Source organism: Lentzea tibetensis (assembly GCF_007845675.1).
Classification (GTDB): Bacteria; Actinomycetota; Actinomycetes; order Mycobacteriales; family Pseudonocardiaceae; genus Lentzea; species Lentzea tibetensis.
The window spans coordinates 1-57,429 of the sequence record NZ_VOBR01000036.1 but is presented as its reverse complement, the minus strand read 5'-3'; the positions used below and the strand labels follow the sequence as shown (position 1 = coordinate 57,429).

Below are 57,429 nucleotides of genomic sequence, written 5' to 3'. Positions count from 1 at the left end.
GACCCGTGCGAGCTGGGCTGGTCGGCGTTTCCCGCCGAGGTCCGGCCGGAGAAGGACACCAAGCCGCGGCTGCGCGCTCCCAAGGAGGGAGACCCGTTCAGCACCGCGTGCCGCTACGACAACGGAGCAAAGGCCTCCGCGCAGATCAGCCCCAACGCCGGACAGGCGACGGTCGGCAAGAACTTCATCGTGCTGATCGTGTGGGCCAAGCCAGGCCTGATGAAAACCGCGCAGGCCGAACAGCCCGGCTCGACGCCGCAACAGTTCGGGAACAAGGCCGGGCTGATCAAACCCGGCACGAACAAGACCAGCAAGGAACCGACCTGCACCGGGATCATCCCGCTCAGCAACGGTGTCGCCGGAATCAACATCACCAACGGCAGGTTCCCCACCGACACGTGCGCGATCGTCAAGACGCTGGGTGAGGCGATCGCCGGGAAGACCTCGTGAACACCACGGCGCGGATCGTGTCGCTCACCGGCCGTGTCCAGACTGTGGGCGGCGGGCAGGCACCGCCGGAAACCGATCCGGAGAAGACCCTGCCGCTGCCACCGATCACGCCCATGGTGTTGCTACGCCACGCGGTGCTGATGCGCGCCGCAGACTGGTGGCGCGGCGGGCTGATCACGAAAGCCTTGCTCGTCATGGCCCTCGTGGTGCTGCTGGCGGTGCTGCTCCGCGACCACGGCCGGGCGAGCGGCAACGTAGCGCCGACCGGAACACTGGGCTCGGCCGCGAGCAGCACACCGGTCAGCACCGAGAACTCGCCACCAGGAACCGGGGCGGGTGCAGCTGTTGCGGCGCAGGAGGATCCGCACGCGATCGCCCCGCGATCGCTGTCCACGGCGGAGCGCGGCGCGCTGCCCCGCGCGACGGTCGGCGCCGCCCTCGACCACGTGCCGACCGATCCGGCGCCGACGACAGATCCAGGCCGCACCACGTTGCACCCGACCAGCGACCTCGCGGTGTACGCCGAACCGGGCGGTGCCCCGGTCGCGGTGCTGCCGCCGCTGCAGATGCTGGCGCCGACCTGGGTTCCGGTGGTGGACCGGCGTCCTGGCTGGGCGCTGGTGCTGCTGCCGTCCCGGCCACACCCCGGCGGTGCGGCCGCGGCGGGCTGGGTCTACCTCACGCCGTCGGTGCGACTAGTCGACACCGACCGCCGGGTCGAACTGGACACCGCCACCGGCACGGTCACTGTTCTGGCTGAGCTCGGCCGTGCGGACACCCGCGTCGCCTCGACGCTGCGCGCGGTGCCGAGGTCGTTCGGGAACCGGAGCTTCGTCGCGATCGGTGCAGCCCAACACGGCACACCCCAGTCGGGTGGGCTGTGGTTCCTGCGGGCGATCTGGCCGTTCGCTCCCTCCACACAGCGCCTGTGCACCGGCCCGGTCGGCGGGATCGCCGTCCCCGGCCTGCCCACCGAGTCACCGCTGGGACAGCTCGACGTGAGCGGATGCGTCGCCACTCCCCCGGCCCTGCGTGAGGCACTCGCGCAGATCCCGACTGGCACGCCGGTGCTTCTGCGCTGAACCGCGCCCCCGTGAACACGGGTAGCTGGGTTCGTGCCGCCCCTGCCGGGGGCGACCGGCCGAACCCAGCGCCCGCCCCCACCCGCGACGACAAGCAGAAGGGAGGCTCGTGATGATCAACGACGGCGACCAGACACGCCCGGCCCAGGACGCACGCCAGCAGGTGACGCCCGGCCCGACATCCCCCTCGGGTGAGCGGCCGGCACACCCCCAGCCGCCGACGGATGCGCGCCGCACGCCAGTCCTGACCGCGCAAGGCGTGCTGGTCGCCGTCGCCGTACTCGCCGCACCGATCAGGTCGACCATCGTGGCCATCAGGCCCACCAGCAGCGCCCCGCAAACGGCCGATCCCGTCAGTCCGCAGTGGATAGACGCGCACACGGTGCGCCGATCATGGCCAGGCGACCGGCGAGCGCCGAGGTCACGACCACGCCGCCAGGCGCCAACTCCACCGAGCAACCTCCCGTCGGCCTCTTTCTCGCTGACCAGGACGACATCCACCACATCGACGACGCCACGACCTACGCCGAAGCCCCAGCTGCAAGTAGGCCACTCGGTCACCGGCCGACCGTGCGGGTCCGAAACCGGCCCCCGGCACGACGACACCCGCGCTTGCTGGCGCGATGAGCTCAGGACAGGAGGACGACGGTGATCCACACCAAACCGGTCACCGACGAGTACACGGCACGGGCCGACCGACTCGCCCGCGCAATCCGGATCAGCCCACGGTTCCTCGACACCCTCACCTGGTGGTGCGGCTTTCCGCTGCGCCGGGTGCCCCGCCAGCCCGACGTCGTGCACGCGGTCACCGAGGACGAAGGCCTGCTGCTCAACCTGCCGATGGGCTGGGAGGTGCTGCGCCGCGACGGGTACCTCGTGCCCGCGCTCGGCGAACCCGAACCGCTCGCGGCGATCACCTCGCTGCTCTACCTGCCCCGGCTGTGCCTGACCAGCGGGCAACTCGCCGAGCTGCACGCGGGCCACGTCACCGTCGGCGTCCTCACCGACGCACCCCGTGCCACGCACTACGTCGCGTACCTCGGCACCACACCCGGCGACGGGGTTCCAGCGCTGCGCTCACGAGCGACCCTCTCCCCCGGCGGACAACCCGCCGTCCTGGTCGAGGAGATCGTGTTCTGGCACGTGCTCACCGCCCGCGCCCCGCAGTTCCTCCCTCACGCGCGGCCCAGTGCGGCGGCGCGATGACCATGACCACCCTGGCCGTCGCGAACCGCAGGCTGCTTCCCCGCCGCGCGGAAACTCCCGGCACACTACGAAGCCCCGCCGCGCGGAAACTCGACCCGCTCGCCGGCACCGTTGCCCGACGGCCACAGCAGCAGCACCGCATGAGCTTCGGGACGCTGATCGCCCAGGTAGTCACAACGGTCAGCACTGGAATGACTGCCATGTCCCGGCGCGGCTGTGTACACCGCGCCCACGGCCGGCGAGAGGCGAGCGTGCACCGCCTGCTCGGCCTCGTTCCCGTGGCGGTCCTCCTCATCGCGCTGGACGGTCTTGCCTCGTGTGGCACCGCGCCGCATGCACCCCCAAGGGACTCGTCCAGCGGGACCGCCGCGGCAACGAGCCGCACCCCAAAGTCCACGCCGCCAACACCCAACAGTGCGGCCGGATCGCCGGTCCCGCCACGCACCGCCTCCGCCACGCTTGACACACCCTCGACCGTGCCCCCGGCCCCGCCGGCACCGGTCGCGATGGACACGGACTTCCACGATCCGATCGCGGTGGCGCGAGCCTGGATGACCCAGTGGTGCGCAACGGACTACCGACAGCCGCGCAACAACAACGTCGAACGCGCGACGGTGTACGCCACGACAGCAGGCAAGACCTCGGACCTGGCCGCCGGAGACACCACAGCCACATTTCTGAAGGCAATCGAACGAAAACTCGCCCACCGCTGCGACCAGCTGACCGCGGAGACCAGCAGAGAGCTACCAAGCGGCCCGGACAATGTGATCGTGGTGCTGACCGCGCGCCGCACGCTGCTGACCGCAGACCAGCCAGTCCAGTCCGAGCACGTGTCCACCACGCGCGCGGTGCTGCGTCAGCCCGACGGACGGTGGCTGGTCGACCGGCCCCTCGAGGCCATCCGATGAAGCCACCTCCGATCGTCCCGCGCGTGCCGACCGTTCTCACGTTCGCGATGGTGCCGCGCCACCCCAGTCCGGCGGGCGCTGCGCTGATCACACCGCCGGTGACCTGTACACCGCTGTTCCGCCGTGAGCGACGTGGCGGTACCAACCGGTGCCGGGTCTGCAGCGGCGTCGTGTCGCCGGTGAACCACACAACAAAGAACCGCGACCACCATCGATTCCGTGACGTCATCACTCGAATACACGGAGGACTGCCGATACGGGACTGCACGTAGCAGTATCCGATCCGCCGAAATCGCCAGTTCGGTGATTGCATTACTTTGCCGACATACGTTGCCCTTCCCGTCCGGCAGGGTTGTAATTGGTTGTCGCACAAACCCATACGAAACTCAGGAGGGATCGCCACAGTAGTCGTCCCGCAATCGCCCGAAGGGGGAAAGTGATGAATCGCACGCCAATCAGACGTGCCGTTGGAGCTTTGGTTGCCAGGTTCGATCTGACGCTCGGCGTGGTCGTCAGCTCCGCGAACACCCAGATGACAACAGGGCGAGCGAGATTCGACTATCCAGAACTCTCGCCCCAGCTACTTTCACGGCCGCGCGGAATCCATGGCGGATCTCGCAGAGGTGGGCGGACCCGGTTGTCACAGCAGGAAACCGTGGCGTAAAGGGGGCGAAGCGATGACAATCGCGAGGATCGGGAGCGTGCCGATGGGGGAAGAACACGGCGGAGGTGAACCACGTGAGCACACCGGAGTGGATGAGGTTGATCTACCGCGGTGTGGTTCGTGCGCGCAACCTGTGGGGTCCTGGGACACCGATCGCCTGACCGGCTTGCTCGACCGATGGGGATGGGACGACAAGGCCCCCGCTGTGTTCCGTCGAGCGCAGCGACGCTGGGAGGACCTTGCCCTGCTGCTGATCGACCTCGACTGGTTCAAGAAGATCAACGACGAACTCGGCCACCCCGCTGGCGACAGCGTGCTCAAGGAGATCGCTGACGTGCTGCTGCGCAGCACCCGCCGGGAGGATCTAGTCGGCCGACACGGAGGAGACGAGTTCCTCGTCCTGCTTCCCCACACCTCGCTCGCGGAAGCGGTCGGCATCGCCGAGCGAGCACTCGACGGCATCCAGGCCATCCAGATCGGCGTCAGGACGAACACAGGGACCGACGTCGTTCTGAGAGGGCTCACCGCATCGATCGGGCTCGCGGCATACGCTCCGAATCGGAACCACACCCTGATGGACCTGATCCGCGACACCGATGCCGCGCTGCAACGCGCGAAGGCCACCGGCCGTGGACGAATCCATGTCCACGACCCATCCGGATCGGAACAGGTGCAGGCACCTCCGGCTCGAGCGGTGCCGACGCCACGGTGGTCCACAGTGGAGAAGAAGGAAGATCTGCGGACCCTGCTGAATCTCCGCCATCTCGTCAACAGCGACTGGATGCCGGACGTGCTTCAGGCGCTGACCGATGGTCCGAAGCACTACGGTGATCTGCTGGCAGCGATCCGCTCCACTGAGTTGATCAACGGCTGGTCGGGCAGAAACCGCAACGTCCAGAAGAGCGTCCTCAACAGGACCTTGAGGCGCTTGGAGGACAACGGGTTTGTCCTGCGCCACGAGGAACCGGGTGTGTGGCCACGAGCCGTCCGGTACGAACTCGGTCCGGCCGCACAAGAGTGGCTATCGGACGTGCTGCCCGCAGTGTCGAGGTGGTGTCACCGGCATGACGCACTGATCACTCGAGCCCAGCGCCTTCGGCGGCACAACCGTCATCTCGGTTCGATCGAATGCGTGGAACCGCACGACCGGGACGACACGTGAGTCAGGTACCGAAGCTGAGCACAGCGGTAAAAGCGCCCGCGAGCATCGCAGGCCCCAACGGGATGGGGCTTCGGGGCGTTGCCTTGCCCAGGGCCATCAGTAGCGCACCAGCAACGGCACCGTAGAACAGGCCCACAACGATTCCGGCCAGCACCGCCGACCAACTGAGCCAGCCGAGCGCCAACCCGAGCAACCCGGCGAGCTTGACGTCTCCTGCCCCAAGCCCGCCATTCGTGGCAACAGCGAGCACCAGATACACCACGAAGACCACGCCCATGCTCGCCGCAGCGCGCACCATCGCGGCTCCGTTGTCCCGCACGACCGCCGCGAACCCGAACAGTGCGAGCAACAGCAGATAGCCCACCGCAATCAGCCTCGACGGCAAGCGATGCTCAATAACGTCTATCACGGCGAGCAGGACCCCGATGGCCGCCAGGGCACTGTAGGCGGCGAGCTCAGGCCACAACGCCAGGCGCCACGCCAGCAACCCGTGGAGCACTCCCGTAACTGACGCCGTGATCGTTCGAGCCGCGCGGACAGCTTCAGACACCGTCGGCTCGATCACTCGACGGGCTAGCGAATTCAAGCCCGCGCCGACGACGACTCCCAGCGCTGCCCACACCACGATGGCCCACACCGACACGACCCCGTTCCCTTCCCCTTCGTCGCCGCACAGTTGGCACACGTGTTGGATCCAAGTCACCAGCCGACGATCACACGCGGCGCGTCGACCACCGCTGGAGTCCTTCACTCAGCAGGCCGACATCTCCGGACGCTGTTCACCTCAAGCGTGCATCTGTCTCGACAAACACAGCACACATTTCAAGTCGTGTCCTTGTGCACCTTGAAGTGCACCTGGCACCGAGGTGTACACGTAGAGAAGAGCATTGACCAACTAGCTCCAGCTGACTTGGGAGGTGGAGTGTGACACGAGGCAAGCACTGGACGATCTGCAGCAAGGCTGCGACGTTGGCACTCAGCGCAGCGGCCACGGTCGCGTGCGGTCTCGGCACGTCCACTACTCCGCCACCTGGGACGCGTGGAGTAGAGGCAACTGCGACCTCGACGTTGACCTCTCCCGCGTCTCCCGCGGACAAGGCAAAACAGGATGCGCTCGCGGTGTACCAAGGCATGTGGCAGGACTTTGTCGCGGCTGGGACGACCTCGGACTGGCAGTCAGCAAAGCTCGGGCAGCACGCCACCGGTATCGCGCTGACGAACCTGTCACGAGGCCTGTACGCGGATCACGTCAATGGCCTGGTGACCAAGGGCGAGCCAAAGCTGAGCCCGACCGTGTCCTCCGTAGAGCCTGCGGATACTCCCACCAAGATCGTGGTGACCGACTGCGGAGATTCGACCAACTGGTTGAAGTACCGCAAGGACAACGGCCAGCTCGCCGACAACAAGCCCGGCGGTCGTCACCTGATCAACGCCATCGTGCAGAAGCAGACCGACGGATCATGGAAGGTGTCCGACTACGGCGTACACGACGCGGGGACGTGTTGAGCCATGCGACGTTTCGCAGTCATCACAGGGATCACCGCGGTCGGAATACTCGGTGGCGCAGCACCCGCTCTCGCGGACAACGGCTGGGGCAGCACGAACTGTAGCCAAACCCCTTCGCCGGTCTGCGATCTCGGCGCGGGCAAGAGCGGCACGAACCCCAAGCCGAACAGCCCTGGCAACGGGAAGCCCGACACTGGGCGTCGTGGCTCGGCCAACCGGGGTGACGGCAGTGACAACGGGGACACGATCGTCGGGGGCAACTCGAACTTGGCGAACTGTTCGTATGTGAAGAGCGACTACCAGCCACCGTCCGGCGGCGTGGTGACCGCGGCCCTCGGTCGGCCGTTGACCTCAGGCATTGCCACGGCGCGACCGGCGGTGCTCACCCGCCAGCCGCGTATCGCCGTCCTGGCGCAGCAAGCTGCTCAGGGCCAGCCGGGGGCTTGGTACCTCTGGAAGTGCACCGGCGAGGGGGTGGCGGATGCGCTGTACCGGCCGCCGGTGTGGATTGCCGACGGACACCAGCCCGGAGCGGCGATGCTGCCCTCACCGGCCGAGCTGGCGCAGCTGGCGCGCAAGCAGCTGCGGCTCGCCGCACCGACGATCGCGACAAGCCCGTCCGGTGACCAGTTGGTGCACCTACCGACCTGGCTGTGGCTCTCCACAGGGTGGGCTCCTATCTCGGCGACCGCATCCGTGCCCGGTGTGTCGGTGACCGCGGTAGCGACACCGACGGCGGTGACCTGGTCAATGGGCGACGGCAGCACGGTGAGCTGCACGGGGCCAGGTACCCCGTTTCGGGCGAGCCTCGATCCGACATCGGGTTCCCCGGACTGCGGACACACCTATCGCAGATCCTCGGCCCGCCAACCAGGTCAGACCTTCCCCGCCTCCGCGACCGTGCATTGGACGGTCACGTGGTCGGGCGCAGGCCAGGGCGGGACGTTCCCGGACATGACGACGACCGGCAATGCGGCGTTCCGCGTGGCCGAGTCCCAGGCCCTGAACAACGGCAGCGGCTGACCCTTCGCGAGGCAGCTCCGCCCACATCACCGAGAACACAGAGCAAACTCGTCGTTCCGCTCGCTGATCAGCACCGGCGACGCGGCGCACTACCCCCATGCCTGGAGGCGCTGGCATGAAGACACTTGTGACGAGCAATCCGAACTCCGACCGTTCGTCCACATCGGACGATGCACCGTGGGTGAGCAACGGCAAGAACCCGGATGCCGCCTCACGGCTGCGGGGCGCGGGTCGTCGCCGGAGCCTGCCCTACCTCCTGCTCGGCGTGTTGCTCGTGATCGTGTGCACGGCGACGTTTCTGTGGATCTCGCTGACCGCCGGTGATCGGCAACCGGTCCTGGCGCTGGCGCGTCCGGTAACCGTCGGCCATCTGCTGAGCGCGCAGGATCTACGGCAGGTCAACGTGGCGGTCGATCCCGACGTGAGCGTCGTGGACGCCGGACAGGCCGCGAGTGTGGTGGGCAAGACGATGTCGGTGAGCCTTCCCGCGGGCGCGTTGCTCACGCCGGACTCAGTCGGAACTCCTGCCGTTCCCGTTGCAGGGCAATCGATCGCGTCGTTGGCGCTCAAAGCCGGGCAGTTCCCGGCGGAAGTAGTGCCAGGGGCACGGGTGTCCGTGGTGTTCGTCCCCGGTGGCGCGAACGGGTCGGCCACGTCTCCACCGGCATCGGAGACGGCACCGGTATGGCCGGGCGTGGTCACCAGCGTGACCACACCACCCAACGAGCAGACCACGGTGGTGTCGGTGCAGTTGGCCGAGGCCGCCGCCCGCCAGGTCGCCGCGATCCCGGTGGGCCAGTTGTCGCTGGTGCTGCTGTCGGGCGGTGATCGCTGATGCTGGTCGCTGTCCTCAGCCTGAAGGGCTCGCCGGGCGTGACGACATTCTCGGTTGCCCTGGCGGCGCGTTGGCCCGCACCGGTCCGCACTGTCCTGGTGGAGGCGGATCCGTCCGGGGGCGACATCGCGACGCGGTTCTGCTTGCCGTCCACGCCCGGTCTGCTCAGCCTTGCCGCGGCGGCACGGAGCAGCCCTGACTCTGAGTTGCTGTGGCAGCACACCCAAGCTCTGCCGGGCGGGCTCCCAGTGGTGACTACGCCACCGGACGCCGACCAAGCGCGAGCGGCGCTGCTAGCCCTGCCGCCGAACTCGTCCGCAGGCGTCGATGTCCTGCGAAGCACCGCGAACGCCCCGGACACTGTGGTGATCGCGGACTGCGGCCGGATCGATCACGGGTCCGCGGCGATGGGCATCGTGCGCGAGTCCGATGTGCTCGTGCTGCTCACCCGTGCTCACGCCGACGACCTCGCGCACCTGGCCCGCCGACTGCCCGCGGTCGGCCGCTGGGCGCCACGGGCCGCGCTGCTGCTGGTCGGCGAGGGCTACTCCACCACCGAGGTCAGCCGGGAGCTCGGCGTGCCGCCGCTGGGCCGCGTTCCGCACGACGAGCGCGGCGCCGCCGTGCTGTGCGGACGACCGCCACGGTCACGGTGGGGCCGCAGCGCGCCGTCGAACTCCGCGCTGGGCCGGTTCGCGCACAAGGTCGCCGTCGTGCTGACGCCCACGCCAGCAGCGCCGCCTCCCTCCTTCGACCTGGCTGGCGCTGACCAGAAACACACGGCTGTCGCGCGGTCGACTCCCGCCGCACCGAACGGTGCCGCCTCAAGCAGCGGACTCCGGCTCGCACCCAGCCCACCTGATCTGCCGGCCGATGAGCAACGCGATTCGCAGGGAGGAGCAGCGTCATGAACCAGCCCACCAACGGTTATCCGCCCGCGATGCACTTGCACTCGCGCCGGCCACCTCTCGAAGGGCCCGGCCGGGCCGACGCGGCAACGGCCAACGGCCGCATGTGGGCGTCCGAGCAGAACGACCCCTGTCCCGCCTCACCGCCAGACGAGTTCAGCGACGGCGACGACGATCTGACGGTCGCGGCGGGCCGGCTCCGGCGGCACCTGCGCGACACCCTCGCCGCCGAACTGCCCCGGCAGGTGGCTGCCCAGCAACCGCGCACCGGCGCCCCCGTGACGCGGGAAGCCCGCCGCGAGCTGGCCCGGTCGATCCTCGACACCGCGGTCCGCGTCCACAACGAGAACGAGCTGACCGCCAACCGCTCGCTAGTCCCCTCCGGGCTCGAGCAGCAGGTGGTCGTCGAGGTCCTCAACGAACTGTTCGGCCTAGCCGGCCTGCAACCGCTGCTGGACAACCCCACGATCGAGACGATCAACGCCAACCGGTGGGACCGGGTGTTCGTCCAGCACACCGACGGCCGTCGCGAGCAGGTCGCGCCGATCGCCGGGTCGAACGAGGAGCTGACCGACCTGGTTCGGCTACTCGCCGCGCGGGCGTCCAGCCAGGAGCGGCGGTTCGATCAAGGTTCCCCGGCGGTGAACCTCCAGCTGCCCGGCGGGGAGCGGCTGTTCGCGGTGATGGGCCTGACCGCCGGTGGGGTGACCGCGCTGTCGATCCGCCGGCACGGCTACCTCACCGCCACGCTGCCCCAGTTGCGCGAGCGCGGCACCATCGACGCCGGGCTCGGGGAGTTCCTGCGGGCGCTGGTGCGCGCCAGGAAGAACATTCTGATCACCGGCGGCACCGGCGCGGGCAAGACCACCCTGCTACGGGCGCTGGCGTCGGAGATGGCCCCGCTGGAGCGGATCATCACCATCGAGGACGCCTTCGAACTCGGCCTGCAGCGCGACCCGAACATCCACGCGGACGTGACCGCGTTGCAGGCCCGCGAGCCGAACGTGGAGGGCGAGGGCACGATCTCCCAAGCGGACCTCGTGCGCTGGGGCCTGCGCATGTCCCCGGACCGGGTCATCGTCGGCGAGATCCGCGGCCCGGAAGTCATCCCGATGTGCAACGCCATGTCCCAGGGAAACGACGGCTCGATGGCCACCTTGCACGCCTCCAGTTCCCGGATCGCGTTCACCAGACTCGCCTCCTACGCGGCACAAGGCATCGAGCGGCTGTCATTGGAGGCCACCGCGCTGCTGGTCGCCAGCGCGGTGCACTTCGTGGTGCACCTGGCCCACGCCACAGACCGCACGACCCGCGTGGTGTCCTCGATCCGCGAGGTCGTCGACGCCGACGGCCCCCAGGTGGTCTCCAACGAGATCTACCGGCCCTGCCCCGACCACCGTGCCCGGCCGGTCCCCGGCGCGCTGCGCACCGACACCCTCGACGACCTCGTCGACGCCGGCTTCGACCCCGCCGCGCTCGAGCACCCTGACGGGTGGTGGCCGCAGTGACCCTCCTCCTCAGCCCCACAGTCCGACTCGCCGCGCTGCTGGGGACCGGAGCCGGACTCGGCCTACTTCTGGTGATCATCGGCTGGCGCGGCGTCGACCCGAACCGGCCGCGCCGCCCGCTGTCCCGGCAACACCACAGCGACAGACCGCGGCACCGGCGCGTCCTGATCCACCTCGGCGTCGCAATCGCGGTAGGCGCGGCGACCGGGGTGATCACCGGCTGGTTCGTCGGCGCGATCCTAGCCGGACTCGCGTGCTGGGCGCTGCCCCGCGTGCTCGGCCGCGACCCCGAACACGCGCGCCGAGTCGCCCGCATCGAAGCCATCGCCACCTGGACCGAAATGCTGCGCGACACGCTGTCGGCCGCCTCCGGCCTGGAGCAAGCCATCCTCGCCACCGCGAAGCTGGCGCCGACGCCGATCCGGAGCGAGATCACCGACCTCGCCGTGAACCTGGAGAACGGCGAGCGCCTCGCGCCATCCCTGCGCGGAATGGCCGACCAGGTTGCCGATCCGACCGGCGACCTGGTGATCGCCGCTCTGATCACGGCCGCCGAGCAGCAGGCCCGCCAGCTCGGCGACCTGCTGGGTGCCCTCGCGCGGACCGCGCGGGAGCAGGCGTCGATGCGGATGCGGATCGAGGCCGGGCGCGCCCGTACCCGCACCTCAGTCCGGGTGATCGTGGGCACCACTCTCGCGTTCGCCGCCGGGGTAGTGCTGCTCAACCGCTCCTACCTGTCGGCCTACGACTCCGTGACCGGCCAGCTGATTCTGCTCGGCATCGGCGGGCTGTTCACCGCCGGGTTCGCCTGGCTGGCACGCATCTCCCGCGTCACGGAGCCAACGCGGTTCCTGGCAATCGCCGACACGCGATCCCGCAAAGACCGGCCACTGGTCGCAGAAGGACAGGTGTGAGGTGACCGGCGTGATCACCGCACTGGTGCTGGGCACCGGGACCGGAACTGGGCTATGGGCCTTGATCGTGTGGGCGCTTCCCACCCGCCCCCCGCTCGAGGTGATCCTCACGCGCGCCACCACGCCCCCGGTGCCGCCTCCGATCCTGGTCATCGACGACACCGGGTGGGCGGCCACGCTCGGCCGCCCCGCCGTCGCACCGCTACGCGCCCTCGGGTTGCCCGGCAAGCGTCTCGGCCGCGATCTGGCCCTCATCGGCCGCCCACTGGCCAGCCACCTGGCGGAGAAGGCCACACTGGCTCTCGCCGGACTCCTGCTGCCCATGCTGCTGCACCTGGCGCTCGCGTTGGCCGGGCTGTCGCTGACGTTCGAGGTCCCGATCGTCGCCGGGCTCCTGTTGGCCGCCGCCGGATTCCTACTGCCCGACCTGCAGGCGCGATCCGAGGCAGCGAGGTCGCGCACCGGGTTCCGCCACGCCCTGTCGTCCTTTCTGGACCTCGTGTGGATCACGCTGGCCGGTGGCGCGGGCGTCGACACCGCCCTGCACGACTCGGCCGCCATCGGCGGCAGCTGGGCCTTCGCGCAGATCCAGCGCGCCTTGGACACCGCGCGGCTCACCCACACGACACCCTGGGCGATGCTGCGCCAGCTCGGCGAGGAACTCGACGTCACCGAACTGGCCGAGCTCGCGGCATCGGTCAGCCTGGCGGGGACCGAGGGTGCCAAGGTCCGCGCCAGCCTCGCGGCCAAGGCCGCGGCGCTGCGCACCCACCAGCTCACCGACGCCGAGGCCGACGCCCAGTCCGCGACCGAACGCATGTCACTGCCGGTCATGGCACTGTTCCTGGGATTTCTCGCATTCATCGGCCACCCGGCACTCATACAAGTCCTCAATGGACTGTAGATCCCGACACGACGGGCCTTCGACGTTGGACAGGAAGGAGAACGCGATGCACGAGCACTGGCACGCAATGTGGACCACGCTCAAGACTCGCATCGAGCTGCTGCGCCGCAACCCCGAGGCGGGGTACTCGACCGAGACCGTGCTGGTGACCGCACTGCTCGTCGCAGTCGCGCTCGCCGTCGTGGCCATCATCGCCGCGAAGGTCCTCACCAAGGCCAACGGCATCACCCTGTAGCCGTGACGACCGCTATGACAGCCTCACCGCCGGACCACCACCACCGGCGCGGGTTGAGAGGTCACTGGCCGGGCGCGAACCGGTCCGGTCGACTGCGCCGGGTTCTGCGTGGAGATCTCGGTGCGGTCAGCGCGGAACTCGTGATCGCGACACCGCTGCTGCTGTTGATCCTGCTGGCCATCGTGCAGTTCGCGCTGTGGAGCCATGCCACACACATCGCGCAAGCCGCTGCCGCGCAAGGGCTTGCCGCCGCGCGAGCCCAGAACGGAACTGCCGCGGCCGGCACCGCCAGCGCACAACAACTCCTCGACCAGTTGGCCCAAGGCCCGCTGACCGGCACCAACATCGCCGCCGAGCGCGGCGCCGTATCCGCCTCCGTGCGGATCTCCGGCATCGCCACCTCGGTCGTTCCGTTCCTGAGTCTGCCGGTGCGCGCCGAGGCCGTCGGGCCGGTCGAACGGTTCGTGCCCGACGTCGCGACAGGCCGGTGACCGGCGATGACGTTCAGCCTATCCGTTCTACGCTCCCGCTCGGCGCACCCGACCGCCAGGCACCCGCACGGCCGCCTACAACGGCCGCAGCGGCGAGAATCCGGCGGCCAGGAGTGGTCGGCCTGGTGGCGGAACGATCGCGGCTCGGTGGCCGCGGAAGTCACCCTGGTGGCGCCGTTTCTGGTCATGCTGCTGGTGTTCGTCGCCGTGGTCGTCCACCGGGGAGTCGACGCGCGCCTGCGGATCAATGATGCCGCGCATCAGGCCTCGAGGGCGGCCAGCATGGAACGCACCGTGCCACGGGCTGTCGCCGCGGCACACGCGACCGCGGCGACCGCGCTGGCCTCGGCCGGTGTCGCGTGCCGGTCGCTGGGCGTGGACACCGCCACCGGCGGAATGCGGCCAGGCGGCACGGTCAGCGTGACCGTGTCCTGTGTGGTCGATTTTGGCGACGCGCTGTTGCTCGGTGTGCCGGGCCAGAAACGCTTGTCCGCCACCGCAAGCGAGCCAATCGACACCTGGCGCTCGGTGTCGGGGAACGCTGCCGGAGGCGGCGCATGAACCGTACACCCCGACCTGTGCGGCGCGGCCGCTGGTGGCGCACCCGCTGCCGCCGTTGGTGGCGCGCGGACGAGGGCCGGGTGAGCGCGTTCGTGGTGACGATCACCCTCGCGATCCTCGTGCTGGCCGGGCTCGCCCTTGACGGCGGCCTGGCGCTCGCGGCCAAGGTCAAGGCCAACGGTCAGGCTGAGGCCGCCGCCCGCGCCGGCGCCCAGGCCATCGACCTCGCCGCTTATCGCAGCGGCGGCACCCTGCAGCTGGTGCCCGTGCACGCGGTCGCCAACGCGCAGGGCTATCTCGCCGCCGTCGGCGCGTTGGGCACGGTGACGGTGTCCGGTGACACCGTCACGGTCACCATCACCGCCGCCCAGCCCACCCAACTGCTCGGGCTCGTCGGCGTGTCCCGCCTGCCCGTTCACGGTGTGGGCAGTGCCCATCCCCAACGGGGCGTGGTGAGCATCGACCCGTGACCACGCCCGGCCGCTCGCAACACGTGCGGCGCGTCAACGGAAGGAATCCGCATGGCTACGACGGAAGAGATCGAACGCCGCGTCGAGGACGCGGACTCCGCGCGGAGCGCGAGGAGGTCCGCCGCGGCGAAACAGGTCGGCGAGCTGGCCCTACGCCGGACCGCCATCGCCGAGCAACTCGCCGACATCGAGCGAGACCTCGGCGATGTTCTCGCCGAGTCCAGCGACGTCATGGAGATCGAGGAGCTGGCGGAGTTCACCGATCTACCGGTCGCTGACCTCACGCGCTGGCGCGACACCCGGAAGACCAACCACACCAAGAAAAAGCTACGCGCCGCTCGCTCAGTCGGCGCCCGCGACGACACCAGCCGAGGACAATCCACACCGAGGCCTCCGACGAGTGGCCGGGCACCTGGGCCGCCCGCTGTACCCCGTGTCGAGGTCGTGACAGCGCCCGAGCGGGTCGCCGCCGACGTGAGCTGACATCTCCGGCCGCGTCCGTGCCGCGCCCGCGGACGCAGGGTTGACCACGGCGCCGATTGCGCTGTACCGCCTAGGAATCGAGCACGTCATGACCGCACACCCTCGAACCTCCCGTCGGCCGATAATCCGGCCGCCGCGCACCGGCCGCCGCCCCTGGTGGTCGGTGCTCGCTGGCACGCTCCGGTTCGTCGGCCGGGTCCTGCGGGGGCTGATCGCCGCCGCTGTGCTGCTCGCGCTCGTCGCGGGTCTGCCGTGGGCGTTGTGGCACTACATCGGCTGGCCTCTACCGGACCACATCCCGGCCTGGGCGGAGGTCGAAGCCCTGCTGCTCGGCCCGATGACCGCGACGTTCCTGCTCGACTTCCTGGCCTGCCTGTGCTGGCCGGTGTGGGCCGCGTTCGTGCTCGACGTCATCGGCTGCGCGGCCCAGGCCACACGAGACGGCATGCGCGCCGCCCACCGGCCCCAGGCCTCGGCGCGCGGGCCGGGGCACGCGCTGGCCGCGGTGCTGATCAGCGCGATCCTGCTGCCGATCCTGGGCAACCGCGCCACCTCGCCACCCACCACCCCGCTGTCCGCACCTGCCTGGACCGGACCCACGGTGGTGGCGACCGCCCCGGCCTGGCACGCCACACCCGATGCATCCGCTGTCGCGGTGCGGCGTGCCGCTCTCGTTACCCAGCAGGACAGTTCGGCCGGCCCGGCCGCAGGTCAGCGACCTCAGTCGGTGGTGGTGCGCGCCCGCGATCCCGAGAGCGGAGTCCACGACTCGTTGTCCCGCATCGCCCAACGCACCCTCGGCGACAGCGCGCGCTGGCCGGAGATCTTCGAACTCAACAAGGGCAAGCCCCAGCCCAACGGCAAGCCGTTCACCAATCCACACCTGATCTTCCCCGGTGAAGAACTCCGCCTGCCCGCCGACGCGAAGGCCGCGCCCGTGCCCCCGCCGGCTCAGCCACCACAGCCGCCACCGCGGCAACCGTCGCCGGAGCCGTCCACGCAGGCGTCGGCCACCACACCACCATCTACGACCACGAGGCCGCCCGCTACGTCGGTGCCCGCGGCTCACCCCACCGCAGGCAACCCGGCACCGCGATCCGTGTCGGACGAGCCCGCGATCGGTTGGGGGCCGGAGCTGTTCGTCGGGCTCGGGCTCGCCGCCGCGGTGAGCGCGGCGCTGCTGGTCGCGCGCCGTCGCCATCGCAACCGCTATCGGCCGGGCAGTGGCCGACGCGACGACCTCGACCTCCCTGTCGCCCCGGTGGTCTACCAGCTGCGACTGGCCCACCTGCGTGCCGAGCGGGACGACGAACTCGACCTCGAGGACACCGACTCACGCCAGGACGACCGTCACCTGGTGCCCCGGCCCACGGTGGTCATCGGCGTGGACGCCCCCACCTCGAGGCAGATCGCGCCAGGGCTGGGGGTGCGCGACGGGCGGGAGATCGCGCTGGACCTGGCCGCAGCCCGTGGCCTCGGCCTGATCGGCGCGGGTGCCCCCGCGGCCGCTCGCGCGCTGCTGGTCACCGCGCTTACCACAGCGACACACTGCGCGGGCCACCTGGCGATGTCGGCGGGGACGAGCGTGTTGGTCCCCGCCGACGACCTGCCGCTGTTACTCGGGCACGGCACCACTCGCGCCCACCTGCCCCGGTCACTGCGGGTGCTCGCCGGCCTCGACGAGGCGCTGGATGAACTGGAGGCCCGCATCCTGCGGCGGGCCCGCGAGCAGGACTCGGGCCCGTGGCCCGCGGTGGTTCTGGTGGCGCGGCCACAGCAGCACAATCACCAGCGGCTGCAAGCCGTCCTGGACAACGGCGCGCCCTTCGGAATCGTCGGCATCCTGCTGGGGCAGTGGCGGGCCGGCGTCACCGCCTACGTCCATGAGGACGGCACCATCTCCGCCACCGGCCCCGGCCTGGGTGAGGCGCTACGGGGCACGCAGGTGTTCCGCGTCGGCGCCGACGACGCGACCGACCTGCTCGACCTGCTGCGCCACGCGCAGCCGCAGACGCCCACCCCGGACGCGGTGCTCGGCTCACATGTACCGGGTCCTCGTGCTACGCACACCGAATCGGCGGAGCAGGACATGGCCGCGGACGACGCCGGGGCCCACCGGGTCGGCGGCGAGGTCGCGGTGGCCGGCGAGGACGTCCTCGCGGCGGACACCGAGCTGGAAGTCACCGCCGTGGCGGGCCCGGTCGATTATTCCGGCACCGGACTGGAGATCATCGAGACGCGCGCGGTCCCACCGACCGGCGCGCGGCCGCGCCCGGCCGCGGTCACCGAGCGGCCACCGTCCTCAACCAGCTCCGAAGTCCACGACCACGAGGCAGCAGTCAGCGACGAGCCGCACAGCATGGATACGGGCGAGCCCTGTGACCCCGCGAGCGCGGATAAGGGCGATCGAGCCGCGGTCCCGGTCCGGCTGGCCGTGCTCGGCCGGCCGCGGGTGTACTGGCGACCGCACCCCGGCGCCGAGCAGGACGTCACCGGCGCGTTCCAGCCCCGGCTGCGGGAGCTGCTGATGTTCCTGGGCCTGCATCCCGACGGCGCCACGCGGGAGTCGCTGATCGGGGCGCTGTGGGCGGACAGCCCACCGGAGAAGACCACCAGCGCGCTCAACACGGCGCTGTCGCGGCTGCGCGGCACCCTGAGCAAGGCCACCGACGGCGCGCTGGCCGACATCGTCGTCGCCGGGCAGGGCAGCTTCCGGCTCGATCCCACGGTGGTCGACGTCGACTACTGGCAGTTCGACCGCGCGGTGGCCCGGCGCCGTGCTGCCACGACCCCGCACGACCGGACCGACGCCTACCGCGACATCGTCAACTCCTACACCGGGCCGCTGGCCGACGGAATGTCCACCGACTGGATCGAGTCCGCGCGCGAGGCCATCCGCCGCGACACCCTCGACGCCGTGGCGGCCCTGGCCCGCGCCCTGGTCGACGACGACCTCGAGCAGACGCTCGACCTGCTGGAGCTGGCGCGGGCCTTCGACCCGCACAACGAGCTGCTCTACCGCGACATCATGCGGCTGCAGGAACGCCTCGGCCGACCGGACGCCATCCCCCGCACGCTCACCCTGCTCACCACTCGGCTGGCCGAGGTGGACGACCGGCCCACCCCTGAGGCGATCGACCTGGCCGCCCGGCTCGGGCAACGCCACGAGACGGCATCCACCGCCACAGCTGGTCTGCCGCGCGGCGGCGGACTGGAGCCGCGGCGCTGAGCGCCCGCCGGGTTCGTCATCCGCCATGTCTTCGTCGTGGAGCTCGGCGGGGGTCGGCGCCGAGCCCGGCGATTCCGAGCAACGCCGTGACATCGTCTTGCCGTGTGGCCGGTTGTAGGCCTCCGCCTGGGCGATGAGCTTGGGGTTTCGCCCCCAGCCGACGAGTAGCCCGACCAGTTTCACGAAGTCGGCGACTTCCGGCACCAAGAACCAATAGACCTTTGAAGGAAAGTCGAAGTGCCGCGCGTACGCACCAAAAGACCCTCTTCTATCACCTTCCGCAATGTTCCCGTCACAATGCTATCGTGCGAAACATACCGGTTCACCCAGCCATTCTTCTCCGAGGGCAAACGACGTGACAGCGGAAAGAGTCTCAGCACATCACACGGGGTCGCGCGCGAGCGTCACGTTGTTCGCCGGAGCCCACTTGTCGCCGAAGAGGTACTTCACATTGTAGACGTCACGAAGGAACTACTCGCCCCTCGAAACAGCTGGCGCTCCGTCTTGACGCCTCGCCGCGCGCGTCGGCCCAGCCCGCTTCCCGCTCCCGTCTGGTTCTACGCCTCGCCGATGGATTCTGCAGTCACCTGGGTCGCCATCGGGCCGAGTCGTGCTCGTTCACGTGGGCTCGCCTTTTCCTCGGTCGCACGTGATCGAGCCCCCGAAAGTACGCCGAATTACGCGAGAGGCACATTTCCACTCATGTCGAGCCTGCACACAAGTGTTACCGACGGTAGCCGGATCGGTAGGCGCGGACACGTACAGCTACTTCCGTTGGGGGTTCCCATGGGGGATCACATTGGGGGTCAGCTTGGGGATCCTGTTAGAACGCCACCCCCGATGGTCGAGAAAGAGGCTGCTCAAACCGCCTGCCGGGGGATCCGCTGGTATCCCAGACTCGCGTGCCCACACGCCGGTAGACACATCGGGGCGGGCCGGGTGGTCGCGCTTTCACCGCCGACACGTGGTCACGGTTCAACCGTCCCACCTTCCCCGCATTCGCCTTTCCTATTGTTTGTTACATTTCTTACCCTTCGTCGTGTTGTTGCTCGCATCTCGCTATACCGTTTGCCGCCCGCAGGGGCCGACGCACGGCCGGATCGCTGAGCTGCGGAAATCCCTACAAATGACGGCCCGAATTGTGACCGCACGGACGGATTTCCATTCTCCCGTCGCGACCGCGAAAAGAGTCTTGAAATGGGTGGACATTTCTATTGCGTACGGCGCGCGGCAGAGTAATAATTGTACTACCGCCGGGGGAACCGGAAACCACACCGAATACCACACCCGGCGCGAGCCATGCCTAACGGACGAAACGGGGAATGTCATGACTACCACCACGACCGCACCGTTTGAAATGATCGAGAACGGTGTCACCGTGATGTGCTGCCCGGTGACGTTCGACGGCCGGAAAGTCACGGTTCATGCCCCGGACGGGTCGCGCACGCGGACGCGCCGCAACTGTGGCGGGTATGCCACCGCTGCCGTTTTGCGCGCGATGGGCTACGCCGATCTTCGCGCCAGCATTTCCGGTGACGGCGACGACGAACGCGTCGCGCATTTCACCGTTGCCGCCGGGTAATCCCCCCGGACCTGCCGAATTCCCGCACCGGTTCCGAATTCGTCCGCAATGAGCGAAAGGACATCCGCGATGACCGCGCCAGCCACGCCGACGCCCGCCCCGGCGGCCTCCGGCACGACGACCGCCGCCCCGGCGGGCGGACGGTTGCCCAACGGCGAACTGCGCCGCCGGGTGGCGCAAGTCCTGACCGATCGGGCGGGCGCGGAACTGACTCCGCGCACGATCGCCGCCGCGCTCGGCGGGAGGTCGTCCGGGGCGATCGGCAACGCGCTGGCGGCGCTGACCGCCAGGGGCTACGCCGAGCAGACCTCGACCAAACCGGTGCGCTACCGGTCGACCCCGACCACCGCCGACGCCGCCGCCGCGCCCGTCGCGATCCCATCCGGCACGCCGCGCCGCCCCCGCACACCCCGCCCGACGACACCGCCACCCGCGACGACCACGCCCGCCGCCCCGGCGACTCCGGCGGTGACCGGTCCGGTGACGCGTCCGAACGGGCAGCTCTACCACCCGCGCACGCTGTCCGGGCTGCCCGATGTGACCGCGCTGCGCAAGTTGCGCGACGCCGGGGTCGCCGCCCTGATGTACGGACCACCCGGAACCGGGAAGACCTCGGTCGTCGAGGCCGCTTTCGGTGACCTGGTCACGGTTCAGGGCGACGGCGACACCACGGTCGCCGACATCGTGGGCGAGTACACCCAAACCCCGGACGGCAAATTCGTGTTCGTGCACGGTCCGCTGGTCCGCGCGATGCGCGAAGGCCGGACCCTGTTCATCGACGACGCCACGCTCATCCCGCCGACCGTGCTCGCCGTGGTCTACCCCGCGATGGACGGACGCCGCCAAATCATGATCAAAGCCAACAGCGGCGAAGTCATCGACGCCGCCCCCGGCTTCTACGTGGTGGCCGGACACAACCCCGGCGTGCACGGCGCGGTGCTCTCGGATGCGTTGGCGTCGCGGTTCTCCGTTCAGATCCAGGTGTCCACCGACTACGACCTCGCCACCCAACTCAAGATCGACAAACGCGCCGTGTCCGTGGCGCGCAACCTGTCCACCCGACAGGCCAACGGCGAGATCCGGTGGGCACCACAACTCCGCGAACTGCTGGCATTCCAGAAGATCGCCGACGTGTTGGGCATCGACGCCGCCGCCGGGAACCTGATCGGCACCGCCCCGGAAGAGGACCGCGACATCGTGGCCACCGCCGTCAAGACCGCCTTCGGTAAAACCGTTGCCCCGCTGGCACTCGGTGCCCGTATCTGACCACCAGCCGCCCCGCCCGAACCGTCCGGAAAGGACACACCGCGATGACCGCGCACATGATCGCCGACCCCGCCGCCACCGCGTCGGCCGTGTTCCCCGCCGCCCCCGGATGGGACGCGCTCTCCGCCGCGCTGACCGCCGAAGTCCCCGCGATCGCCGACCGCGACGACCTGCTGGTCACCATCGCGCCAGGTGCCGGACAGGGTGCCCCGGCGTGTTTCCTGCCCGCCACCGCCACGATCGAAGTCGACGGTACGCACCTGCACCCGGTCGACCCCGCCACCGCCACACCGCACCGGATGAGCGACCGGAAACGCTACGCCCCCACCTGGGGTGCGCTGACCCACGAATGCGCGCACAGCAAACACACCGCCTGGCTCGCCGCCGTCCCCGCCGACGCCGACCCCGGCGCGGTCGAGGCCGCGCTGCTGCTGGAAGAGCCCCGGATCGAACGGGCACAGATCCACCGCCGCCCCGACGACCGGCACTGGTTGCGCGCGTGCGTGAAAACCATCGTCACGGGCGGCATGAAACTCGACGACCCCGCCTTCGCCCCGAAAATGACCCCGCGCGACGCCGCCCACACCGCCGCCCTGTTCCTGGGACGCACCGACGGCGGCATCCTCACCCGCGCCGAAACCGCCCCCGTCGCGGACGTCGTGGAAGCGGTGCTCGGCAAGTTGACACTCGCGAAGCTGCGTGCGGTGTGGCATCAGGCGTTCCGCACCGCCGACGACGACACCGCCGTCATGCTCGAACTCGGCCGCCGGTGGTGCGAGATCATCGGACCCGACCCCGACACCACACCGCTGCACCTCGCCGACCCGTCCGCCGCCCCCGACCCGTCCGGCAGCCCGTCGCCGTCCCCGCTGGCCGACGCGATCGGCAAGGCATTGCGCAAGGTGACGCGCGCGGTAGCGCGGGCGAAGCTGCCCGAGGACCCCGCCGAGATCGCCGCCCGCACGAAGGCCGCCGACGCCGCCGCCGCGAAGAAGGCCAGCGACGCCGCCCGCACCGTGTTCTCCATGGTCGGTGGTCCCCAGGACGGAACCACCGAAACGACCGGCACCCGCCCGCCGACCACGGACGAACGCACCGCCGCGCGGGTACTCGGGCGCGCGCTGACCACCGCCGGAGTCCGCGACCGGGTAGCGACGAAAACGACCTCGACAATCCCACCCGGACGCCTGCGGATGCGCGGAGCGCTGGCACGCGAGGCACAACTCGCCGCCGGGGCGATGCCGACCGCCGAACCGTTCACCCGCACCACCCGCACCCCGGTCCCGACCCCGCCGCTACGGCTCGGTATCGCGTGCGACGTGTCCGGGTCCATGGGCAGTTTCGCGAAACCGGTCGCCTCGACCGCGTGGATTCTGGCCAACGCCGCCACGCAGAGTCCGGTGCCCGCCGACACCGCCACCGTGATCTTCGGGCATCACGTCCGCCCGATCACCCGCCCCGGCACGACGCCCGCCGCCGTGACCGAATTCGCCACCCGCGACAACTGGGAAGCTATCGACACCGCGATCGACGCACTCGACGGCGCGCTCGGACTGTCGAGCCCCGGTGCCGCGCGGTTGCTGGTCATCGTGTCCGACGGCGACTTCCGTCCCGGACCCCGGCAGAACGGGCAGCAGCTCCTCGACCGGTTGCGCGCCACCGGTTGCGCGGTGTTGTGGATCACCCCGGACGTCATGTGGCGCAATCCGATGACCGGGGCGACCGTGCACGTGATGACCGACCCCACCACCACCGCGCAGGCCGTCGGCCGCGCCGCCACCGCCGCCCTCCGCGCCACCCGCTGACCGCCAGCCCGGTCCGGGGCGGCCGCACCGCCCCGGACCCCAACCGGAGGTGTTCACCATGGCTGCACCGCCGCCCACGGTGACCTTGTCGCCCCAGGTCTACCGCGCGGTGAGTGCGTTGCTGGCCACCAGCAGCGGCTTCACCGCCGAATGTCGCATCGCCCCGGACGACATCGCCTGGGCGACCAGCCACGGCGGCGCGCTGCGCACCTTCGAGCACCCTGACGGCAGCGTCACCTTCACCAAAGCCCACCGCGACGACTGCCCGTTCGTGGCACACAGCGGACGTGAGGACTGCGACGACGACTGCTCCTTCGAACTTCCGTCCAGGCGATAGAAACCCACGCACATCAAGGAGATCACCGTGACTGTCCCCGATGTACCTGAGACCGTGGTTCGTCGCTTCACCGACAACGGCTGCGAGGTGACCTCGGTCGTCAACGAGCCCGCGGATGCGCAACAGGTGTTGTACGGCAACGTCACCCGTGACGGTGTGCTCGTAGGCAGCTACTACCCCGCCGACCGTGTCCGCCAGTCCGACTGGCGCATCGTCACCGCCGACGGCGACCACCTCTGCCTCGGTGGCCACCCGGTGACCGCGCCTTACGAAGGTGACGCCGTCTTCGTGCTGACCACCATCCTCACCGCCCGCGAAAGTCACGAGGTCGAACGGCTGCTCCGCGACGCGACCCGCCCGCCACGGCGGTGACCGGTGACTACCACCGCCGACTTCTACGACGGGCGCGGACCGCACGCCGTCTGGCTCGGCTCACTCCAAGGCGACGCCGACCCCGCCACCGTGCGCACCGTCGCATGTGGACGACTGCTGTTGGACGCGACCGACCCGCTCACCTACGCCGACGCCGTGACCGACCTGCTCGACGTGTGGGCCGACGAAGACCACAGGCACGGCTACCATCCACACAACGGCTGGCCGTGGCTGTGGCCGGACAGCCGCGACACGGACTGGGTGTTCACATTCGCCCACGGTCGGGTGTGGATCACGACCGGACGCGCGTGGCCGCGTGTCCACCAGCGAGTGTCGCAGCAAGACCAACAACGGCCTGAACCCCAATAGCACAATAGGAGTTCACGGTGCCGGAAGCCGTCTCAACGGCAACTCCCATCGCGCGCCACCATGTCCACCGCACACGCCACCGGGGAACCTCTGTTCGAGCTGTGCAGCGAAACCGACCACCGATGTACCCGTTGCGGCGCGATCAACACCTGCGAGTCGGACTCGTTGCCCGGCTACGGAGGCACCACCGAGTGGTGGGAGCGTTGCACCGCCTGCCGGGCCGCTGTCGGCGGCTGCGACATGTCCGCCGTGCTGTGATCCGAACCCGGCGTCCAACCGGATGTCCGCAGCACATGGGCCACAGTGTGCAACGAACCTCTCGGGACGAGCGCGACGACAACACCGGAGACTGGAGGAACGCGATGGACGACCAAGGTGACAGTACTCAAGACAAACCGTTCCGCCTACTGGACTTCGAGGCGACCTGCCCGGACTGCGCGGTCGCCGTCGGCGAGCCACACGACTACGACGAGTACGACGGCGGGTGTGACGTCGCGCGCTGCCTGGTGACCGGGCTGCAGCGGCTGATGTGCGACCTCGACCACGACTGCGGGCGAGACGTCTGGACCGGATGGTGGCCCGGTCATCTCGACTGCGAGGAACTCGGCTGGATGATCGGCCCCGGCTTTCCCGACCTCAACCGCCTCTACACCGAGGCGACCTGGGATCCCGCACGGTGCGCCTGGGTGACACCCACCTGACCCAGCCCTACCCACGTCCGAGGACCGGACCTCTGACCTGCCAGCAGCCGAAGAGGTACTGGCAGGTCTCGACCTCGTCAACCAGCACGTCGTACCCCGCGGAGGCACCGAAGCCTGAGCAGCGATCATGCGGTGGGCACGGCTGATCTCGTCAGGCCACGCCGGGGTGCTGATCGCTCGCGCCCGCTCGTGGCTCCACGCCGCCCGCGACGGGCGAGACGCAGCGGCGGCGACGCCAAGGATCATGAATGGCCGTCGGGTTCGTGGCCTTCAGCGGACCACCGGTGGAGGTACTCGTCGGCCTGGTGCGCGATGCCCTTCGCCCGGAAGGCATGGTCATCGTTGTGCGGGTGGCCCTGGATGACGGCGAACAACTCCGTCGCCTGTCCTGTCTCTCGGGACACAGTAGCCATGTGATCGATCTCGAGCACGCGGGTCATCTCGATGCCCTCGCCGTCACACATGGAGACACGGATCTCCGTGTCGTACCCGGTCGGTAGCTCGTTCGCCTTCGCCTGAAGCAGGGTGATCGCCTGACCGATGTTCATAGGTCCCTCCCGCCTCGGCACCTTACTCACCGCGCCCGAGAATGCACCGTTCCCAGACCCCACGATGGAGCCTCCACGTCGAGCGGCCTGCCGTCACCGGACCAGGGCACTCTGAGTAAGCACCGGGTCGAACGTTGATCGAACCTATGGTGGCCGCCGTCTTAGCCGGCCTCGCCCGCCAACGGGCCGGCGCTGGATGTGCTGGTGGACTTCGCGTTCCGCCGCTACCGACACGCGATGCTGGCCGGAGTGCCGCCGAGTGAAGCGCGTGCGCTCGGGCCGGCCCGAGCGGCTGACTTACGTGGCGACCCGAGACCGCCAGCGCCGGACGCCTCACCGTGCACGCGGGTTCGACGTGGTGCCGTAGATCGCCGGGTGCGAGCGGATGGCGCACCTGCCCGCGTGCGCGCGGAGATCCAAGCCGCCGCGTCCGGCTGGGCCGACCCACTGATGCGCCGCGCTAACCTCGATGACCTGGGTCCGCTACCTCGGCGAGGACGGTGCGATCGACACCGCGGCGATCGCCGCCAACCTCGCCGCAGTCCTGGCCCAGCGTCCCACCTCGCGCGTGTCGACGGTCCACGCCGCCCGGACCCGTCGCAGGGGCCGCGGCAGGGTGGACCGTCTGGTGTGGACGAGCAGATCCGTGAGGCCGAGGCGAAGGGCGACTGGCTCACCGCCACCTCGCTGAAGAACCAGCGTCTCACCGAGCAGGCACGCCAACAGCGTGTACGACCTGCGTCCGCCGGACCCGAACCGGCAGCGCCTGGAAGGCGCGAACGCCCCGAGCGCGGAGGCCCGCGTCCGTGGGCAGGACCGCAACGTGCTGGAGATCCACCAGGAGACCGTGGCCGTCACCTACACCCGCCAGTCCGCGCAGTAGATGTTCGCCGCCACCGGCTCCGCAGATCCCAACGCCCAGAACATCGGCGGCTACAACGCGGTGGCGGTGGACGTCGCCACCATCGAGACCGACCTGCGCTGACAGCACGGTGATGCCGATGTCGACACCGCACCCGCTGGCCACCGTCGCCGACCTCCAGACCCGTACCGAGGTTGAGCTCACCTTGGAGCAGAAGGGCCTGGGCGGCAGTGCTGATCGCCGATGCGTCCGCAATGGCACGCGCCCGCGTCCCGGTATCTTCCGTTCCCCGCCACCGGCTACGGCACCGGGCGTGATCTGCACCGCGCTGCTGCGCACGCTGGCGTCGCCGCCGCCGGACGGCAACACTTCCGAGACGGTCGGCGGGCACACCCGCACCGCCGCGCACGCGATGGCGTTCTCTACCTCACCGATGACGAGCTCGACCCGCTCCGCCCGCCCCTGCCCCGAACCGCGCGGGGCGTTCTCCATCTGGACCGCTCGAGACCCAGGAAATGGTCAGGCACCGCGCCCCTCGGCCGGTGCCTGTCGCTCCTATCGGCCCGATTCCACGCCACCTGTTGCCCCACCAACAGGTTTCACTCGAACAGAGCAGCGCCACGCGACTCGCGCGGCTTCTTCAGGGATCTCACTTGCCTGGCTCGGACGTAACGACACCAAGGCCTCCAAACGTCACTGTTCGGGCACGACTTGGTTGATCATGCCCGAACAGCGGCGTTCACTGAATTCACCCATGGTGTCGGAGATTCCGTTGGGACACAACCACATCCGCCACATCGTCGATCTTTAGCTCGTCGGCGAGACAGCCTCCTGCTCGGATTCGGCGAGCGCGAAACGCCTCGGCTTGTCCAGCGTCTTCGTCGCCACGCCGTCCTCGACCAGCTTGTCCAGCGCGTTGCTCACCGCGCCCGACGACTTCCCGCCCAGCGCGGTCGCGATCGCGGTGGGACCGAACTGCTCGCCGGGGTGGTCACGCAGGTAGTCCTCCACCATCCCGCGCAACGCGCCGGGAGCCAGCCGTGCTGCCTTCTCACCCGTTGCGTCCGCGCCACCTTTCGTCGATGGGTCGACGTCGGTCGTCGCGCCGTCCGGGCCGTCAGCGGCGGCGGGGTCGGTCACCTCGGCGACGACGGGCTCGGCCTCCACGGGGTCGGCCACTTCGGTGTCGACCGGGGCCTGTGCCTCATCGGCTGCGGTGTCCGTCGGCTCGACGGAGTCTCCCTCGGTATCCGTGGCGTCCTCGGCGTCGGGCACATCCGGAGCGGCCTGTGTGGTGTCCGTCGCGTCGGCGTCCTCCGCCGCAGGGGTGTCCACCGGGGTCGGGTCGGCCTGGGTGGTGTCGACTTCGGTGATCGCCCACAGGTCGGCGGCGCGCCGACCACCCTCGGCGATCCCGGCGGTGCGGGTGACGCTGCCGTCGGCGGCCCATTTGACGAGGATCTTCTGCGCGGTCGACTTCCCGATTTTCGCCGCGACGGACAGGTCGGAGGCGGCGCTGTTCGGGGTTGCGTGCAACGCCTCCCACAGCTTGTCTTCGGTGTCGGTGCGGACCTTCGCGGCGGCGGTCTGCTCAGGAACCGACTGCAGGGTCCGGGGGGATCCGGTCGTGCTGGCGGTGGTGCGGGTTTTGCGGGTGCGGGTCTTGCTGGGCATGACATCCCTCGATTCGCTTCTGTGATCGGTGGTGGGTGGTCATGCCCCGGCCGGAGCGGTGTGGCCCCCGGTGCGCTGCCGGTGTGTTCGGGCTACACGACTATGGACGCTTCCTTCGGCCCATGAAGTCAAGCGGGTTCGACAAACAAGACGCCTGTCTCGTGTAGACGGTGGCGCGGAGCAGGGATTCTGTTGCGCCACATGGGTCCACTTCGCCCGGTTGTGCACATGGGCGTTGACAACCACGCGGTCACGAAGCGTCCATACACGTCGATCACCCGGCCACTACGTCCGGAACCAGATGACCCCGTTCCCCGACCATCCAACCTTCAAGGACATCACCATGACCACCGGATCCGACGCCGTCCGGCCCCACCAGGTAGCCGCTGCCGCAACGAACGCCGACCTGCCGACCGATGAAACCGGCACACGCGCCGGGACGCCACAGCTCGACCAGGAGTCGGAGATGCTCTGGCAAGAAGGACTTCCGCCGGATGCCATGATCCTCGCCCCGGCCTTAGCGGCCACCCCTATGCCTCACCCCGAACAGGGCTGGGCGATCCTTGTGCTCGCTGTGGACGTCCTCGACGACACCGATCCCGACCGGGAAGGCGAAGTCGCCCTGTTCGCCGGATGCTGGCTCCCCGAGCAACCAGCCGCTCACCTGTGCGACGGTGACCTCGTACTCGTGCTGACCGAGCCCGACGACGATCCGTTCCAGGATGACTGCGACGACCGTGTCGACGTGGAAATGCTGCTCGCCCATCGCAACCGATGGCAACGGGTCGGCGAATGGCCAGCACTGGACGCCCGCTGGCCATGGATCGTCGCGCCGACCGCTGCAGCGGTCATGAGCCTGCACACCGACGCGACGGAAGTCGCCGCCCACCACGCCAGTGTGGCCCCGCCGTCGGCGCGCCCCTTCCACGGCTGGGGCGGCAACATCGGCATCGTGGACCTGGTCACCGCCGGTCTGGTCCAACCAGGCGAAGAGTTCATCTGGGACCGCCCCGGTCACGGTGCCCGACACACCGCCAGAATCCAGCCCGACGGCACACTGCTGCTCGTCGACGGTCGCACCTTTGTCAACCCCTCCGGAGCCATTACCGCGCTCGGTGGCAGGCATCAGAACGGCTGGACGGCGTGGAAGCGGACAGCGGACGGGCGTGCTCTGGGTGACCTGCGGGCCGCGCTGCGAGCGCAACGCGGGCTCCCGATCGAACCCCGGCGGCGTTGACGCCTGCGCGGCGCCGGACTGCCCGCGCGGGCAGTCCGGCAAGGGCACACGAGGAGGGCCTACCCGGTGCAGAACTTCCTGCCTACAACGGATAGTTTGGTCGTACGAGGTGCGGGAGCCGGAGACTGCCCTGGCCACACCTTGGAAGCCATCGCAGTGCGCGTGTCCGCAGACATCGCCGCCGCGCGTACCCAGACGCCATTCCGGCCCACACCCACAGCACGATCACCATCCTGCCTCACCAACGGACACTCGAGATCCGCGTAGAGGGCTTCGCCACCATCCCGGACCGAGCGACGACCCGTGCACTGGTGGTCGCGCTGTTCGAGTTGGTCAGCAACCACAACATCATCGCTCCTGACGCGATGAAATCGCCACTGTTCACGCAGAGCATCTTGCTCGTCGACTCGCTCGGTCAGCCCTTCGCCGCTATGGTGGGTGCGGGCCTCAGCGAGCCGGAACCCGTTATGCCGCAGCAATTGTAGGTTCTCATCGTTCCTTGCGCTTGATCTTGTTCCGACCTTTGTGTTCGGTCGGCTTCTCAACGACTTTCGCCCGAGCTGTCTCAATGTACTGCGCTTCCTTCGCAGTAGAGCGGCTCGACGGTCGGCCGACGCAAGTGTCGTGAGAACGGGCAGGTCTCTGAGCTGGCGGGTTGCGGCAACACGTCCGCCGGGGCCGTAGCTTCTACTAGCTAGCTCGTGTATTCATCTGTCGCGTGTTCGTCACGTAGCGGCATGCTCTGTGGATGGACGAAGAACAGCAGAGGGATCAGCTTGAGCCCGAGCAGACCGGACGGCTGATCTATTGGGTTCAGTATGTCCTGGTGCCGATGGGCCAGGTGCCTCGCGAAGTGCCGTGGCACGAGGACTGCATGCGGGACGCGGCAGTTGGTGTGACGTCTCCGGGCGAGCGGTCCGACGTTGCTGGCGTACGGCGCTGCTGCTGGTACCACAGTGGGGACTGGGATGCAGTCACCAGGACAGCGGTCCGGTTGATTGCTCAAGTTGAGGCGACCGGCGTCGAGGAGAACTACCAGCTTTGTCAGCAGGTACTTGACGCTGCCCGCGCAGACGGGATGTCCGGATGGCCGTTGCAGGCGCTGAGAAGCCTCGTTAAAGACCCGATCCTGATTCGCAAGGACGCCAAGTTGCGGTCCGTCATCGACGGTGGCCAGCACCGTATCCGAGCCATGCGCGACGCTGGCCTCACTGAAGTCCTCGTTGGTAACCCGCGGTGGCGACGAGAGGACCTTTAGGAGTCTTCACACGCCCGGACACTGATTGACACCCCGATTCTCACCGACCTTGCGCAAGCGCAAGATGGGCGCAGAATCACTGAGAAGACGCAATCAATATTGGGAACCTACAGCAATAGAAGCCGCAGGGCGGGTCGCTCCGGCGTAGTCGTCATCGGGGTACCGGTGGTTGTCGATCTGCACTGGTTGGCCGAACGTCGGCGCGTTGATCATCTTTCCGCCGCCGATGTAGAGGCCGACGTGGTGGATGTCGCCGGGTGGGCCGTAGAAGACGAGATCGCCCGGCAGCAGCGGCTTACCGGCGGGGACGCGCGGGCCCGCGTCGAACTGCGTCTGGGCCGTGCGTGGCAACATGATTCCGGCGGCGGCGTAGGCCGCCGTGGTCAAGCCGCTGCAGTCGAATCCGCCTTCGGTGGGGCCGTCCCCGCCCCAGACGTAGGGCAAGCCTCGCTGCCCGCAGGCGTAGTTGATCGCTGTCAGGGCGGCGGTGTTGGGGGCCTGGATGGCGTTGCAGTCGCCGGTGGCCGCGGCGGCCTCGGCGTAGTGGGCGGCCTGGTCGAGGACCATGTCGACGTACCAGTCGGCGTGGTTGTAGGCCCAGATCGCCGCCCGCAGGTCGCGCCGCCGTACTCCGTTGTCGCACAGCAGGAAGGCCGCGGCGTGGATGGCGTCGTGCGGGTTGTAGCGCGAGGTCGGGTGGGCGCCGCCCGGCGGGATCTGGTGGCGGGCGATGACGGTATCGAAGGTTGGGGCCAGGAATTGCATCGGGCCCGCGGCTCCGGCGTGGTTCTCGCCCTCGTGCACGCCGGGCAGTGTGGTGCGGCCGTGGTCGGTCTCGACCTTGCCGATGGCCGCCAGGACGGTCCAGTCGAGGCCGGGGCAGTTCGGGGCGGCGCTGAGGTAGTGCAGGCAGTACTCGGGCGGGATGTCGGCGATCGGTGTGGTGCAGTCGACAGTGGTGTTCGGGGAGCTGCCGAACAGCGCTTCGACCACGGCCTTCACGCCCGTGCCGAACAGGACGGGGATGAACAGCAGCACTGCGGCGGCGGTGACAGCGAGTTTGGTGGGCACGGCCTCACCACCGCCCCAGCCGGCCCGGCCCGCGCAGCGGGCGTGGCTTGGTCGAGGCGGGCGGCATCGGTGAGGGCGGCGGGAATGTTGGCTGCGGCGAGTCCGTCCCGAGACCGGCTTCGCCGCCGGTGGTGATCGGCGGCGGGACGTGCGGCCAGGCGTCGAGCAGCCCCGGCAGCGTCCGCCGCCGCGCCCCTCCGGCGGGGAGATCGAGCGGCAGCCAGACCTCGTCGGCCGGGCTGGGGTGGGCGGCCTCGGGGTTGAGCAGTTCGGCCGCCGCGGTGGCGACCGGGACCGAGCGCGGCTCGTCCAGCTCGCGCCAGGCCCGCTGAAGCAGCCGGCGGGCGGTGGTCTCGCGCCGTGAGGTGGGCAGCCAGACCAGCAGCGGGGTGGTGATCCCGGTGGACTGGGCCAGCGCGGCGTAGCCGGTCAGCTTTCCGGCGAGTTTGGCCAGGACCTCGGTGCCGAAGTCGTACTCCAGGAACCACTCGACCTGCTGGTCTCCGTCGTGCCAGCGGCCGTAGCCGTCGGGTTTGACCAGGTCGCCGAAGTGCTTGGCGCACCGGGTCTCCGACCACCACGCCGTCAACGTCACCTGCTCACCGGGGCGTGGGTGGCGGGCGCGGTCGACCAGGGCGGTGAACCACTCGTTGACGCCGATGGTGTGGGCCAGGCGCAGGCTGTGGGCGACGCCGATGACGCGGTCGTGCCGGTAGCCCATCTCCTTGACGTCGACGCCGTCCTCGGCGGCGAGCACGGCGGCCCCGGCGGGTGCCAGGACGTAGTGCATGGGTGAGGTGCCGACAGTGACGAACGGCTGGAATCGGTCGACGACACCCGAGGTATAGAGCTCCCGCAACCGCATCCGCGCGGATCGGACCGACGGGAACGCCAGCGCGGTGAGCTGGTGCGCGGTGAGTACCCGGTGCTCCCACAGCATCCGGGCTATCCACTTGTCGCGCGGGGTCAGCCGCCACGCCAGCACGGCCTGGTGCTCGGCGGTGTTCGCGGCGCGCGGGGTCGGGCGGGCGGGTTTGTGGCCGCGCAGGGCGCGCTGCCGAGTGGGATTGGTGATCATCGTCCACCTCCGGAAGGGTTGGCTGAGCCGCCCTGGGGGCAGGCCGGGGCGAGATGGGTGTGTGACAGGGGCGATGCGGTGGAAGGGCTGGATGGTTCAGCCGTTGCGGCGTGGATCCGCGCTGCGCTGGCGCACCACGGGCTGAGCCGATCCCGAGGCTGTGCCAGGCGGTCGTGTGCCAGGCGTCGGGATGGTCGTGCCGGCGGCTGCGCCGGCGCGAGCCTGTGCGGCGCGGCGGGCGACACTGCGGATTTCCCTTGCGCGGCCGGGGATGGCGGGCGGCAAGGGTTGGGTGCGCATGGTGAACGGCTGGGCTTCCTCGCCGTTCAGCACGAGCCGGACGGCGGCGTGATAGACGCCGAGGTGCGCCAGGTCGTGGTCGGACAGCCGGGGTACGGTGTGGCGGGACAGTTCGCGGGCGTCTTCGGGTGAGGCGTTGAAGAAGATCTTGCTGCGGGCGTTGGTGGACATGCCCTCGCGCAGTTCCCGTGGCAGCTGGCCGAGGTGCTGGTGGGCCAGTGTCATGCTGACGCGGAACCCGCGGGCTTCGGCGAGCATGTCCTCGATGGGGTAGGGCATGTTGAGGAAGTTGTGGCACTCGTCGATCACCAGGCTGGCGTCGCGGCGCCGCCGCTGTGGGATGCGGGCCCGGCCGGTGGTGGCCTGCCAGGTGCGGGCGACGACGAGAGACCCGATCAGCCGGGTGGTCTCCTCTCCAAGCGAGCCCTTGGGGATGCGCACCAGGCAGATCCCGCCGTCAAGAACCTCACTCAGGTCCACTGTGGAGTGACCGGCCGCGATCGCGTCCCGGACGAACGGCCGCAGCAGGAACGCCCGGAGTTTGTTCATCAGTGGGCTGATGACCTGGGAGCGGGAGGAGTCGGTCAGTTCCTCGTACCAAGCCCAGAAGCCCCGCAGGACCGGGTCGGTGATGCCAGCGGTGACGCGGCCGCGGAAGGCCTCGTCTGCCAGCAGCTTGGGCAGATCGGCGAGGGTGGCGATACCGTCCTGGGTGCGCAGGGTGAGGCAAGCGGCGCGCATCACGTCGTCGGTGCGCGGCCCCCAGAACGCGCTGTAGACCCGGCGAAAGACGCTGACGAGGTTGTCCACCGTCAGGTCGGTCTCCCCACCATCCAAGGGGTTCAGGCACGGCGGCCGGGACTTGCTGTCCGCGTCGAAGATCACCACACGGTCGGCGGCCGAGCGCGACAGTCTGGACAGGACGTCGGTGACGAGGTCGCCCTTGGGGTCGATCAGCACGATCCCGCGCCCGGCCTCGGCGTCGGCCAGAATCATGTTGCCCAGCAACGTGCTCTTGCCTGAGCCGGTCGCGCCGATCACGTGCAGGTGATGCCGGGCGTCCGGGACACGCAGCGCGACCGGGCGCTCGTGCCCGGTGTCGGTGACCCCGATCGGTTTGGCCTCCGGCCCTGGGGTGGCGACTCCCGGCGGGGGTGCGACGGCGCGGGCTCCGGCGCGCTGGATGCCGGGGATGGCCTCGTCGGTGGGCAGGTGCGCGATCGCGGCCAGCTCCGGGACCGACAGCAGGTCCCCGCGCCCGAGGCGGCGGGAGTCGATCACCCGGCCGGGCCGCCGGAGGCGGTGGCGGGTGTAGTGGTTGTGCTCGGTGTAAGAGGCGAAGCTCGCGGCCAGTGCGTGAGCCCGGCCGCGGGCGACGTCACGAGCCTGACGGGCCTGAGTCTCGTCGGCGCCGGTGGGCAGCAGGGTCGCCACCGCGTAGCGGATGACGGTCTCGAACTGGCTGCCGCGCTGTTTGGTCACGATGGCGCGGTTCTGCGCGGAGAATTCCAGCGAAGTCTGCGGATCGCTGTGCAACGCGCCCGTCCTCGTTCCCGCTGTCGCTGCTCGTCGTGACCGGCTCGTACCGGGTGTGAGGGCGTCCAGCAGGCACCCGACCAGCCGCATCGACCCTCCGATGTGGACCCGGCGGGCGGCGCGGCGCGCATGCTGGACACGGCGGCCGGTGACCGGGCGGGCCAGGACCTGCACGCAGGCGTACTCGTCGCGGCCGAGCCCGATCGGCGCCCCGATCAACGCCCGGAGCGGATCGGCGTCGAACATCGAGCGGATGGGCAGTGCCTCGGGCCGCGCGAGCCGCAGCTCGCCACCGACGACCAGGCGGCGCCGGCCTTCGTCCGCGACGGGTAGTGGCGGCTGGGCGGGGCCGACGCGGGTGTGGGCACCGGGCCAGGCGGCCTCGATCGCGCGCTCGACCAGGCCGGGCGGAATGACACCGGGCACCCACAACCGGATCGCGACACCGGCGTCGGAGAACGTGTATTCGCAGGCCACGTGGGGCTGGCCGGTGAACCACCGTCGCCACGCCGGTCGCAGCAGGCCGACCAGGTTCGCCCACAGCGCCGCACCGCCCACGGAATCCACCTGTGGTGGTGCGAGGACGGTGATCTGCCGGGCGTCGGCGACCAGCAGCTCGTGGCAGCGCCGCGTCCACCACCGCCGGCCGACCACGACCACGACGGCCAGGACGGCGAGCACCGGGGCCGCGACAGGGCCCCAGGCCAGCGCGAGATCACGAAGCCGGTCCAGCAGCGCCAGCAGGACGCCGCCGGGGTCGCGCAGATAGTCCTCCATCCACCCGGAGATCAGCCCAGACGACCACGCGGCAGAGAACGAAAGCAGCGATTCCGGTGACCGTTCGAGGGCAGCCGGTATCCAAGGCAGCACGACGTCTCCTTCATAGGAAAGGTGAGTAGCGCGGAACGCGGCCGATCCGAGCAGGCTCAGACGCCCCCGAGAGCGATCTGGTCGTCCTCATCGGAGCCGTACTCGTCGCCGTCGTACACGTCGCCGTCGGCGCCAAGCGGGAACTCATCGCCGACACCGAGGTCGACGAACCCGGTATCGGCCTCGCCGGTCGACTCGGCTGTGTCGGCGTAGGCGGCGAGCTCGGCCGGGTTGCTGGTCACCAGGTAGTGCTCGGTGGGCGAGGCGATGGCATGGAACGCCACCCTCTGCGTCCCCGCCGACAGCAGCCCCTGGCCCCGATCCGCCGAGAGCAGGAAGGCCCGTTCCCCTGCGGACAGGTCGAAGGTCTGGCTGACCTCGTCGATCGCCTGAGATGCCTGCCGCAGCAGGATCTGGGTCGCCGCGTTGGCCACGACCGCCTTGCCGAGATCGCTGCCGAGCACGTCGGCGGTGTCCTGGGTCGCCACGGTCAGCCCGGCCCAGTGTTTGCGGGAAGCCTTGGCCATGCGGAACAGGAACTCCGCCCCGGACTTTTCCCGCATCAGCAGCCACGCCTCGTCGACCACGACCAGACGCGGGCGGCGGATCGCCGGGTTGGACACCCGCCGCCACACCGCGTCCAAGGTGAGCAGGGTGCCGATCGCCTTCAGCTCGTCAGGCAGGTCCCGCAGGCTGAACACGACGAGATGTCCCTCGGGGGTGATGCTGCTGGGGCCGTCGAACAGTTGCTTGAACGCGCCCTCGACGAACGGGTGCAACCTCGCCGCGAGCTCCACCGCGGCCGGGTCGCGGGCCTGGTCCGCCGCGAGCTGGTCGCGCAGGGTGCGCAGGGTCGGCGACGGGCGGGTCCAGGTGCGCGGGTCGGCGGTGATCCCGACACTCTGGTAGGTCGCGGCGATCGCCCGGTCCAACGCCGCCCGCTGCGCCGCCTGCGGCTCGCTGCCGAGCAGGACGGCGATCACGGTGTGCAGGAACAGGCTGCGTCGGATCAGGGCGTCTTTCGGGGCGGTGCGGCGGCCGTCGGCGCGGGTGTGGATCGGCAGGTCGAACGGGTTGAGCCGGACACCCGGTGCGCCGAGGTGGACGTAGGTGCCGCCGACCGCGCGAGCTAGGCGGGCGTACTCGTCCTCCGGGTCGACCACGGCGATCTCGACCCCCCGATACAGCGAGCGCAGCAGCTCCAGCTTCACCAGGTAGGACTTGCCCGCGCCGGAGCGGCCGAGGATCACGCTGTTGTGGTTGTGCATTCCCTCGCCGAACCGGTCCCAGTGCACCAGCCCCTGGGAGCCGAGGTTGTAGCCGTAGAGCACCCCGGACGGCGCGGCCACGCTGGTCGGGTCGGGGGCGGGCAGGTCCGGGCTGGTGAACGGGAACGACGCGGCCAGCGCGCTGGTGTCGAAGGTGCGGCGCATCCCGATCAGGTCCAGGCCCATCGGCAGCGTGGACACCCAGCCCTGCAGGCTGCGGTAGGTGGTGTGCTTGGCGTCGAGCAGCAGGCTGGCGCACAGCGCCCGGACCGCGGCCACCTCGTCGGCCAGCGTCTGTTCGGTGGGAGCGTGGACGGTGAGGTAGAGGCCGAGGCGGAACAGTTTTCCCTCACCGCGGGCGACCCGCGAGCTCAGGTCGTAGGCGTCCTCGGTGGCGGCCTCGACCTGCGGGTCGTGCAACCGGCCGTGCTCGGCGGTGTGCCGGCGTCCGGACTCCAGCTTGGCGAGCTGCTTTTTCAACCGGCTGGCGGCGGTGGCCGGGTCGATCGGCTCGACGTGCACGGAGACGTCCAAGCGACCGGGGTAGGTCAACAAGGGGGCGAGCCAGCCGGGGTGCACTTCGCGCGGGAATCCGACCACGGCGAAGCTGGCGACCCACTCGCCACCGACTTCCAGGTGCCGGGCACCGATCGACACAGCGTCGGGGGTGAACGCGGTAGCCGCGGACGAGGCCACCTCAGCGCTGGAACGACGGCTGTGTTGGCTGTGTTGGCTGTGTTGGCTGTGTCGTGTGCGGGAGGCCATCAGTACCGCGCCCTCTCGTCCTCGTAGTCGTCGTACTCGTCCTGGTAGTCGCCGTCGTCCTCGGCCGGTTGAAAGCTGGCGGTGGTGATGACCTCGTCGGCACCGGCCAGCCCCGCGGACGGGGGCAGCAGGCTGTCGGGATTGCATGCCGAGGCCAGCACCGCGGTGGCCTGCCCGGCATCCAGCGGAGTCACCACGATCCCGGCTGGCGCGAGCAGCTCGATCGCTTCGCCGAGGCGACGCACCAACCGCGACTCGGCCGCGCGTCGGGCGCCGGCGTTGATCTGTCCGCTCGCCTGCCGGTGGCGCTTGCTCGTCATCGCGCCGAGCACGGCCAGCAGGCCTGGCCCGCCGAGCCCGTCGGTCGGGGCTGCGACGCCCAGCGGTTCGCGCAGCACGAGCAGCACCTGGCGGCGCAGCAGATCGGACTGCCCGGCGAGCCGCGTCAGGTAGTCGGCGTGCTCGAGCGCGGCGGCTTCCAGCGCCGGGTGCGGCAGACCGCCCGCGCGCTCGTGCAGCTCGGCGATCTGGCCGGACAAGTCGAGTCGTTCGGTGCGCACGAGGACCTGCACCGGGGCAGTCAGGCTGTGCAGGTAGCGGCCAAAGCTGGCCACCAGCGCTTCCTGCTCGGTGGGGGTGCGCAGCGCGAAGTTCACCGTGGAGGCGACCGCGACGATCGCCACACCGTCGACACCCAGGTCCACCACACCGGTCTCGGTGACCGCCTCGGCCGCAAAGCGCAGCGCCGAGGGGGCGACGCGGTCGGACCGTGCGGTTCGCCGCTTGTCCCGAGTACGGCCGGTGTTCTGGTCAGCGTTCGCGGTGAGCCAGGCCGGAGCTGGGTGCACGCCCTCAGGTGCGGCAACGCGATAACGAGGCGCGAGGCGCTGGCGAATGGCGGCGACCAGCAGCTTGTCCATCGCTACGCCGTCACGCTGGCCCAACGCCAGCACCGCCGCGCCCGCGGCGACCGGGACAGAGAAGATGAGGAACACCGGGATGGGCACGAGGGTGCGAGTGGCCGCCCAGATCAGATACAGCACCGCCCCGGCGGCGGCGAGGATAGTCAGCTGGCGTGCGGTCAGCGGGCCGAGCACGCGGTCCTGCATGTCGACGTCGGCCGGAATGCGCACGATCATGACGTCCTACCTCCTGACTTGGGACCCCGCCGCATCGCCGAAGGCGGCGGGGTGAAGCGCGGCGGGGTGGAGCGCGGCGGCTTCGGCAGGTCCAGCGGCAGCCGCAGTTGCCTGCCGACACGCGGCGCGGGCCTGGCGGCCGCCGACAGGGGCGGGGGCGGTGCGGGTGCCGGGGCGCGGTGCACGCCGTCCAGCGGCAGCGGATACTGCCCGCTGCGGGTCGGCCGGTTGCCCTGGTAGGGGTCGAACGGCAGCTCCGGCTGCACCGCGCGGCTTCCCCTGGAGGAGCGTGGGGCCGGTGTCGGGGGACTCACCGGGCGGGGCACGCGACGCAGACCGTCGAGCGGCAGCGGGTATTGCCCGGAGCGGATGGGCCGGTTGCCTTGATAGGGGTCGAGCGGGAGCTCGAGCTGCTTGCCGCGTCGGCGTCCCGCACCCACAGAGCCACCCGCGGGAGCGTGCGTGGCTGGTGGCGGCGTGGCGGGGCGGCGCGGGACGTGGAGCGGGAGTCGGTACTGGCCGTCCCGGCCGAGGACGGGCCTGTTCTCCGGCCAGTCCTCGCCCAGCGGCAAGGCCAGCTGGCGGCCCCGCGGCGGACCGCTGGTGGACCTGGTGCCCGCCGATGTCGTCGACCGCGTCGCGCGTCGGCGACGTAGCCCCGGCAACGGCAGCACGTACTGGCCGCCGCTCGTCGTCCGCACGCTGGCATACGGGCCGCTCGGGGCCGTCGGGCCACCGCCACCGCCGCGCCCGCCGCCGGTGCCGTGTCCACCCCCACCGGATGGCCGGCCGTGGTGTGCGGCGGCGCCGCGCACGAGCCCGAAGGCCTTGACCATCAGGAAGGCACGGATCAGCGACCCGAGCAGCGACCGGCCTCCGCCGCCGATCTGGATGTGGTGCATGACCCAGCCGGGGATCTTGACCAGGATCCAGAGCAATCCGCCGGTGGCGATCAGGTTGATCACACCGTCCGGGGTCGGGCCGAAGACCGTGAAGCCGCCTTCGGCGAAGAACACCCGCAGCGCGGTGATCAGCGCCAAAGATTGGCCGAGCTGGATGGCCAGCACGCCGAAGAAGGCACGCCACCACCAGCGGGCGATGCCGTCGGTCTGCGGCAGGCCATGGCAGACGAGGAACAGCGGGGCGCCAGCCAGCAGCATCACGGTCACCGCGACACGGACCACATAGGTGGCGACCAGCGCGATGAGCAGCACGACCAGGCCGAGCGAGAGCACCGCGCCGAAGAACCCGAGGCTGGTGATCGAGTTCAGCACCATGGTCGTCAGCAGTGTGCTCAGCGTCTGCGCGGCACCGCTGGGGTCGACTCCCCCGCCGACGAGTGCGTAGGACAGCGCGTTGGCCAGCTCGATGGCCTTGCCCGCCAGGACCAGCGACAGGTTCGCGGCCAGGAACCCGGCCGCGACGCGCGGCGCGATCTCCCGGAGCGTGGTGCGCGCCTGCAGGGTCTCGTAGGCCATCAGCAGGATCCCGGCCACCAGGATCAGCAGCACGTAGCTCACCACCGCGAGCCCACGCGAGGACTCCCACAGCTCCCCGACCCGCGGCAGCTGCTCGAGCGTCGGCGTGGCCAGCAACGTCTGGCCCACCACGCGCAGCAGCGAGTTAAGCGCGGCGACGACCAGCGCCCAGAAGAAGCTGGTGATGCCGTCGGTGACGCAGGCGCCGATGTCGGTGATGCCGCACTCGGTCTCGGGTGCGCTCGGTGGTGCGATCGACGGCGGCGTGGTGCTCGGTGGTGGCGTGGTGCTCGGCGCCGCGGAGGTACCGGTGGTGGATGTGCGGCTGGTGGATGTGGTGGTGGTGGACGGGCACGGCAGCGGCCCGTGACACGGCTGGGTGGTGAGGGGCGCCGGCGGGCGCGTGGTGGTCGGTTGCCGTGGCGGTCGGGTGTGGGACGGGTCCGGCAGGCACTGTGGCGGCCGAGCGCCGGGTTGCAGGCACGGAGTGGGCACGACCGGGCTCGGTTGTGCCGCGGCCACCGCGGCCGCGCCGCCCGCGAGCACCAGCAGGGCGGCCAGCAGCAGCCACACCACCCGCCGCCGGAACACGCCCCGGCGGTCCGCGCGCGGCGGGGCGATAGGCGGGCTGGACTCATGCGCCACGGGACGCGTCGGGGTCGGTGGACGGCGGTGTGAGGGCCTGGTCAAGGGCATCGCCTACGCCCCCACGATGCCCTTGAGCACACTGACGACCAACGGCGCGAGCGCGGCCAGCGCGTAGCCGATCCCGGCGGCCTTGAACGCCTCCTTGGCCTTCTCCTGCTCGCCGGGGTCGCCGGCGGCCATCACGCGGCGGACGGCGCCGATGGTGAAGAACACCGTCGCGAGCCCGGCGAGGATGCCCATCAGCCAGTTGCGGATGTTGGTCAGGACCTCGTCGACGCTGCCCGCGATCGCGAGCAGAATGGTGTCCGCGTGCGCGGTCGTCCCGGACGCCAGTACAGCCAGCGCGACCAGCTCGGCGACCAGCAGCACGCGTCGACGGATGCTCCGCCGACAACCGGCGGACACAGCACAGGCCCGAGGTGTGGTGCTGTCACCGTCCTGGCGGCGCACTCCGGCGCAGCTCGTGAGGCGGGTTCGCGAGACCGCCGTGCGACGGCCGAGCGCGGGCCCGCGCTCGGGTCGCCGGCGGGCGGAACGCCGGTCGGTGTCGGGACGGACAAAGGTTCGGGTCAGGCGCATCGCGACACTCCCGGAGTCGAACCCGACCGCCGTTGCGGCGACTCGGGCGAGGAGGTGGTGTGCGCGGAGGTGGCTGATCTCCTCCCGCAGCCCTGAACTCCGGAAAACCGGCCATGCGGGGACACGCGATCGCCGACTTTCTCCGCCGTGTTCACACCCAGGTCCGTCACGGTGTGTGACTGACCGGTCGGCCTGGTCGCGTACGCCGCGGCCTCGGCGATGGTCACCGCGTCGGCCACCTGAGCCGCCAGGTCGCGCTCGTGGCCACAGCCATGCGCGACGTCCGGAGCGGTGTCGAGCAGGTAGGCGACGAGGCGGCGCTCGGCGCGCTGGCGGGCCTTCTTGCCGGCCTGATACGACAAGCCGCGCTCGGACGCGGCGTCGGCCAGCGCGACACCTTCCAGACGGGTAGCCCCAATCAGTTCGGCCTCCGCCGCGGTGATCGCGTGCTCGGCGACCGCACGGGCGAGGACGAAGTCGGGGTGCCCCCACGGGGGCGGCGGCAACGTCGAGCGGAACCCGTGCCCAGAGGGCACCGGCGCGTCCAGCGCCTCGCGCACGGCGGCGTGCCCGGCGCGGTAGGCGGCCCACCGCAACCGCAGCATGATGCGCGGCTTGCGCAGATCAACCTCGCCGAGCTCGGCGACGAACCCGGCCAGCACCGCGGCGTGGATGTCACTCGGGTCACCGGCGAAACGCGCCGACAACCTGGCGGCGATGGAGGTCAGCGCGGGCAGCGCCACCCCCACCGCGCCGACGGTCCAGGTGCCACCCTCGGTGCGGGCGAGCAGAACCAGGTGCGCCCACGCCGCGTCCCGCAACGTCTGCGGGCAACCGCGGCGCAGCAGCCGGTCGCGCAGCTCGTTCAACGGCACCCGCCGCCCCGGAAGACCGGGGAACAATCGCCCGTCGACCGACACCGGATGCGGTCCGGCGACCAGCCACTCAAACGCCGCGCGGGCGGCGTCCAACGGCATTCGATCGCGCTCGAAACTCGAGCGCGGAACAGCCTGCTGCGAAGTCACGGAATGGCTCCTGAACGAGTCGGGATCAACGACTCGATCAGGACGCCACAACAGGTAGCACCACACTCTTACCAAACCGGCACAGAACTAGCACCACAGAGGCACCGTCGATCTTCACTGATCATTCCGCAACCATGCCACGATCCATTTCAGCGCTGCCGCAGATCAGCGAACACGAGAAGGAAAGATCAAGAGCGAGTGCAGGGTGATATCCCGCTACCTGCGAACACTGGCGGACGGTAATAGTTTGGTGCCAGTTTGGTAAGACCTGCCACGAGCTCACCGTCCTGTACGACAGTCAGTCGGCACCAGACGGCGACATGGCAGGAAACGTTGAACCCTTTCTTCCCGGCAGGCCAAGTCTCCTCTCACGGGCACGCACATAGACGCCTTTCACTTCCGGCCAGCCGACAGATTCCAGAAAGTCGACGATCGCGTGTCCCCAAGCGGCGCGTATTTCGGAGTTCAGGGGTGTCATCAGCGCCTCACATCGCCAGGCGCACCCCGTCTGCGAAGGGGACACCCCGTGACCCAGCCCGACCGCTCCGGCCGCCGCTCGCCCCGGCGGCGCAGCACACCCCGGACGGACTCCACGCACCCGACTCCGCCGCGCCCCGGCGGTCGCCGGGGCGGAGATCGCCGACCGTGGCCGACCGCCCCGACCACCACCCGCCTCAGCCCCGGCAAGCCCGCCCGCGAGACTCGCACGCGGTCCCGCGGCTCGGCATCGACCCCCACCCCGGCGACCGTCTGGACCGCCGGACCCGCCCCGATCGACCCCGATATCGCGTGGCCTCCGGCGCTCCTGGAGAAGATCGTCACCTCGTTCAGCGAACCCGGCGCACGCGTCGTGCTGCTGACCTGGCCGACCCCGAACGACGACCGCCCGACGCTCGCTGCGGTGGGGGCCGACGGCGTCGTCGACCACGCGCCCGGAGCCGAGCTGGACGACGCCCTGCATGCCGTGCAACGCCTCGGCCGCATCGCGCGCGTCGAACGCGTCCCGGTCGACTCAGAGGCGACCAGATGCGCCTCCCGCCCGTTCTGGGCCGATCTCATCGGCGACGCCAGTCCGGCTCCCGCAACCGTCGCGCCGACACCGCTGGGCACCGTCGACCTGTCCCCGTCGACCGATCCACAGGCGGCATCGCAGAGCGCGGACCTGATCATCACCCGCCTGCGGCCGGAGCACTCCGGCGACCGCTCCACCGACCTCGTCGCGCTGTTCGCCGCCCGTCTGCTGCCGGTCGGCGGCATCCTCGCCGTGCTCACGCACTGTGACTGGACGACGGGTGAGCTGACCGACCCGACCGGGGCGGTGGTGACGGCCGGACAGAACGCCGATCTGCTCTACCTCCAGCACATCGTCGCGCTGCACGCGCCCGTCCGCGACGGCCGCTTCCACCTCACCGACGAGCCCCCGGACCGCACGGACGACAGCGCGCAGGCCCGCGCGCGGCACCGCGCCGAGACGCACGGACTGCCCGCCCCGCATCGGCGCATCCACTCCGACGTCCTGGCCTTCGCCCAGCCCCACGACCACCAGCCGCCGACACCCGCCCCGCCGAACAGCACCGCCGAGAAGGACAGAGATCACCGATGACCGCAGCGCCGAACTCCGCCTCCGCACACCCAGGACGGCGCCCGCAGGAAAGCCCACCGGTGACGCACGCCCCCGCCACGCCGCCCCCTGGCCACCGTCACGCCGACACCGTCAGCGGCCCCGTAGCCGGGGTGGCCGACGGGCCGACCCAGTGCGTCCCGCGGGCACACCTCGCCGCGCCCGACACCCCGCCCACTGCTGTGGACAACCCTGTGGATGACTCCGCGCAGACGGGGGTGCGTCGCGCGCGGTCGCAGCCGCCCGCGGTGTCGGTGTGGACGACCGCGCAGGCGTCGCCGGCCGCTCAGCGCAAGGGCAAGTACACGGCCGAGTCGACCGCGCACCCGGCCAAAATGCTGCCCGAGGTGGTGCGCCACGCCGTCGCCCACTACACCAAACCCGGCGACCTGGTGCTCGACCCGATGTGCGGGATCGGCACCACCCTCGTCGAAGCCGTGCGCCTCGGACGCCGCGCAGCCGGTGTGGAGTACGAACCCCACTGGGTCGAGATCGCGCAAGCGAATCTCGACCTCGCGCGAGCGCAGGGCATCACCCACGACGCGCGGGTGTTCCACGGCGACGCCCGCCAGCTCGTCACCCTCCTGCCCAGGGAATACGTCGGGCAGGCGACGCTGGTGGTCACCTCCCCGCCCTACGGCCCCTCCACACACGGACAGGTGTCGGTCGCGCCGGGCGCGGGGGTGCAGAAGTACCACCACCTCTACGGCAACACCCTCGACCGCGGCAACCTCGCCAACATCGGCCACCACCGCCTACTGGCCGGCTTCACCCGCATCCTCGCCGCCCTGCGCACCTTCCTGAGGTCCGGCGGGCACATCGCCATCACCATCCGCCCCTGGCGAGAGCACGCCGAGCTGATCGACCTGCCCTCGCAAGTCCTCGCCTGCGGCGTGCACGCAGGCCTGATCCCGGTCGAGCGGTGCGTCGCCCTGCTGGCACGTGCGGCCGAGCACGACCTCGTACCCAGGGGATCGTTCTTCCAGCGCGACTTCATCCGCAAACAGCGCGAGGCAGGACTTCCGCTGCACCTGATTGCCCACGAGGACGTACTTGTATTCCGCACCGCCCTGAACTCCTTGAGTTCAAGAAAACTGAAGCAACTTCAGCGGGAACACAAGCGGTCATCGGCCTCATTGTCGGGGTTGGACACTGGGGTTCGCAACGAACCTGCGGGCGTGGCGGCGTGAGCACCCGACCCCGTGACAAGACACCACGGTCCGCCTCTTGCTCCGCCCCCGCCCTCGTCGTCGTCACCACGACGGCGGCGGGGGCGGTGCGGGCGGCCACTTCGCAGCCCGTGCCGGACGAAGCGCCGCAGAACGTGCCGGTCGCCGCGAGCACCGGACCGGTCGTCGGATCGGTGTGCACCGGCTACGGCGGGCTGGACCTCGGTGTGCTCGCCGCGTTCGGCGGCGGACGCGTCGCCTGGTGCGCCGATCCCGACCCGCATATCGCGCAGGTCCTCACCGCGCGCATGCCGGAGGTGCCGAACCTCGGCGACATCCGCGCCCTCGACTGGACCAGCGTCGAGCCCGATAGGGCTCGCTGCTGGCCAGCGTGCGGTGGCGCAGGTGCGCCTGGACGTCGGTGATCGGAATGCTCGGGTCATTCGCCAAGCGGATGCCGCATGTGTGCCGGAAGTCGTGCAAGACCAGATCGAGTCCGAGTTTCGCGTTGACACGCAACAACATCGCTCGCAATGCCTGGTACTTCAACGGCCGATGTGGACGGCGCAGCGTGAGCCACAACGCGCCGTTCGGCTCCAGACCGGGTCGTTCCCGCGCGAGATAGCGACCAAGCCACATCAGGGAGTCGGGCGACACCGCGACCCATTCAGGCTGGCGGGTGCCCTTCCCAATCAGCCTGATCCGTTGACCACCCCAGTCCACATCAGTGGCCGTCATGCCCAGCAACTCGGTCGCGCGTGCGGCCGAGGACACGAGCAACGCCACGATGGCACGATCGCGATCACTGGCCAGTGCCTCGAATACCTCGTGGTAAAGATCATCTGGAATCGCGCGAGGCACCAACTCCGGTGTCTTCTGCCGGTAACTACCGCGGCGGCTGGGTGTGCGCGGTTCAAGCGGGCTTTGATGCCTCATGTTCCGATCACCAGGCCCGGGTCCGGGAACAGGATTGACCAATGGCCCGGCACCCGTCCGCTTGCTGAAGTCGTAGAACGACGCCAGCACCGCCAACCTGTGGTTGATCGTCGCCGGCGCATACCCAGGCGAGCGCGGATGCTTACCCGTGCGAGAACCTCTCCCGACCTGGCCTTCTGGATTCGCACTGCGGCGTTGCGGGTTCACCGCGCTGCGGAGCATCAGCACGTAGTCCCGAACCTGTGTGCGTGTGACCTGCTCCCAGTCGACTTCTTCAACCAGGAGGAACCGGAACCAGGTGAGCAGATCGAACGCGTACGACCGCACCGTCAGCGGGCTGCAGTCCGATGCCACGAGCTCTCGCAGATAGTCAGCTATCACTGCGACCGGCACGCCGGTCTCGTCGACCATGACGAACGGCAGCCCCTGATCGGCCGTCGCCACGACCTCATACGTCCGCTGATCAGCCTTCATGGCCACAACAACGACTCACGAGCTACGTCGTTACAAGATCGTTTCTTAGTACAGAGAAGCCTGCGCTTCGCCCTGGCTTGGTACGCCCGCGTTACACAGCACCTACCTGCACCAGATCCCGAGGCATGGTCACGCCCGCATGAAACCGTTGGGAGAGCCGCATGAACAGACGACGCATCGCGGGCCATCTCCGGCCACGTCCTCCTTCGTCATCAACCACATCCGTGGAGATCCAAGCGGTAGCTGCTGACGACAGCAGCTCACCATCCGATGTCCCAGCATTCGCCGAACCCGCTGCCGAAGAGGACCTTCCGGTCCTCTACACCCCGGAGCAGGCGGCGAAGATGCTGCAGGTGCGTCCATCGTGGCTGCGACGCCGTGCCGCCGCCCGAACGGTCCCCTGTCGGTTTCTCGGCAAGCATCTGCGCTTCGCCAAACAGGACATCGAGGAAATCGCCGCTGCAGGCCGACAATCGGCACGCAACCTGCCCGAGCCGACACGCCAATGCGGTGAACCTCCACGTCACGCTTGATCACCTCGTGCAGACAATGCGTCCATAGCGCTGTCGATGATCCGCATTCGTCACACTGAAGGACTTTCCCATGGCCTGGTCGGAGAAGTCCGGGAAGAACTCCTGGCGCGTCCGCTACGAACGCGACGACGGAACGCTCGACTCCATGTCGGGTTTCACCAGCGAGGAAGCGGCGGGCGAGATGGTCTCTCGTCTCAACCGCGAAGCCACCATGCGCGGGTACGTCCCGACGGCGAGCAGCCAGCCCTTCGGCGGGTGGATCGACCCGTGGTTCGGGTCGATCGACGTCGCCGACGCCACCAGGGCCCAGTACCGCAGCCTCACTCGCAACCACATCGAACCACGCTGGGGTTCGGTGCCATTCAACGTCATCAGCAACATCGACGCACACACCTGGGCGATCAAACTCCGCAACCACGGCCTCGCCGACAGCACAGTCAAGACCATCATGAAGATCCTGACCATGATGCTCGCCGACGCCGCCGACGAAGGCATCATCCCCGCCAGCCCCATCCAGGCCCGCAGGCGAGGACGGCGCAGGCAGCAACGCAAGCCCGCCGTCGTCCTGGCCACCGCGCTGGACGTCCTGCGCATCGCACTCCAAGCTACCGCGCTCGCAGGCGAGTGGGCGGCGATCCTGATCATCAGCGCCGCCTACACCGGAGCCCGCTGGGGCGAACTCACCGGGCTCCAGCGCACCAACATCCACCTCGACGACGGCTGCTTCGTCATCGACCCCGACATCGGCGCCCTGCACGAAGTCGACGGCAAACTCACACTCGGCCCACCCAAAACCGTGTCCTCAGCCCGCACCGTGACCCTGCCGCCGTTCCTCACCGACATGTGGCGCTACCTGCTCGACCTGCACGACCACCCACACCTCTTCGTGAGCCGAGACCTCCAACTTCTGCGCCGCTCCAACTTCAGCCGCCGCGTCATGCGCCCCGCCTCCGACGGAAACCTCAAACTCATCAACCCGCGCGTCCGCACACAACCGATCAGAGGAGGCCTGGTTTTCCACGGACTACGCCACAGCCACAACACCTGGCTCATCGGCGACGGCATCCCAGAGGTCGGCCGCGCCCGCCGACTCGGGCATCAGATCCCTGAGAAAGTACGGGAGATCTACGACCACATGGCACCCGAGGTTGAAGCCAAGATCCTCACAAGCCTGCAACAACGATGGCAGAACTCCCTAGCGGCACAGTTCCCCAACGGCCTCCACTCCACCGAGCAGAACCACCTGTTCGCGCTGGTCACGTAACACGTCGGTGGCGATGTGCCGCTTACGACCCTTGATCTTCTGGCCCGCGTCGATGCCCTGGCTGGATTCGCTGACGTTGCAGGAGGTCTTCACGCTCTGCGAGTCGATGATCACCGCCGTTGAGGTCGTTGTGCGTCCCTTGGCGACGCGAACCTGCTGACGCAGCAAGTCATGCAGCGTCTCGGTCGTGCCGTCGGCCTCCCACTTGACGTAGTAGTCGTACACCGTCTTGTACGGCGGGAAGTCGTGCGGCAAGTACTCCCAGGCGATCCCGGTCCGGCACACATACCGGATCGCGTTCACGATCTCCCGCAAGTCATGCACCCGTGCCGCCGTCCCCGGCCCGCGTCGTGCCGCGCGCCACGCGGTCAACGTCGGCTCGATCAACGCCCACCGGGCATCGGGCAGGTCACTGCGATACGCACGCCAGAACTCACAAGTTGATCAACTTACCAACCCCCACACCGATACAGACAGATCGTCACAAACCAAGATCAGATGCGCTCTGAGACCGACCTCAGTGTCATGTCCGACAACGAGCCCTGTTGATCTTCCCCTGTTGCCCATGCTGCACGATTGGGCTGCACATGTCGAGCGCGTGGAAGGAACGGCGACGATGGGACTTTGGGTCGGCAGTGAGGTCTTCAACGGCTGGCGAGTGGTCGCCGTCGTGGGTGAGCTCGACTTCGACACCGTTCCCATGCTGGCCACACGCCTGGAGGAGGACGTGACAGGGGGGTGGGCCGTGCTCGATCTCGGGGGCGTCACCTTCATGACCTCCGCCGGCCTCGCCCTGCTCCTCGAATGGCACCGTCGCCTCGCTGAGAAGGGCGGCGCCCTGCGCATCGCCGCACCCCAGGCGCAGGTCCTGCGCCTGTTCGCGCTGGCCGACGTGGTGCACGTGCTCGACGTGCGCGGGACCACGCAGGAAGCCTGCGGGTGAGTCCCCCTGTTGGCTGGTGAACGCGTACGTGGGGAGTGAGATGCGTACCGGTCCCGATGCGGGCACGCGCCGGGAGGCCAACGCTGGCTCGCACAACATCGTTGGACAACCGGAACTCGTCGTGACGCCGTTCATCGATGGTAGCCGCTCAACTCGACAAGTGAGCCGATCATGTCCGCCCAGATCGATGTCACGTGGTTGACGAACACGACCGACATGTCCGACCACGCGCTGACCGATGCGGAATTCGCACGCGGTCGGCGCGACGAGCACGGGGAGTACCGAGCGCTCTGCGGTCAGGTCCTGCTGCCGTGCTCCATGCTCGTGCCGCCCGGCCCTCCGTGTCCCCGCTGCTCCGCGCTCGTGTGCGGCGCAGCACCCAGCCCGGCTGGAGACCGCCGGTGAGGACGGTGGAGATCACGGCCCGGCTGCTCTTCGGGCGTCCGTTGCCTGGCAGCGTCGGCGAGTGGCGCCGGGTGGTGCACATCTTCGAGGTCCCGGCCGGGAACACGCTGCCAGAGCGGCTGACGGCGTTGTGCGGAACGTCCTTCGGTCCCGGGGAACTGGAGTCGCTCGGCCGGCCCACGGGCATGCCTTGTGAGTCATGTCTGCGCCGGGTGGCGACCCACTAGCCGAAGCCTGCGTCACGAAGACAGCAGTGCTGTATCGATGAGAGAGGAACCGACGTGCGCAACGGTGCCACCGTCCTGAGTGTTCTCCTGTTCTTGACCGCCTGCGGGACCACACCGAACGTCGTGGATCTCCCCACCGCACAGGGGGTTTCCGGCGACAGGATCGTGCTGGGCGTGGTGTCCGACCTGAGCGGCCCGTTCAAGCCGCAGGCGACCGCGCGCACCTCCGGTTACGAGCTGTTCTTCGCCGACCGCAACGCCCACGGCGGCGTGTGCGGTCGCCAGGTCGAGCTGCGGATCTCCGACCACGGCTACGACGTCGACCGGGCGTTGGCCGCCTACTTCGAACTGGAGCCTCAGGTACTCGGCTTCATCGACATCACCGGGGCGCCCATGACCGCGGCCATCGGCCCCGACCTCCTGCAGAGCAGGGCGCTCGCCGCGCCGGCGTCGTGGTCCGCGGCGTTGCTGGGCAACCCGCACATGATGGTCGTCGGCGCGACCTACGACATCGACGTGATCAACGGGCTCGAACACCTGCGCGGGGAGGGCGTGCTCCCGGACGGTGGCGTGATCGGCCACCTCTACCTGCCCGGCGACTACGGCGAGAACGCCTTGGAGGGCAGCAGGTTCGTCGCGAACCAGCTCGGCATGAGCGTGTCGGCCCAGCCGGTGGCGAAGAACGTCGCCGAGCAGATCGCCGCGCTCAAGGCGGCCAAGGCCCAGGTGGTCGTGCTGACGGCGACCTCGGCGCAGACGGGTCAGGCCGTCGCGGCGGCACGCGCGCTCGACTGGAACGTGCGGTTCCTCGTGCACGTGGTCGGCTACGACCCGACGATCGCGGATGACTGGACCCGTGAGCACATGGTCGTGGTGTCCTCGACGGCGCCGTTCGCCGCGGACGTGCCCGGTGCCCGTGCCGCCGCGGAGCAGTTCCACTCGAGGTACCCGGACGCGCTGCCGTCCGGTCCCGTCGTCGACGGGTACGCGGTCGGCCTCGCGTTCACCGCCGTGCTGGAAAAGGCGTGTGCCGCCGGCGATCTCACGAGAGAAGGCGTACTGCACGCCTTTCACGACACGAACGTAGCCGACACGCTCGGCATCACCGCGCCGCTGCGGTTCTCGCACGCGGGCAGGCCGTCGAGCACGCAGTCGTTCGTGAGCAAGCCGGACGCCCTGGTGCCAGGCGGATTGACCGTGCTGCGGCCGCTTTTCGAATCGCCGCTGGTGAGACTCAAGGCCACCAAAGCGAAATGAGCGCCCACGGGTGCGCACCGTCCGATGCCCGCAGAGCGCGGCCGCTCCCCCCAAACGACGCCGCGGCGATTCAGTCAGGCTCGTCCGCGGGACGCCGATCCGGGCCGGTCTCGTTCGACGTGCCCATGAGGGCGGTGGTGCCACCACCGCCACGCGCTCCGTTCGGACCGGACTTGCTGCCACAAAACCACAAAGCTCGGAAGTCCATTTTGTATGGTCCTCTACAGACCTTGAAGGGTTGGGATTACGGTGACACTGGGTCGAGGGCCAGCCCGGTTTGAGCGAGGAAGGCGTCGGTCAACTCGGGGTGGTATTGGATGCGTTTGAGCCGGGTCTTCACGATCGCGGCCGGGTCGTCGATGCCCTGGACGGCGAGGTTGCCCAGGCTGTGCTTGTGGTGTGACCACACCCGCTCGACAGGGTTGAGGTCCGGCGCGTAGGCCGGTAGCCGGATCACATGCAGCCAGGGCCGTGACGCGATCAGCGCGCGCATCGCGGCGCTGATATGGGTGTTGAGGTTGTCCCAGCAGAGCACGATCGGGCCGCCCAACTGCTGAAGTCCCCGTCGAGCAGGGCGGCGTAATCGGTCTCGGCGAAGCTGCGCCGCTCGTCTTTGCGGCCGCGGTGAATCACGGTGCGGTAGATCAACCGGCTGCGTTGCCCGGCACGCACACAGACCAGTCCGGCGATCGAGACCCGCCCGGATCCCCTTGCCCGACACCGGATCACCGGTGTCCGCCCACGCCGGCCCCAGGTCCGCGCCTTGGGCGGTCGCAGTGTCTGTCCGGCCTCGTCCTCGAAGCAGATCCACGCCCTGTTCACCGCGGCTACCGTTTTCCCGCCGGCCACGCCTCCCGCCGCCAGGTGGCGATCGCCGCCTCGTCGCGCTCAACGGCGCGATGAGCAGGGATCTGTGGGGAGAATCCCATGCGGTGCAACAGATACGAGACCCCGCGCAGGGTGTAGCGGGTGTGGAACATCCGCGCGATCAGATCCGCTACCCGAGCCAGTGTCCACCGTTGGTCCTCGGTGAAGCCGTGCGCGCCGGGCCTTGCTCCAGCGCCTGGGCCAGCCGGTCCAGACGTCCCCGATCGAGTCGGCAGACCGACCCGCCCGGTCCTTTCGACCTCAGCGCCGCCCGGCCGCCAGCTCGCCATCGGCGGCGCCACACGTACCCCGCGTTGGTCGACACCCGCGGCGTGCGGGCGATCTCGGCGACCGGCACGTCCCGCGCGAACCACTCGGCCGCCTGTAACCGCACCGCCTCACGTGTGGCCCTGCCTGCGCGGACAGGCCACCACCATCCGCGTACCTCATCACTCCGGCATAGACCCGACCTGCTCAGGTTCGCGAAGGACACGCCGCGACCAGCATGACCAATCCTGGCCATTCAAGATCTGTAACGCCCTGGTCTTGAGATTGGAAAGGGTCGGACGGTCGCCCCGGTTATAAGTTCGAAGCGTCTAGGCTTTCTTGACGAAGAGTCGGAAAAACACTTCGCCGTCGTTACGAGCGCATTTGAAGGCAACGATCGAGCCATTATCGATGCCCCTACCGTCGAAAGCTAAGCAATCTTTCCGCAAGGCAAATGTAATGCCTGAGTCGAAGAATGGATTGTTGCTCTCAGTGGGCTGTTCGTCCGCGTTTGCAGCACTGATCACCAACCCGCCCAACACGGTGACGCCAGTGAAGGCAGCCACGACTAGCGTTGGCGTGCGGTAGCTCATCAAGGTGAAATCCTCCAAAGCTGGGCGATCAGTAGTCTCAACCTCATACGAGAGATTCTCACGTTTGGGTTCATCACTGCGGCGAGGACGCACTGAGTCCCCCGGTGTCCCCAACGGCACCTAGGTGCTCTAGGTCTAGGCCCGGTCTAGATGGCCGGACGTGAGGTGACAAGGTGACCAGCAGCCTAGAGGCTAGAGGCTGTGGCGCGACAGGCCGCCCTGTCGTACCACAGGCAGGGAGACAAGCCTGTACCGCTGGCGCCGTACATCCGCGGCCCGTGCCGACGATCTCCACCAACTCGACCTTGGTCAGGTCCCGCTTCTCGACACGGGGCTCCTTCGTCTCTTTCATGTCCGGACTCATTACTCGACTGGGCAGCGCGTGGAACCGATTGTCCGGCTCGCTGTCAGCGCGCCCGTGCACTGCGCGTGAACACCATAAGTCGAATGTTTCGTGATGCCGATTCAGCAACTTCTAACGAGGATCTGTTCTGCCACCCACGCGGGACCGCAAGGCCAACGAACTGTGCAAGTAGTACAATTTTTGTCGGCTGGAATATGTGTGCTAAGCACCTGAATAGCGTCAAGACGATCCGTGTGCCCTGTCCCCTGCCAGACGCGGCTAGTTGCGTTCATGATGGCGACCTTTCTTACACCTTGTGGATGCCCCTCGAGAACGGGGTGTGGAACGCCCTACGTATCTCACACGTACTCGTGGCAATGGATGGTTCATCATTTGGTCGGCGTAGCTATAGTCGCAGGTAGACGACGTTCGACACATCGGCCGCCGGTCGGCAGCGACGGGGGTTGGTCCAACCTGCAGCCAGGCGGCCGGGGTAGCACTCTCCCTCTACCCTGTTCTCGGGATGACCAGTGGTCTAGAGCCTGTGGCGACAGGTCGCCCTGCCGCGCACCGGGTGGGAAGGCCGGGCAGTACCGCTGGCACCATACGTTCGCGAGTGGAACAGATCGTGCAGGCGCACTGGCCAGCGAGCGGCCACCCTGCCGGTGCGCGGCAGGGTGGGCCTGTCCTGTGTGGAGACTCCAGGACTGACTGAAACGGGCGAGAGCAGGCCTCGGGTGACCGCGCCACCAGCGGAAGGGAGCGCCCAGGGAGGCAGTTGTGGTCAGGGATTTCCCCTGGCTGCTTCCCTAGCCTTGTTTCCCTGGCCTCACCAGCCACAACCCCGTCCAGGGAAGATCACAAAACAGGTGGGTGCAACCAGCGGAAACCCCTGGAACAAGGTGGCTGCATCCCTGTCGGCACGTTCCCTGAGGTCAAGTCCTGGGGCGTGGTGTAACGAGGGCGGTCACCGGTGATCCGGGATGTCGGTCAGGCGGTGAGTGCGGCGGGCGTGGTGTCCTCCTGTTCGGCGATGTCGGTGGTGCTGGTTGTGCGGGAGCGGGCGAGCACGTCCAGGCCGAGGTAGCGGCGGCCTTCGATCCATTCGTCGTGCTGCTCGGCGAGCACGGCGCCGACCAGGCGGATGATGGCGCCGCGGTCGGGGAAGATGCCGACCACGTCGGTGCGGCGGCGGATCTGCTTGTTGAGTCGTTCCTGGGGGTTGTTCGACCGGATCTGGCGCCAGATCTGTTTCGGGAACGCGGTGAACGCCAGCAGGTCCGCTCGCGCGGTGTCGAGGTGATCGGCGACCTTGGGCAGCTTCTCGCTCAGCGCGTCGAGCATGCGATCGTATTGCGCGGCAACGGATTCGGCGTCGGCCTGGGTCGAACACCGAGTGCAGCAGGGTCCGCACCCATGGCCAGGAGCTCTTCGGGCAGACCGACATCAGGTTGACCGTGTAGTGGGTGCGGCAGCGCTGCCAGGACGCGCCGGGCAGGGTCGCGCCGATCGCCGCGACCAGCCCGGCGTGGGCGTCGCTGGTGACCAGGCGGACGCCGGTCAGGCCGCGAGCGAGCAGGTCGCGGAAGAACGCCAGCCGGCCGGCGCCGTCCTCGCCGGAGGTGACCTGGACGCCGAGGATCTCGCGGTAGCCCTCGGCGTTGACGCCGGTGGCGATCAGACAGTGCACGTTGACCACACGGCCGTTCTCACGCACCTTGAGCACGAGCGCATCCGCGGCGCGACGAACGTGTACGGGCCCTGGTCGAGCGGACGCGTGCGGAACGCCTCGACCTGGGCATCCAGGTCGCGGGCCATCATCGACACCTGGGAGCGGGACAGGCTGGTGATACCGAGGGACTCGACGGGTTTCTCCATCCGCCGGGTCGACACGCCCAGCAGGTAGCAGGTGGCGACCACGCTGGTCAGGGCGCGTTCAGCCCGTTTGCGGCGCTCGAGCGGCCAGTCCGGGAAGTAGCTGCCCGAGCGCAGCTTCGGGATCGCCACGTCGATGGTGCCGACGCGGGTGTCGAAGTCGCGGTGGCGGTAGCCGTTGCGGGAGTTGACCCGCTCGGGTGCACGTTCGCCGTAGCCGGCGCCGCAGACCGCGTCGGCCTCGGCGCTCACCAGCGACTGGATGAACGCCGAGAGCATCTCCCGCAGCAGATCCGGGCTCGCCACGGCGAGTTGATCGGCGAACGGCTTGTTCGGGTCGATAGGCTGACACTGGTCATCGCGTGAGGCTTCCTCCGCGGACTTTGGTCGGTCCTGTGAAGGATCACGCGGTGACCGCCTCTTATCCGGCTACGACACGCTCAGCAATCGCTGGCGGCGCTGGTACACCACTCTGTCGGACACAACCTTCCCTGACCGGTCACGCCATCCTGTAGTGCTTCAGCGGCTCTGCGGCCCGGATGTTCTCCAGCCGCCTGGAGAACATCCGGGCCAGCGTACCGATCAGGGCTCTCGTGTCACCTGCTGTCACCTGAGCAGGGTGTGGCTCCTGATCGTTTCGGGTGCTGGCGAGGGGAGGAATCTCAGCACCCGTCCTGGGTGATCTTGATGCCACCGGCGCCACCGGCCATCGGCGTCCTGATCACAAATTGTTCAGCGTGACTAGGCATTGCCGCCACCATTGCAGGCGACGGCCCAGAAGATGAATGGCGCGGGAGGCGACCTGTCGGAATGCCTAGCGTGGACCAGTAACAGATGACCCTGCCGCCGCGGCCCGCGCCGACGATTTCCAGCAACTCGGCTTCGGTCAGGTCCCGCTGCTTGACGCGGGGCTCCTTCGTCCCTTCCATGTCCGGACTCCTTACTCGACTGGGCAGCGAGTGGAACCGATTTCCCGGCCCGCTGTAGTACTCGGCGGATGAGGGGATATTCGACTAATCAGGGAACGCCTGTCATCCGTGATATCCGCACGCGTTACGCAACGTGTGTCACGAAAGTGGAATGTGTCCTCTCAAATCCCCTATTGTCCCCGGTAGAGGCCCTGGTCATGCCCACCGACCTGCACGGTAGAGGCGGTAGCCCTCGGTTCCAGCCGTCACCGAGACTGACCGGCACGAAACCGCAGGTGCACCAGGAGACGTGACGCCCCCAACGGGTGCAGCCTGCCCGCCGGACCACCGACGAACTTGACGAACTTTGCGCTTGACCTGCGGTTACAGCGAGCGGTGTTCGTCACCGACGAACCACCGAGGTTCCGCAGCTGATGTAGTGAAGTGGTCCGCGAATTTGTGGGTTGACGTGCGGGAACCTGCCGTCGGCTGGTGGGACGGCGTGTATCTAGGGGCGCTGGTTCGGGCTGGTCAGCGTTCGGGGGTGCTGAAGCGGTAGATCCTTGGCGGGGCGTCGATTTTGAGGGCTGCGAGCAGGTCGCGTTGGGTCTTGGTGAGCTCGGTGCGCTGCTGGAAGGTGCCGGCGGGGCCGGTGAAGGTGCCCAGTGTGATCCGGTCGAGGTCGCGACGCAGAGTGGGCCAGGTCTGCCCGGTGGAGGTCTCGGCGATCCGGGCGAGCAGGAGTGCGAGCCAGCAGAGCAGCACGTGGGCGCGGATGCGGTCTTCGCGGCGGCGGAACACGGGCCGCAGGTCGATGACCTGCTTCATGTCCCGCCAGCCCCGCTCGACTTCCAGGAGCTGCTTGTAGCCCAGGGCGATGTCCTCGGCGGTCATCTTGGGGTCGGAGGTGCGCAGCAGGTATTTGCCGTCCAGGTTCTCCTCGGATTTGACCCTGGTTTGGTCGATGCGGAGTAGCCCGCCGGGTGTGGTGCGCAGGTAGCGGTTCAGGCCGGGCTTGGTGGAGATCACCCCGCGTAGTTCGGCCCGCTTGGTCGCGTTCAACTGGTCGGTGTCGTTGATCAGCTCGGTGAGCTGGGTGACCAGACGCTCTCGGGTCGCCGCGTCGCGTTCGGCGGCTTCGGGGTTGAAGCAGATGATGAACCGCTCGTCCTCGCGAATGCGGACTTCCTTGACCCGCAGGTTGTCGCGGACCTCTTGGTAGCGGCCCTGGCGGGCCAGCGCCTGGGTGGCCTCGGCCGACCCGGACCGCAGTTTTTCGCCGATGATGTAGTGGTGATCGCCCTTGCGTAGGTGCAGGCGGCGCGACTACTGGCCACGGCGCTGGGCCAGGACCTGGCCGAGGAGTCCGAGGGTGCGTTCCGGATCGCGCGCAAGGTCGCGCCGGACCGGGTCATCTCGACCGTGGACCCCGAGACCCGG

General features: G+C 69.2%; 55 protein-coding genes and 3 pseudogenes (1 of these 58 only partly in view). 38 read left to right on the top strand and 20 right to left on the bottom strand.

The annotated features are described in order from the left end of the window. From FKR81_RS37480 to FKR81_RS37460, 5 genes are all read left to right on the top strand, one after another. Window positions 1–450 carry the 3' portion of a hypothetical protein gene (locus tag FKR81_RS37480; protein ID WP_146359055.1) on the top strand. The gene continues 171 nt to the left of window position 1, outside the view, so only the last 450 of its 621 coding nucleotides appear in the window; its start codon lies beyond the left edge, outside the window; the stop codon is at window positions 448–450. Beyond that, the gene (locus FKR81_RS37475) at window positions 447–1,532 is read left to right on the top strand and encodes a hypothetical protein (protein ID WP_146359054.1); all 1,086 of its coding nucleotides are present in this window, start codon (window positions 447–449) and stop codon (window positions 1,530–1,532) included. Before FKR81_RS37480 ends, FKR81_RS37475 begins: the two co-directional genes overlap by 4 nt. A gap of 648 nt (window positions 1,533–2,180) precedes the next feature. After that, window positions 2,181–2,738, top strand: a complete 558-nt coding sequence (locus FKR81_RS37470) for a hypothetical protein (protein ID WP_146359052.1) — start codon at window positions 2,181–2,183, stop codon at window positions 2,736–2,738. Window positions 2,739–3,244: 506 nt separating this feature from the next. Further along, entirely contained in the window at window positions 3,245–3,646 is a 402-nt protein-coding gene (locus tag FKR81_RS37465; protein ID WP_146359050.1) for a hypothetical protein, read from the top strand. A 707-nt stretch (window positions 3,647–4,353) separates the two neighbouring features. Continuing rightward, the gene (locus tag FKR81_RS37460; RefSeq protein ID WP_235922139.1) at window positions 4,354–5,472 is read left to right on the top strand and encodes a diguanylate cyclase; all 1,119 of its coding nucleotides are present in this window, start codon (window positions 4,354–4,356) and stop codon (window positions 5,470–5,472) included. Between the two features lies 1 nt (window position 5,473). On the opposite strand, the gene FKR81_RS37455 is transcribed toward FKR81_RS37460, so the two are convergent. Then, the gene (locus FKR81_RS37455) at window positions 5,474–6,115 is read right to left on the bottom strand and encodes a prepilin peptidase (protein WP_235922137.1); all 642 of its coding nucleotides are present in this window, start codon (window positions 6,113–6,115) and stop codon (window positions 5,474–5,476) included. Between the two features lie 425 nt (window positions 6,116–6,540). Here FKR81_RS37455 and FKR81_RS37450 point away from each other — a divergent pair, with 425 nt between their 5' ends. The 21 genes from FKR81_RS37450 (at window position 6,541) to FKR81_RS37350 (ending at window position 24,971) form a co-directional block, all read left to right on the top strand. Continuing rightward, the gene (locus FKR81_RS37450) at window positions 6,541–6,978 is read left to right on the top strand and encodes a hypothetical protein (protein ID WP_235922136.1); all 438 of its coding nucleotides are present in this window, start codon (window positions 6,541–6,543) and stop codon (window positions 6,976–6,978) included. Between the two features lie 285 nt (window positions 6,979–7,263). After that, the gene (locus FKR81_RS37445) at window positions 7,264–8,001 is read left to right on the top strand and encodes a hypothetical protein (protein ID WP_235922135.1); all 738 of its coding nucleotides are present in this window, start codon (window positions 7,264–7,266) and stop codon (window positions 7,999–8,001) included. A gap of 115 nt (window positions 8,002–8,116) precedes the next feature. Further along, complete coding sequence (locus tag FKR81_RS37440) at window positions 8,117–8,836, top strand: SAF domain-containing protein (protein WP_146359044.1); 720 nt, start codon at window positions 8,117–8,119, stop codon at window positions 8,834–8,836. Then, window positions 8,836–9,747 carry a chromosome partitioning protein gene (locus tag FKR81_RS37435; RefSeq protein ID WP_146359042.1) on the top strand — a complete coding sequence of 304 codons (912 nt, stop codon included), beginning with the start codon at window positions 8,836–8,838 and terminating at the stop codon, window positions 9,745–9,747. Before FKR81_RS37440 ends, FKR81_RS37435 begins: the two co-directional genes overlap by 1 nt. Then, window positions 9,744–11,252, top strand: coding sequence for a CpaF family protein (locus tag FKR81_RS37430; RefSeq protein WP_235922134.1), 1,509 nt, complete (start codon window positions 9,744–9,746; stop codon window positions 11,250–11,252). The genes FKR81_RS37435 and FKR81_RS37430 overlap by 4 nt, the downstream gene beginning before the upstream one ends. After that, complete coding sequence (locus FKR81_RS37425; RefSeq protein ID WP_146359041.1) at window positions 11,240–12,166, top strand: type II secretion system F family protein; 927 nt, start codon at window positions 11,240–11,242, stop codon at window positions 12,164–12,166. The genes FKR81_RS37430 and FKR81_RS37425 overlap by 13 nt, the downstream gene beginning before the upstream one ends. Window positions 12,167–12,176: 10 nt before the next feature. Beyond that, window positions 12,177–13,070, top strand: coding sequence for a type II secretion system F family protein (locus FKR81_RS37420; protein ID WP_146359039.1), 894 nt, complete (start codon window positions 12,177–12,179; stop codon window positions 13,068–13,070). A 46-nt stretch (window positions 13,071–13,116) separates the two neighbouring features. Further along, window positions 13,117–13,305 (top strand): hypothetical protein, encoded by a 189-nt coding sequence (locus tag FKR81_RS37415; protein ID WP_146359038.1) that lies wholly within the window; start codon window positions 13,117–13,119, stop codon window positions 13,303–13,305. A gap of 53 nt (window positions 13,306–13,358) precedes the next feature. Then, window positions 13,359–13,796 carry a TadE/TadG family type IV pilus assembly protein gene (locus FKR81_RS37410; protein ID WP_407936580.1) on the top strand — a complete coding sequence of 146 codons (438 nt, stop codon included), beginning with the start codon at window positions 13,359–13,361 and terminating at the stop codon, window positions 13,794–13,796. Window positions 13,797–13,943: 147 nt separating this feature from the next. Then, entirely contained in the window at window positions 13,944–14,357 is a 414-nt protein-coding gene (locus FKR81_RS37405) for a pilus assembly protein TadE (protein ID WP_235922133.1), read from the top strand. Then, window positions 14,354–14,827 carry a pilus assembly protein TadG-related protein gene (locus tag FKR81_RS37400; RefSeq protein ID WP_235922132.1) on the top strand — a complete coding sequence of 158 codons (474 nt, stop codon included), beginning with the start codon at window positions 14,354–14,356 and terminating at the stop codon, window positions 14,825–14,827. The genes FKR81_RS37405 and FKR81_RS37400 overlap by 4 nt, the downstream gene beginning before the upstream one ends. A gap of 51 nt (window positions 14,828–14,878) precedes the next feature. After that, a complete protein-coding gene (locus tag FKR81_RS37395; RefSeq protein WP_146359034.1) occupies window positions 14,879–15,310 on the top strand; it encodes a hypothetical protein in 432 nt (143 codons plus the stop codon). Window positions 15,311–15,473: 163 nt separating this feature from the next. Then, on the top strand, window positions 15,474–18,539 hold the full coding sequence (locus FKR81_RS37390; protein ID WP_235922131.1) for a BTAD domain-containing putative transcriptional regulator: 3,066 nt from the start codon (window positions 15,474–15,476) through the stop codon (window positions 18,537–18,539). Window positions 18,540–19,866: 1,327 nt separating this feature from the next. Next, window positions 19,867–20,121, top strand: a complete 255-nt coding sequence (locus FKR81_RS37385; RefSeq protein WP_146359031.1) for a hypothetical protein — start codon at window positions 19,867–19,869, stop codon at window positions 20,119–20,121. A gap of 69 nt (window positions 20,122–20,190) precedes the next feature. Then, window positions 20,191–21,387, top strand: coding sequence for an AAA family ATPase (locus tag FKR81_RS37380; RefSeq protein ID WP_146359029.1), 1,197 nt, complete (start codon window positions 20,191–20,193; stop codon window positions 21,385–21,387). A gap of 44 nt (window positions 21,388–21,431) precedes the next feature. Further along, the gene (locus FKR81_RS37375) at window positions 21,432–23,192 is read left to right on the top strand and encodes a vWA domain-containing protein (protein WP_146359028.1); all 1,761 of its coding nucleotides are present in this window, start codon (window positions 21,432–21,434) and stop codon (window positions 23,190–23,192) included. Window positions 23,193–23,250: 58 nt separating this feature from the next. Next, a complete protein-coding gene (locus tag FKR81_RS37370; RefSeq protein WP_235922130.1) occupies window positions 23,251–23,529 on the top strand; it encodes a hypothetical protein in 279 nt (92 codons plus the stop codon). Window positions 23,530–23,556: 27 nt separating this feature from the next. Next, window positions 23,557–23,901, top strand: a complete 345-nt coding sequence (locus tag FKR81_RS37365; protein ID WP_146359026.1) for a hypothetical protein — start codon at window positions 23,557–23,559, stop codon at window positions 23,899–23,901. Between the two features lie 3 nt (window positions 23,902–23,904). Next, a complete protein-coding gene (locus FKR81_RS37360) occupies window positions 23,905–24,270 on the top strand; it encodes a hypothetical protein (protein ID WP_146359024.1) in 366 nt (121 codons plus the stop codon). 60 nt (window positions 24,271–24,330) lie between these two features. Further along, the gene (locus FKR81_RS37355; protein ID WP_146359022.1) at window positions 24,331–24,528 is read left to right on the top strand and encodes a hypothetical protein; all 198 of its coding nucleotides are present in this window, start codon (window positions 24,331–24,333) and stop codon (window positions 24,526–24,528) included. 104 nt (window positions 24,529–24,632) lie between these two features. Beyond that, window positions 24,633–24,971, top strand: a complete 339-nt coding sequence (locus FKR81_RS37350) for a hypothetical protein (protein ID WP_146359020.1) — start codon at window positions 24,633–24,635, stop codon at window positions 24,969–24,971. 242 nt (window positions 24,972–25,213) lie between these two features. Here FKR81_RS37350 and FKR81_RS37345 read toward each other — a convergent pair whose 3' ends face one another. Next, window positions 25,214–25,519, bottom strand: a complete 306-nt coding sequence (locus tag FKR81_RS37345) for a hypothetical protein (RefSeq protein WP_146359018.1) — start codon at window positions 25,517–25,519, stop codon at window positions 25,214–25,216. A 724-nt stretch (window positions 25,520–26,243) separates the two neighbouring features. Between FKR81_RS37345 and FKR81_RS44045 the strand changes: the two are divergent. Together FKR81_RS44045 and FKR81_RS37340 are read left to right on the top strand one after the other, a co-directional pair. Further along, a pseudogene (locus FKR81_RS44045) lies at window positions 26,244–26,402 on the top strand (SU10 major capsid protein); the annotation flags it as partial. A 118-nt stretch (window positions 26,403–26,520) separates the two neighbouring features. Further along, window positions 26,521–27,192 (top strand): hypothetical protein, encoded by a 672-nt coding sequence (locus FKR81_RS37340; RefSeq protein ID WP_146359017.1) that lies wholly within the window; start codon window positions 26,521–26,523, stop codon window positions 27,190–27,192. Here the strand turns inward: FKR81_RS37340 and FKR81_RS37335 are convergent. After that, window positions 27,189–28,055 (bottom strand): MarR family transcriptional regulator, encoded by an 867-nt coding sequence (locus FKR81_RS37335; RefSeq protein ID WP_146359011.1) that lies wholly within the window; start codon window positions 28,053–28,055, stop codon window positions 27,189–27,191. The genes FKR81_RS37340 and FKR81_RS37335 overlap by 4 nt on opposite strands. Window positions 28,056–28,398: 343 nt before the next feature. Between FKR81_RS37335 and FKR81_RS37330 the strand changes: the two genes are divergently transcribed. From FKR81_RS37330 to FKR81_RS37320, 3 genes are all read left to right on the top strand, one after another. Continuing rightward, complete coding sequence (locus FKR81_RS37330) at window positions 28,399–29,292, top strand: restriction system modified-DNA reader domain-containing protein (RefSeq protein WP_146359009.1); 894 nt, start codon at window positions 28,399–28,401, stop codon at window positions 29,290–29,292. A 311-nt stretch (window positions 29,293–29,603) separates the two neighbouring features. Then, window positions 29,604–29,777: a hypothetical protein gene (locus FKR81_RS45365; RefSeq protein ID WP_235922129.1), complete on the top strand. Its 174-nt coding sequence runs from the start codon at window positions 29,604–29,606 to the stop codon at window positions 29,775–29,777. A gap of 263 nt (window positions 29,778–30,040) precedes the next feature. Beyond that, window positions 30,041–30,550: a ParB/Srx family N-terminal domain-containing protein gene (locus FKR81_RS37320; RefSeq protein ID WP_146359008.1), complete on the top strand. Its 510-nt coding sequence runs from the start codon at window positions 30,041–30,043 to the stop codon at window positions 30,548–30,550. Window positions 30,551–30,643: 93 nt separating this feature from the next. Here the strand turns inward: FKR81_RS37320 and FKR81_RS37315 are convergent, their stop codons facing one another. The 8 genes from FKR81_RS37315 to FKR81_RS37280 form a co-directional block, all read right to left on the bottom strand. After that, window positions 30,644–31,621 carry a C40 family peptidase gene (locus FKR81_RS37315; RefSeq protein ID WP_146359006.1) on the bottom strand — a complete coding sequence of 326 codons (978 nt, stop codon included), beginning with the start codon at window positions 31,619–31,621 and terminating at the stop codon, window positions 30,644–30,646. A 4-nt stretch (window positions 31,622–31,625) separates the two neighbouring features. After that, window positions 31,626–32,699 carry a replication-relaxation family protein gene (locus FKR81_RS37310; RefSeq protein WP_146359004.1) on the bottom strand — a complete coding sequence of 358 codons (1,074 nt, stop codon included), beginning with the start codon at window positions 32,697–32,699 and terminating at the stop codon, window positions 31,626–31,628. Between the two features lie 96 nt (window positions 32,700–32,795). Beyond that, window positions 32,796–35,312, bottom strand: coding sequence for a type IV secretory system conjugative DNA transfer family protein (locus FKR81_RS37305; protein WP_146359003.1), 2,517 nt, complete (start codon window positions 35,310–35,312; stop codon window positions 32,796–32,798). Window positions 35,313–35,461: 149 nt separating this feature from the next. Beyond that, the gene (locus FKR81_RS37300) at window positions 35,462–37,438 is read right to left on the bottom strand and encodes a VirB4 family type IV secretion system protein (RefSeq protein ID WP_407936579.1); all 1,977 of its coding nucleotides are present in this window, start codon (window positions 37,436–37,438) and stop codon (window positions 35,462–35,464) included. Continuing rightward, complete coding sequence (locus FKR81_RS37295; protein WP_146358999.1) at window positions 37,438–38,577, bottom strand: PrgI family protein; 1,140 nt, start codon at window positions 38,575–38,577, stop codon at window positions 37,438–37,440. Before FKR81_RS37295 ends, FKR81_RS37300 begins: the two co-directional genes overlap by 1 nt. Beyond that, window positions 38,574–40,646, bottom strand: coding sequence for a hypothetical protein (locus FKR81_RS37290; protein ID WP_235922127.1), 2,073 nt, complete (start codon window positions 40,644–40,646; stop codon window positions 38,574–38,576). Before FKR81_RS37290 ends, FKR81_RS37295 begins: the two co-directional genes overlap by 4 nt. Window positions 40,647–40,754: 108 nt before the next feature. Then, complete coding sequence (locus FKR81_RS45360) at window positions 40,755–41,072, bottom strand: pilin (RefSeq protein ID WP_186763396.1); 318 nt, start codon at window positions 41,070–41,072, stop codon at window positions 40,755–40,757. A gap of 200 nt (window positions 41,073–41,272) precedes the next feature. Next, complete coding sequence (locus FKR81_RS37280) at window positions 41,273–42,307, bottom strand: hypothetical protein (protein ID WP_235922126.1); 1,035 nt, start codon at window positions 42,305–42,307, stop codon at window positions 41,273–41,275. Window positions 42,308–42,833: 526 nt separating this feature from the next. Here FKR81_RS37280 and FKR81_RS37275 point away from each other — a divergent pair. Next, window positions 42,834–43,910, top strand: coding sequence for a hypothetical protein (locus FKR81_RS37275; protein ID WP_146358998.1), 1,077 nt, complete (start codon window positions 42,834–42,836; stop codon window positions 43,908–43,910). Between the two features lie 212 nt (window positions 43,911–44,122). Continuing rightward, a complete protein-coding gene (locus FKR81_RS37270) occupies window positions 44,123–45,118 on the top strand; it encodes a TRM11 family SAM-dependent methyltransferase (RefSeq protein WP_146358996.1) in 996 nt (331 codons plus the stop codon). Window positions 45,119–45,394: 276 nt separating this feature from the next. Here the strand turns inward: FKR81_RS37270 and FKR81_RS37260 are convergent, their stop codons facing one another. After that, window positions 45,395–46,507: a tyrosine-type recombinase/integrase gene (locus FKR81_RS37260; protein ID WP_146358994.1), complete on the bottom strand. Its 1,113-nt coding sequence runs from the start codon at window positions 46,505–46,507 to the stop codon at window positions 45,395–45,397. Window positions 46,508–46,731: 224 nt separating this feature from the next. Here FKR81_RS37260 and FKR81_RS37255 point away from each other — a divergent pair, with 224 nt between their 5' ends. Together FKR81_RS37255 and FKR81_RS37250 are read left to right on the top strand one after the other, a co-directional pair. Further along, the gene (locus FKR81_RS37255) at window positions 46,732–47,040 is read left to right on the top strand and encodes a helix-turn-helix domain-containing protein (protein WP_222598528.1); all 309 of its coding nucleotides are present in this window, start codon (window positions 46,732–46,734) and stop codon (window positions 47,038–47,040) included. Between the two features lie 70 nt (window positions 47,041–47,110). Further along, window positions 47,111–48,304: a tyrosine-type recombinase/integrase gene (locus FKR81_RS37250; RefSeq protein WP_146358990.1), complete on the top strand. Its 1,194-nt coding sequence runs from the start codon at window positions 47,111–47,113 to the stop codon at window positions 48,302–48,304. On the opposite strand, the gene FKR81_RS37245 is transcribed toward FKR81_RS37250, so the two are convergent. Beyond that, window positions 48,236–48,712, bottom strand: a complete 477-nt coding sequence (locus FKR81_RS37245; protein WP_268891604.1) for a transposase — start codon at window positions 48,710–48,712, stop codon at window positions 48,236–48,238. The two genes, FKR81_RS37250 and FKR81_RS37245, sit on opposite strands and share 69 nt — an antisense overlap. A gap of 157 nt (window positions 48,713–48,869) precedes the next feature. Here FKR81_RS37245 and FKR81_RS37240 point away from each other — a divergent pair, with 157 nt between their 5' ends. From FKR81_RS37240 to FKR81_RS37230, 3 genes are all read left to right on the top strand, one after another. Further along, window positions 48,870–49,247 carry an STAS domain-containing protein gene (locus FKR81_RS37240; protein ID WP_235922125.1) on the top strand — a complete coding sequence of 126 codons (378 nt, stop codon included), beginning with the start codon at window positions 48,870–48,872 and terminating at the stop codon, window positions 49,245–49,247. Between the two features lie 401 nt (window positions 49,248–49,648). After that, the gene (locus FKR81_RS37235) at window positions 49,649–49,879 is read left to right on the top strand and encodes a hypothetical protein (protein WP_328593186.1); all 231 of its coding nucleotides are present in this window, start codon (window positions 49,649–49,651) and stop codon (window positions 49,877–49,879) included. Window positions 49,880–50,002: 123 nt separating this feature from the next. Further along, entirely contained in the window at window positions 50,003–51,136 is a 1,134-nt protein-coding gene (locus FKR81_RS37230; protein ID WP_186763395.1) for an ABC transporter substrate-binding protein, read from the top strand. A 244-nt stretch (window positions 51,137–51,380) separates the two neighbouring features. Here the strand turns inward: FKR81_RS37230 and FKR81_RS46260 are convergent, their stop codons facing one another. The 7 genes and pseudogenes from FKR81_RS46260 to FKR81_RS37200 all read right to left on the bottom strand — a co-directional run. Continuing rightward, window positions 51,381–51,857, bottom strand: a complete 477-nt coding sequence (locus FKR81_RS46260) for a transposase (RefSeq protein WP_456319429.1) — start codon at window positions 51,855–51,857, stop codon at window positions 51,381–51,383. Between the two features lie 106 nt (window positions 51,858–51,963). Then, window positions 51,964–52,116 (bottom strand): helix-turn-helix domain-containing protein, encoded by a 153-nt coding sequence (locus FKR81_RS46105; RefSeq protein ID WP_407936578.1) that lies wholly within the window; start codon window positions 52,114–52,116, stop codon window positions 51,964–51,966. 17 nt (window positions 52,117–52,133) lie between these two features. Continuing rightward, window positions 52,134–52,397 (bottom strand): helix-turn-helix domain-containing protein, encoded by a 264-nt coding sequence (locus FKR81_RS45355; RefSeq protein ID WP_235922123.1) that lies wholly within the window; start codon window positions 52,395–52,397, stop codon window positions 52,134–52,136. Between the two features lie 202 nt (window positions 52,398–52,599). Then, on the bottom strand, window positions 52,600–52,863 hold the full coding sequence (locus FKR81_RS37215; protein ID WP_146358986.1) for a hypothetical protein: 264 nt from the start codon (window positions 52,861–52,863) through the stop codon (window positions 52,600–52,602). A gap of 1,333 nt (window positions 52,864–54,196) precedes the next feature. Then, window positions 54,197–55,423: pseudogene (locus FKR81_RS37210) on the bottom strand (IS256 family transposase). Window positions 55,424–55,743: 320 nt separating this feature from the next. Then, the gene (locus FKR81_RS37205; protein WP_146358984.1) at window positions 55,744–56,010 is read right to left on the bottom strand and encodes a hypothetical protein; all 267 of its coding nucleotides are present in this window, start codon (window positions 56,008–56,010) and stop codon (window positions 55,744–55,746) included. A 510-nt stretch (window positions 56,011–56,520) separates the two neighbouring features. Beyond that, window positions 56,521–57,309 (bottom strand): annotated as a pseudogene (locus tag FKR81_RS37200) (IS1634 family transposase); the annotation flags it as partial. Between the last annotated feature and the right edge of the window lie 120 nt (window positions 57,310–57,429).

What these genes read in the sequence shown, in the direction of transcription:
- FKR81_RS37215 (WP_146358986.1), bottom strand. Translation starts at nt 52,863, where the DNA reads ATGAGCTACCGCACGCCAACGCTAGTCGTGGCTGCCTTCACTGGCGTC.
- FKR81_RS37305 (WP_146359003.1), bottom strand. Translation starts at nt 35,312, where the DNA reads ATGGAGGACTATCTGCGCGACCCCGGCGGCGTCCTGCTGGCGCTGCTG.
- FKR81_RS37335 (WP_146359011.1), bottom strand. Translation starts at nt 28,055, where the DNA reads ATGCCCAGCAAGACCCGCACCCGCAAAACCCGCACCACCGCCAGCACG.
- FKR81_RS37380 (WP_146359029.1), top strand. Translation starts at nt 20,191, where the DNA reads ATGACCGCGCCAGCCACGCCGACGCCCGCCCCGGCGGCCTCCGGCACG.
- FKR81_RS37205 (WP_146358984.1), bottom strand. Translation starts at nt 56,010, where the DNA reads ATGGAAGGGACGAAGGAGCCCCGCGTCAAGCAGCGGGACCTGACCGAA.
- FKR81_RS37330 (WP_146359009.1), top strand. Translation starts at nt 28,399, where the DNA reads ATGACCACCGGATCCGACGCCGTCCGGCCCCACCAGGTAGCCGCTGCC.
- FKR81_RS37355 (WP_146359022.1), top strand. Translation starts at nt 24,331, where the DNA reads ATGTCCACCGCACACGCCACCGGGGAACCTCTGTTCGAGCTGTGCAGC.
- FKR81_RS37385 (WP_146359031.1), top strand. Translation starts at nt 19,867, where the DNA reads ATGACTACCACCACGACCGCACCGTTTGAAATGATCGAGAACGGTGTC.
- FKR81_RS46105 (WP_407936578.1), bottom strand. Translation starts at nt 52,116, where the DNA reads ATGTTCCACACCCGCTACACCCTGCGCGGGGTCTCGTATCTGTTGCAC.
- FKR81_RS37415 (WP_146359038.1), top strand. Translation starts at nt 13,117, where the DNA reads ATGCACGAGCACTGGCACGCAATGTGGACCACGCTCAAGACTCGCATC.
- FKR81_RS37465 (WP_146359050.1), top strand. Translation starts at nt 3,245, where the DNA reads ATGGACACGGACTTCCACGATCCGATCGCGGTGGCGCGAGCCTGGATG.
- FKR81_RS37440 (WP_146359044.1), top strand. Translation starts at nt 8,117, where the DNA reads ATGAAGACACTTGTGACGAGCAATCCGAACTCCGACCGTTCGTCCACA.
- FKR81_RS37310 (WP_146359004.1), bottom strand. Translation starts at nt 32,699, where the DNA reads ATGATCACCAATCCCACTCGGCAGCGCGCCCTGCGCGGCCACAAACCC.
- FKR81_RS37250 (WP_146358990.1), top strand. Translation starts at nt 47,111, where the DNA reads ATGGCCTGGTCGGAGAAGTCCGGGAAGAACTCCTGGCGCGTCCGCTAC.
- FKR81_RS37350 (WP_146359020.1), top strand. Translation starts at nt 24,633, where the DNA reads ATGGACGACCAAGGTGACAGTACTCAAGACAAACCGTTCCGCCTACTG.
- FKR81_RS37460 (WP_235922139.1), top strand. Translation starts at nt 4,354, where the DNA reads ATGGGGGAAGAACACGGCGGAGGTGAACCACGTGAGCACACCGGAGTG.
- FKR81_RS37430 (WP_235922134.1), top strand. Translation starts at nt 9,744, where the DNA reads ATGAACCAGCCCACCAACGGTTATCCGCCCGCGATGCACTTGCACTCG.
- FKR81_RS37260 (WP_146358994.1), bottom strand. Translation starts at nt 46,507, where the DNA reads ATGAAGGCTGATCAGCGGACGTATGAGGTCGTGGCGACGGCCGATCAG.
- FKR81_RS37300 (WP_407936579.1), bottom strand. Translation starts at nt 37,438, where the DNA reads ATGGCCTCCCGCACACGACACAGCCAACACAGCCAACACAGCCAACAC.
- FKR81_RS37375 (WP_146359028.1), top strand. Translation starts at nt 21,432, where the DNA reads ATGACCGCGCACATGATCGCCGACCCCGCCGCCACCGCGTCGGCCGTG.
- FKR81_RS37400 (WP_235922132.1), top strand. Translation starts at nt 14,354, where the DNA reads ATGAACCGTACACCCCGACCTGTGCGGCGCGGCCGCTGGTGGCGCACC.
- FKR81_RS37340 (WP_146359017.1), top strand. Translation starts at nt 26,521, where the DNA reads ATGTCGACACCGCACCCGCTGGCCACCGTCGCCGACCTCCAGACCCGT.
- FKR81_RS37295 (WP_146358999.1), bottom strand. Translation starts at nt 38,577, where the DNA reads ATGATCGTGCGCATTCCGGCCGACGTCGACATGCAGGACCGCGTGCTC.
- FKR81_RS37370 (WP_235922130.1), top strand. Translation starts at nt 23,251, where the DNA reads ATGGCTGCACCGCCGCCCACGGTGACCTTGTCGCCCCAGGTCTACCGC.
- FKR81_RS37240 (WP_235922125.1), top strand. Translation starts at nt 48,870, where the DNA reads ATGCTGCACGATTGGGCTGCACATGTCGAGCGCGTGGAAGGAACGGCG.
- FKR81_RS37435 (WP_146359042.1), top strand. Translation starts at nt 8,836, where the DNA reads ATGCTGGTCGCTGTCCTCAGCCTGAAGGGCTCGCCGGGCGTGACGACA.
- FKR81_RS37345 (WP_146359018.1), bottom strand. Translation starts at nt 25,519, where the DNA reads ATGAACATCGGTCAGGCGATCACCCTGCTTCAGGCGAAGGCGAACGAG.
- FKR81_RS37395 (WP_146359034.1), top strand. Translation starts at nt 14,879, where the DNA reads ATGGCTACGACGGAAGAGATCGAACGCCGCGTCGAGGACGCGGACTCC.
- FKR81_RS37320 (WP_146359008.1), top strand. Translation starts at nt 30,041, where the DNA reads ATGGACGAAGAACAGCAGAGGGATCAGCTTGAGCCCGAGCAGACCGGA.